The 57,671-nt window shown below is 72.7% G+C and carries 48 protein-coding genes and 2 pseudogenes (1 of these 50 only partly in view); 32 read left to right on the forward strand and 18 right to left on the reverse strand.

Annotated features, from left to right (window positions below; translation table 11 throughout):
- The first annotated feature begins 477 nt into the window (after positions 1-477).
- From LP52_RS16310 to LP52_RS16335, 7 genes and pseudogenes are all read left to right on the forward strand, one after another.
- Positions 478-1,665, forward strand: coding sequence for a substrate-binding domain-containing protein (locus LP52_RS16310; RefSeq protein ID WP_040274796.1), 1,188 nt, complete (start codon positions 478-480; stop codon positions 1,663-1,665).
- A gap of 6 nt (positions 1,666-1,671) precedes the next feature.
- On the forward strand, positions 1,672-2,463 hold the full coding sequence (locus LP52_RS16315) for an ABC transporter ATP-binding protein (RefSeq protein ID WP_040274678.1): 792 nt from the start codon (positions 1,672-1,674) through the stop codon (positions 2,461-2,463).
- Positions 2,464-2,591: 128 nt separating this feature from the next.
- Positions 2,592-2,930 (forward strand): annotated as a pseudogene (locus LP52_RS28995) (ATP-binding cassette domain-containing protein); the annotation flags it as partial.
- An 86-nt stretch (positions 2,931-3,016) separates the two neighbouring features.
- Positions 3,017-3,244: a hypothetical protein gene (locus tag LP52_RS29000; protein WP_394298205.1), complete on the forward strand. Its 228-nt coding sequence runs from the start codon at positions 3,017-3,019 to the stop codon at positions 3,242-3,244.
- Complete coding sequence (locus LP52_RS16325) at positions 3,241-4,137, forward strand: branched-chain amino acid ABC transporter permease (RefSeq protein ID WP_040274680.1); 897 nt, start codon at positions 3,241-3,243, stop codon at positions 4,135-4,137. Before LP52_RS29000 ends, LP52_RS16325 begins: the two co-directional genes overlap by 4 nt.
- A gap of 2 nt (positions 4,138-4,139) precedes the next feature.
- Positions 4,140-5,338: pseudogene (locus LP52_RS16330) on the forward strand (branched-chain amino acid ABC transporter permease).
- 80 nt (positions 5,339-5,418) lie between these two features.
- Entirely contained in the window at positions 5,419-6,318 is a 900-nt protein-coding gene (locus LP52_RS16335) for an alpha/beta fold hydrolase (RefSeq protein WP_052809928.1), read from the forward strand.
- 215 nt (positions 6,319-6,533) lie between these two features.
- Here the strand turns inward: LP52_RS16335 and LP52_RS16340 are convergent, their stop codons facing one another.
- Positions 6,534-8,486 (reverse strand): helix-turn-helix domain-containing protein, encoded by a 1,953-nt coding sequence (locus tag LP52_RS16340; protein ID WP_040274682.1) that lies wholly within the window; start codon positions 8,484-8,486, stop codon positions 6,534-6,536.
- A complete protein-coding gene (locus LP52_RS16345; RefSeq protein WP_084723257.1) occupies positions 8,471-9,316 on the reverse strand; it encodes a 3-hydroxybutyrate dehydrogenase in 846 nt (281 codons plus the stop codon). The genes LP52_RS16340 and LP52_RS16345 overlap by 16 nt, the downstream gene beginning before the upstream one ends.
- 219 nt (positions 9,317-9,535) lie before the next feature.
- On the opposite strand from LP52_RS16345, the gene LP52_RS16350 reads away from it, so the two are divergent.
- From LP52_RS16350 to lon, 5 genes are all read left to right on the forward strand, one after another.
- Positions 9,536-10,792, forward strand: a complete 1,257-nt coding sequence (locus LP52_RS16350; RefSeq protein ID WP_193790004.1) for an extracellular catalytic domain type 1 short-chain-length polyhydroxyalkanoate depolymerase — start codon at positions 9,536-9,538, stop codon at positions 10,790-10,792.
- A gap of 281 nt (positions 10,793-11,073) precedes the next feature.
- On the forward strand, positions 11,074-12,447 hold the full coding sequence (locus LP52_RS16355) for an MFS transporter (RefSeq protein WP_084723258.1): 1,374 nt from the start codon (positions 11,074-11,076) through the stop codon (positions 12,445-12,447).
- A 172-nt stretch (positions 12,448-12,619) separates the two neighbouring features.
- Positions 12,620-13,903 (forward strand): sensor histidine kinase, encoded by a 1,284-nt coding sequence (locus LP52_RS16360; protein WP_040274684.1) that lies wholly within the window; start codon positions 12,620-12,622, stop codon positions 13,901-13,903.
- 2 nt (positions 13,904-13,905) lie between these two features.
- Positions 13,906-14,556, forward strand: a complete 651-nt coding sequence (locus tag LP52_RS16365) for a response regulator (RefSeq protein ID WP_040274685.1) — start codon at positions 13,906-13,908, stop codon at positions 14,554-14,556.
- Positions 14,557-14,689: 133 nt separating this feature from the next.
- Positions 14,690-17,107, forward strand: coding sequence for an endopeptidase La (gene lon, locus LP52_RS16370; RefSeq protein ID WP_040274688.1), 2,418 nt, complete (start codon positions 14,690-14,692; stop codon positions 17,105-17,107).
- Positions 17,108-17,793: 686 nt separating this feature from the next.
- On the opposite strand, the gene LP52_RS16380 is transcribed toward lon, so the two are convergent.
- The gene (locus tag LP52_RS16380; protein WP_169775379.1) at positions 17,794-18,738 is read right to left on the reverse strand and encodes a CPBP family intramembrane glutamic endopeptidase; all 945 of its coding nucleotides are present in this window, start codon (positions 18,736-18,738) and stop codon (positions 17,794-17,796) included.
- 391 nt (positions 18,739-19,129) lie between these two features.
- Between LP52_RS16380 and LP52_RS16385 the strand changes: the two genes are divergently transcribed.
- The 4 genes from LP52_RS16385 to LP52_RS16400 all read left to right on the forward strand — a co-directional run bounded on the left by LP52_RS16385 (position 19,130) and on the right by LP52_RS16400 (position 24,622).
- Positions 19,130-20,206, forward strand: coding sequence for a Gfo/Idh/MocA family oxidoreductase (locus tag LP52_RS16385; RefSeq protein WP_040274694.1), 1,077 nt, complete (start codon positions 19,130-19,132; stop codon positions 20,204-20,206).
- A 469-nt stretch (positions 20,207-20,675) separates the two neighbouring features.
- Entirely contained in the window at positions 20,676-21,812 is a 1,137-nt protein-coding gene (locus LP52_RS16390) for an MFS transporter (RefSeq protein WP_084723269.1), read from the forward strand.
- Between the two features lie 124 nt (positions 21,813-21,936).
- Positions 21,937-23,307, forward strand: coding sequence for a four-carbon acid sugar kinase family protein (locus tag LP52_RS16395; protein WP_040274698.1), 1,371 nt, complete (start codon positions 21,937-21,939; stop codon positions 23,305-23,307).
- 193 nt (positions 23,308-23,500) lie between these two features.
- Positions 23,501-24,622 carry an adenosine deaminase gene (locus LP52_RS16400; protein WP_040274699.1) on the forward strand — a complete coding sequence of 374 codons (1,122 nt, stop codon included), beginning with the start codon at positions 23,501-23,503 and terminating at the stop codon, positions 24,620-24,622.
- A 165-nt stretch (positions 24,623-24,787) separates the two neighbouring features.
- Here the strand turns inward: LP52_RS16400 and LP52_RS16405 are convergent, their stop codons facing one another.
- The 3 genes from LP52_RS16405 to LP52_RS16415 all read right to left on the reverse strand — a co-directional run bounded on the left by LP52_RS16405 (position 24,788) and on the right by LP52_RS16415 (position 27,808).
- Entirely contained in the window at positions 24,788-25,102 is a 315-nt protein-coding gene (locus tag LP52_RS16405) for a DUF4873 domain-containing protein (protein WP_338011645.1), read from the reverse strand.
- 67 nt (positions 25,103-25,169) lie between these two features.
- Positions 25,170-26,744, reverse strand: coding sequence for a flavin-containing monooxygenase (locus LP52_RS16410; protein ID WP_238580947.1), 1,575 nt, complete (start codon positions 26,742-26,744; stop codon positions 25,170-25,172).
- Between the two features lie 107 nt (positions 26,745-26,851).
- Positions 26,852-27,808 carry an AurF N-oxygenase family protein gene (locus LP52_RS16415; RefSeq protein WP_040274703.1) on the reverse strand — a complete coding sequence of 319 codons (957 nt, stop codon included), beginning with the start codon at positions 27,806-27,808 and terminating at the stop codon, positions 26,852-26,854.
- A gap of 241 nt (positions 27,809-28,049) precedes the next feature.
- Between LP52_RS16415 and LP52_RS16420 the strand changes: the two genes are divergently transcribed.
- The gene (locus LP52_RS16420) at positions 28,050-28,886 is read left to right on the forward strand and encodes a MerR family transcriptional regulator (RefSeq protein WP_040274705.1); all 837 of its coding nucleotides are present in this window, start codon (positions 28,050-28,052) and stop codon (positions 28,884-28,886) included.
- Between the two features lies 1 nt (position 28,887).
- Here LP52_RS16420 and LP52_RS16425 read toward each other — a convergent pair whose 3' ends face one another.
- The gene (locus LP52_RS16425) at positions 28,888-29,823 is read right to left on the reverse strand and encodes an alpha/beta fold hydrolase (protein ID WP_040274707.1); all 936 of its coding nucleotides are present in this window, start codon (positions 29,821-29,823) and stop codon (positions 28,888-28,890) included.
- 121 nt (positions 29,824-29,944) lie between these two features.
- On the reverse strand, positions 29,945-31,810 hold the full coding sequence (locus LP52_RS16430) for a GMC oxidoreductase (RefSeq protein ID WP_052809930.1): 1,866 nt from the start codon (positions 31,808-31,810) through the stop codon (positions 29,945-29,947).
- 216 nt (positions 31,811-32,026) lie between these two features.
- On the opposite strand from LP52_RS16430, the gene LP52_RS16435 reads away from it, so the two are divergent.
- On the forward strand, positions 32,027-32,650 hold the full coding sequence (locus LP52_RS16435) for a DUF6230 family protein (RefSeq protein WP_040274708.1): 624 nt from the start codon (positions 32,027-32,029) through the stop codon (positions 32,648-32,650).
- Between the two features lie 4 nt (positions 32,651-32,654).
- Positions 32,655-34,271 carry a DUF6114 domain-containing protein gene (locus LP52_RS16440; protein WP_040274710.1) on the forward strand — a complete coding sequence of 539 codons (1,617 nt, stop codon included), beginning with the start codon at positions 32,655-32,657 and terminating at the stop codon, positions 34,269-34,271.
- 146 nt (positions 34,272-34,417) lie between these two features.
- Here the strand turns inward: LP52_RS16440 and LP52_RS16445 are convergent, their stop codons facing one another.
- From LP52_RS16445 to LP52_RS16475, 7 genes are all read right to left on the reverse strand, one after another.
- A complete protein-coding gene (locus LP52_RS16445; protein WP_052809931.1) occupies positions 34,418-36,307 on the reverse strand; it encodes a UvrD-helicase domain-containing protein in 1,890 nt (629 codons plus the stop codon).
- A gap of 983 nt (positions 36,308-37,290) precedes the next feature.
- Positions 37,291-37,827 carry a hypothetical protein gene (locus tag LP52_RS16450; RefSeq protein WP_157036356.1) on the reverse strand — a complete coding sequence of 179 codons (537 nt, stop codon included), beginning with the start codon at positions 37,825-37,827 and terminating at the stop codon, positions 37,291-37,293.
- A gap of 256 nt (positions 37,828-38,083) precedes the next feature.
- The gene (cydC, locus tag LP52_RS16455; protein ID WP_040274712.1) at positions 38,084-39,916 is read right to left on the reverse strand and encodes a thiol reductant ABC exporter subunit CydC; all 1,833 of its coding nucleotides are present in this window, start codon (positions 39,914-39,916) and stop codon (positions 38,084-38,086) included.
- On the reverse strand, positions 39,913-41,847 hold the full coding sequence (cydD, locus tag LP52_RS16460; protein WP_040274713.1) for a thiol reductant ABC exporter subunit CydD: 1,935 nt from the start codon (positions 41,845-41,847) through the stop codon (positions 39,913-39,915). The genes cydC and cydD overlap by 4 nt, the downstream gene beginning before the upstream one ends.
- A 20-nt stretch (positions 41,848-41,867) precedes the next feature.
- A complete protein-coding gene (cydB, locus tag LP52_RS16465; RefSeq protein ID WP_052809932.1) occupies positions 41,868-42,992 on the reverse strand; it encodes a cytochrome d ubiquinol oxidase subunit II in 1,125 nt (374 codons plus the stop codon).
- Between the two features lie 11 nt (positions 42,993-43,003).
- Positions 43,004-44,473 carry a cytochrome ubiquinol oxidase subunit I gene (locus LP52_RS16470; protein ID WP_040274715.1) on the reverse strand — a complete coding sequence of 490 codons (1,470 nt, stop codon included), beginning with the start codon at positions 44,471-44,473 and terminating at the stop codon, positions 43,004-43,006.
- A gap of 246 nt (positions 44,474-44,719) precedes the next feature.
- Positions 44,720-45,400 carry a DUF305 domain-containing protein gene (locus tag LP52_RS16475; RefSeq protein WP_052809933.1) on the reverse strand — a complete coding sequence of 227 codons (681 nt, stop codon included), beginning with the start codon at positions 45,398-45,400 and terminating at the stop codon, positions 44,720-44,722.
- Between the two features lie 113 nt (positions 45,401-45,513).
- Here LP52_RS16475 and LP52_RS16480 point away from each other — a divergent pair, with 113 nt between their 5' ends.
- On the forward strand, positions 45,514-46,212 hold the full coding sequence (locus LP52_RS16480) for a DUF3105 domain-containing protein (protein WP_052809934.1): 699 nt from the start codon (positions 45,514-45,516) through the stop codon (positions 46,210-46,212).
- A gap of 59 nt (positions 46,213-46,271) precedes the next feature.
- Here LP52_RS16480 and LP52_RS16485 read toward each other — a convergent pair whose 3' ends face one another.
- Positions 46,272-46,727 carry a DUF3515 domain-containing protein gene (locus LP52_RS16485; protein WP_040274719.1) on the reverse strand — a complete coding sequence of 152 codons (456 nt, stop codon included), beginning with the start codon at positions 46,725-46,727 and terminating at the stop codon, positions 46,272-46,274.
- Between the two features lie 55 nt (positions 46,728-46,782).
- The gene (locus LP52_RS16490) at positions 46,783-47,016 is read right to left on the reverse strand and encodes an Lrp/AsnC family transcriptional regulator (protein WP_040274720.1); all 234 of its coding nucleotides are present in this window, start codon (positions 47,014-47,016) and stop codon (positions 46,783-46,785) included.
- A 142-nt stretch (positions 47,017-47,158) separates the two neighbouring features.
- On the opposite strand from LP52_RS16490, the gene LP52_RS16495 reads away from it, so the two are divergent.
- Together LP52_RS16495 and LP52_RS16500 are read left to right on the forward strand one after the other, a co-directional pair.
- Entirely contained in the window at positions 47,159-48,166 is a 1,008-nt protein-coding gene (locus LP52_RS16495; RefSeq protein WP_040274722.1) for a thiamine-phosphate kinase, read from the forward strand.
- Between the two features lie 264 nt (positions 48,167-48,430).
- On the forward strand, positions 48,431-49,099 hold the full coding sequence (locus LP52_RS16500; protein ID WP_040274723.1) for a cellulose binding domain-containing protein: 669 nt from the start codon (positions 48,431-48,433) through the stop codon (positions 49,097-49,099).
- 140 nt (positions 49,100-49,239) lie between these two features.
- Here LP52_RS16500 and rpmB read toward each other — a convergent pair whose 3' ends face one another.
- Positions 49,240-49,425 carry a 50S ribosomal protein L28 gene (gene rpmB, locus LP52_RS16505; protein WP_040274724.1) on the reverse strand — a complete coding sequence of 62 codons (186 nt, stop codon included), beginning with the start codon at positions 49,423-49,425 and terminating at the stop codon, positions 49,240-49,242.
- A 370-nt stretch (positions 49,426-49,795) separates the two neighbouring features.
- Here rpmB and recG point away from each other — a divergent pair, with 370 nt between their 5' ends.
- The 10 genes from recG to smc form a co-directional block, all read left to right on the forward strand.
- The gene (gene recG / locus LP52_RS16510) at positions 49,796-52,027 is read left to right on the forward strand and encodes an ATP-dependent DNA helicase RecG (protein WP_040274726.1); all 2,232 of its coding nucleotides are present in this window, start codon (positions 49,796-49,798) and stop codon (positions 52,025-52,027) included.
- 51 nt (positions 52,028-52,078) lie between these two features.
- Positions 52,079-52,660, forward strand: a complete 582-nt coding sequence (gene rsmD / locus LP52_RS16515) for a 16S rRNA (guanine(966)-N(2))-methyltransferase RsmD (protein ID WP_040274728.1) — start codon at positions 52,079-52,081, stop codon at positions 52,658-52,660.
- Between the two features lie 70 nt (positions 52,661-52,730).
- Positions 52,731-53,219 carry a pantetheine-phosphate adenylyltransferase gene (gene coaD, locus LP52_RS16520; RefSeq protein WP_040274730.1) on the forward strand — a complete coding sequence of 163 codons (489 nt, stop codon included), beginning with the start codon at positions 52,731-52,733 and terminating at the stop codon, positions 53,217-53,219.
- 236 nt (positions 53,220-53,455) lie between these two features.
- Positions 53,456-53,998, forward strand: a complete 543-nt coding sequence (locus LP52_RS16525; protein WP_238580948.1) for a YceD family protein — start codon at positions 53,456-53,458, stop codon at positions 53,996-53,998.
- A gap of 143 nt (positions 53,999-54,141) precedes the next feature.
- Positions 54,142-54,315 carry a 50S ribosomal protein L32 gene (gene rpmF, locus LP52_RS16530; RefSeq protein WP_040274734.1) on the forward strand — a complete coding sequence of 58 codons (174 nt, stop codon included), beginning with the start codon at positions 54,142-54,144 and terminating at the stop codon, positions 54,313-54,315.
- A 297-nt stretch (positions 54,316-54,612) separates the two neighbouring features.
- Positions 54,613-55,398 (forward strand): ribonuclease III, encoded by a 786-nt coding sequence (gene rnc, locus LP52_RS16535; protein ID WP_157036357.1) that lies wholly within the window; start codon positions 54,613-54,615, stop codon positions 55,396-55,398.
- Positions 55,399-55,401: 3 nt separating this feature from the next.
- Positions 55,402-56,268: a bifunctional DNA-formamidopyrimidine glycosylase/DNA-(apurinic or apyrimidinic site) lyase gene (mutM, locus tag LP52_RS16540; RefSeq protein ID WP_040274735.1), complete on the forward strand. Its 867-nt coding sequence runs from the start codon at positions 55,402-55,404 to the stop codon at positions 56,266-56,268.
- Positions 56,269-56,346: 78 nt separating this feature from the next.
- Positions 56,347-56,604, forward strand: coding sequence for an acylphosphatase (locus tag LP52_RS16545; protein WP_040274816.1), 258 nt, complete (start codon positions 56,347-56,349; stop codon positions 56,602-56,604).
- Between the two features lie 288 nt (positions 56,605-56,892).
- The gene (locus LP52_RS16550) at positions 56,893-57,084 is read left to right on the forward strand and encodes a hypothetical protein (RefSeq protein ID WP_040274817.1); all 192 of its coding nucleotides are present in this window, start codon (positions 56,893-56,895) and stop codon (positions 57,082-57,084) included.
- 538 nt (positions 57,085-57,622) lie between these two features.
- Positions 57,623-57,671, forward strand: partial view of a chromosome segregation protein SMC gene (gene smc / locus LP52_RS16555; protein WP_040274737.1) — the start only. It continues 3,512 nt past the right edge of the window; the window shows 49 of its 3,561 coding nt (coding positions 1-49); the start codon lies at positions 57,623-57,625; the stop codon falls past the right edge of the window.

Consider the following 57,671-nt stretch of genomic DNA (forward strand, 5'->3'; position numbering starts at 1 on the left):
CTACGCCCCGGAGCCGACACCGCCGCATCGCGAGGCCGGGGGAGCACAGGAGCGATGTGCCGCGGCCACATCCGCGCGGTGGCCGACCGTGGTCCGCCCGCCCATGTCCCCCGGCGCCGAACGAGGCGCAGGGGAGGACGTGCGCCGCACATCACCGGCCCCCGCGCCGCCCTTCCGCGACCGGCGGCGCAGCAGTACCGGGGGCCACCGCAGGGCGATCGTCCGCCGCCGCGTTCAGGGGAGCCGCACGCCCCTCGCCCGCCACCGCCTCCGGTGGAGACGCTGCGCGACGGCCGGCCTCCGTGCGACCGGGAACGGCGGCGGCGGGGAGCGCGCACATGGCCGGTGCGGAAGATGTATGTCCCGCCGACATGTGAAACGGGTCACCGCGGACCTAGTTTCGTGGTCAGCCACCCTGCCGTCCGGACGGGCCCTCAGGTACCCGGCCCGGACCCGCACATCCCCTTGGAGACCCCCATGCACCCATTCCCCCGAGGGGGCCTTGCCGCGGCCGTGCTGTGCACCGGCGCCCTGCTGGCCACCTCCTGCGGTTCACCCGGCTCCACAGCCGCCGGCGAGGAGGGCGGCCCCGTCAAGGTCGGCGTCGTCTACTCCTCCTCCGGCCCGCTGGCCACCTACGGCGAGCAGTACTTCCAGGGCTTCCAGGCCGGCCTGGACTACGCCACCGACGGCACCATGGAAATCGACGGCCGCCCCGTCGAGGTCACCGAGATGGACGACGCGGGAGACCCCGCGACCGCGGTCTCGGCCGCCCGCGAGCTGGTCGGCGACGGCCACACCATCCTGGCCGGGTCCACCTCCTCCGGTGTGGCGGTGCAGGTCGCCCCCGTCGCCAAGCAGAACGAGGTCCTGTTCGTCTCCGGCGCCGCGGCCACCGACGCCATCACCGGTAAGAACGACTACACGTTCCGCTCGGGCCGGCAGACCTACCAGGACATCCTCACCGCCGCCACGTTCATGGACGATCCCGACGGCGCCGACGTCACCGTCTTCGCCCAGCAGAACGCCTTCGGCCAGGACAACGTCGACGCGGTCACCGCGGTGCTGGAGGAGAAGGGCGCCGACGTCGAGTCCGTCCTCGCGCCGCCGGACTCCACCGACCTGACCCCCTTCGCCGAGCAGGCCAAGCAGGCCGATCCCGATCTGCTGTTCGTGGCCTGGGCCGGCGAGACCGCCTCGGCGATGTGGAAGTCGCTGGACCAGCAGGGCGTGCTGGACTCGACCGACGTGGTCACCGGCCTGGACATCAAGGCCTCCTACCCGGTCTTCGGGCAGAGCAAGGACAAGATCGGCTTCCTGTCGCACTACTTCGACGGCGCGGCCGGCACCGGCGTCGCCGAAGAGATGCGCACCCGTGTGGAGGAAGCCGGCGGCACCGTCGACCTGTTCACCCCCGACGGCTTCACCGCCGCGCAGATGGTGGTCCGCGCCGCCTCGCAGGGCGACGGCGTCCAGGACCGCATCTCCGCACTGGAGGACTGGACCTTCGACGGGGTCAAGGGTGAGCTGACGGTGCGCGCCGACGACCACGCGCTGCTCCAGCCGATGTACCAGGCGCGGCTGACAGGGTCGGGCGACGACGCCGAACCCGAACTGGTCGAGACCGTTCCGGCCGAGGACGTCGAGCCCCCGGTGAGCGGGTAGTCGGCGATGCCCACTGCACCCACCCGCGCAGGCGCCGCAACGGAATCGGAACCCGCGCCCGCTCTGGAGCTGCAGGACCTGTCATGGGCGGTGGGCGGCGCCGTCATCGTCGACGGCGTCGCCCTGGCCGCGCGCAGCGGTGAGTTCGTCGCCCTGATCGGTCCCAACGGCGCCGGCAAGACCTCACTGTTCAACCTGGTCTCCGGCCTGACCCGGCCCACGCGCGGCCGCGTGCTGCTGAGCGGGGCCGACGTCACCCGAGAACGCCCCTACCAGCGCACCCGCCGCGGACTGGGCCGCACCTTCCAGACCTCAAGCGTCTTCGCCGACCTCAGCGTCGAGGAGAACGTGGGCCTGGCCGCCCAGGCGCGCACCGGCGACTCGCACCGCTTCTGGCGCCGCGCGGCCTCGGCGTCGGGCCCGCGCACCGCCGAGGTGCTGGAGCTGGTGCGGCTTGCGCACCGCAGCGGCGCCGAGGCCGGCGGGCTGTCCCACGGCGACAAACGCAAGCTGGAACTGGCACTGCTGCTGGCGCGCGGGCCGGAGCTGATCCTGCTGGACGAGCCCATGGCCGGGGTCAGCGCGGGGGAGGTCGGCGAGCTGACCGGCGTCATCCGCGACGTCCAGCGCGAGCGGCGCTGCACCGTGCTCATGGTGGAGCACCACATGGAGGTGCTGCTGGAGCTGGCCGACCGGCTGGCCGTGATGCACCACGGTGCGCTGCTGGCCTTTGCCGCCCCCGAAACCGCCATGGCCGACCCGCAGGTTCAGGCCGCCTATCTGGGAGAGCCGCTGTGACCGCCGCACCCGGTGACGCGCCCGCCGGCGCCGAGAGCGGAGCCGGCGACGACGCTCCGCTGCTGCGCGTGCGCGACCTGCACGTATGGATCGAGGGCTCCCACATCCTGCAGGGTGTGGACCTGGCCGTGCCCTCCAGCGGCGTCACCGCCCTGCTGGGCCGCAACGGTGTGGGCAAGACGACGGCGGTCAAGGCCGTGCTGGGGCTGGTGCCGCGCACGGGCGAGGTGCTCCTGGAGGGACGGGACGTCTCCGCACGCCCCACCCACGAGATCACCCGCTCGGGCGTGGGGTATGTGCCCGAGGACCGGGGCGTGTTCCACGGGCTGACCGTCGCGGAGAACCTGCGGCTGGCCGAGCGGCCCCGGAGCCGCCCCCGCTACTCGCTGGTCCACGAGTTGTTCCCCGAGCTCGAGCAGCGCGCCGCCCAGCCGGCCGGCACCCTCTCGGGCGGCCAGCAGCAGATGCTGGCGATCGGCCGCGCTCTGCTGAACGAGAACCGGCTGCTGGTGGTCGACGAGCCCACCAAGGGCCTGGCGCCCCGCGTCGCGTGGTGGCCGAGGTCGCCGACGCGGTGGCGCGTGCCGCCGCCGAGGCCCCGGTGCTGCTGGTCGAGCAGAACCTCGCGCTGGTGCGCCGCGTCGCCGACGGCGCCGTCGTGCTGGACGCGGGCCGCGTCGTGCACACAGGCGGGGCCGCCGCGCTGCTGGAGGACGCCGAACGCACCCGGGCACTGCTCGGAGTCTCGCGGGCACCCGGCGCCGAGAAGGGAGAGCGATGAGCACCGTCGTGCTGCTGCTGGCCACCGGGCTGGGTCTGGGAGCTCTGTACTTCCTCGTCGCCTCGGGGCTGTCGCTGATCTTCGGTCTGATGGACGTGCTCAACTTCGCCCACGGCGCGTTTCTGACCGTGGGCGGCTACGCCGCCTGGTGGGCCTCGGTTCACCTGTCCTGGGCCGCGGGCGGCGGCTGGGGGTTCCTGGCCGCGGTGGCGTTCGGAACCGCTGCGGGAACCGTCGCCGCGCTGCTGGTGGAGTTGCTGGTGATCCGGCCGCTGTACGGACACCACCGCGAGCAGATCCTGGTGACCGTCGGACTGAGCCTGGCCGTACCCGCGCTCGTGCAGGGCATCTGGGGCGCCGACCCGCTGACGTTCCCCCGTCCCGACATCGCCCAGGGCACCGTGGGGGTGCTGGGCGCCGCCGTTCCCCGCGACTGGCTGCTGCTGGTGGCCGTGGCCGCCGCCGTGCTGGCCGGCCTGCTGCTGTTCGTCCGCCGCACCCGCTACGGGCTGATCGTGCGCGCCGGAGTGGAGGACCGCGCCATGGTCACCGCCCTGGGCATCGACGTGCGCACGGCGTTCACGCTGGTCTTCGCGATCGGCGGCGCCGCCGCCTCGCTGGCCGGCGCACTGGGCGGGCTGTACTTCGGCGTGGTCACACCCACCCAGGGCGTATCGCTGCTCATCTTCGCCTTCATCGTGGTCGTGATCGGCGGCACCGCCTCCATCACCGGCTGCGCCGCCGCCTCGGTCACCGTCGCGATGATCCAGCAGTTCGCCAACTACTACACCGTCGCCGGTCTCGGGGACATCGCGGTGGTGGCCGTGCTGGCCGCTGTGCTGCTGACCCGGCAGGGCGGGCTGACCAAGAAGACAGCAGAGAGGGTGGCGTGAGCATGGACACCCCGCAGACCACCGCCGCCGCGCCCGCGGACGGCACGGGGCACAGCACCGGCTCCGCCCAGCGGGGCGCCGAACCCGCGGCTCCGGGCGATGCTCCGCAGGGCGCGCCCGGAGCCGGCGGAGGGCGGCGCCGGCGCCTGCCGCGCTGGGCGGTGCCGGTGGCCGCCGTCGTGCTGCTGGCGATCCTGCCGTTCTCGACGCTGCCCGTACCCGGAATCCTCGAGGGGCCGATCAACAGCCCCGCCACCCTGCAGCTCCTGGCCACGTGCCTGGTCTTCGCGGGGCTGGCCACCAGCTACGACCTGCTCTACGGACGGCTGGGGCTGCTGTCCTTCGGCCACGCCCTCTACTTCGCGTCCGGCGCCTATTTCGCTGCGCTGCTGATGGACACGGCCGGACTGCCGCTCGCTGTCGCGGCGCCTGCTGCGGTGGCCGGCGGCACGCTGCTGGCGCTGGTGCTGGGAGCCGTCTCGCTGCGGGTGTCCGGAATAGCGTTGGCGATGGTCACCCTCGCCTTCGCCCAGGCAGGATCGATCCTGGTCATACGCGACCCGGGACGTGCGACCGGCGGCGAGGAGGGCCTGCCGCTGCGGACCGAACCGGTGCCCGACGCGCTGGTCGGCGTGTTCAACACCGCCAACGTGTACTGGCTGGCCGCCGGGTACGCGGTGCTGGCCGCCGCGACGGTGTGGTGGCTGGACGCCACACCCACAGGGCGGGTGTGGCGCGGCATCCGCGCCAACGAGCGGCGCGTGGCCGTCCTCGGCGTCAACCCCTACCCCTACAAGCTGGCCGCCTTCACGGTGGCCGGTGCGCTGGCCTCGACGGGAGGGGCGGCCTACCTGGTCGTCTCCGGTGGGGTGACCCCCGTGGTGACCACCGCGGAGTTCACCTGACCCTGCTGGTCATGGTCGCCCTGGGCGGGGCGGGCACCCGGTGGGGCCCGATCCTGGGCGCCGTGCTCTACACCTACCTCGACCACCGGTTGCTGGACGTGGCCGCTGCCGAGGGGTTCGAACGGCTGCCCGCCGTGCTGCAGGCGCCGTTGTCGCAGCCGCTGTTCATCCTGGGCATGCTGTTCGTGGTCATGGTGTACTTCTTCCCGGGTGGACTGGCCGCCCTCCCCGGCCGTATGCGCGCCGCACTCGACAGCAGGCGGCGCGGTCGCGCGGGCGGCGCAGCACCGCGTTGACACCGCCCGCGCCCGGCCCCGCCGAGCGCCGGCGCCTCGTCGACACCGCAGCATCCCCCGATCCGCCCTCAGGAGGCACCGTGACCCCGCAGACCGCACAGGAGTACCGCGAACTGCGCGTCCCCGTCGCCGGAGGCGGGCTCGCCGCGCTGCACTGGCCCGCCGACGCGCCCGTCGGCGAAGCGCCGGTGCTGGCCGTCCACGGCATCACGGCCAACGCCCTGTCCTTCGGCGCCGTGGCAGCCCGTCTCGCCCCGCGCACCGCCGTCATCGCCCCCGACCTGCGCGGGCGCGGAGGCAGCGGGCACCTGCCCGCCCCCTACGGCGTCGGAGCGCACGTCGACGACCTGGTGGCGGTGCTCGACCACCTGGGCGTCGAGCGCGCCGTGCTCGCCGGCCACTCCATGGGCGCCTTCGTCTCCTGCGTGGCAGCGGAGCGCCACCCGGACCGGTTCGCCGCCGCCCTGCTCGTCGACGGCGGCCACGGGCTCGCGGTCCCGCCGGGCACCGACGTCGAGTCCGTCATCGGGCCCGCTATGGCGCGGCTGCGCATGGAGTTCGCCGACCGCGAGGCCTACCGCGGCTTCTGGCGCGCCCACCCGGCCTTCGGCGGGGAGCTCTCCGCGGAGGTCGACGCCTACATCCAGCGCGACCTGGTCGGCGCCGAGCCGCACATGCGCTCGGCCTGCGCCGAGGAGGCGGTACGCACCGACGGAACGCAGATCCTCGGCGACGCCGAGGTGCTGGAGGCGGTCCGCCGCCTGCCCTGCCCCGCCCGCCTGCTGTGGGCGCCGCGCGGCCTGATGGACGAGGAACCCGGCCTCTACACCCCTGAGCGTCTGGAACCGCTGATGGAGACGGACGTGGCCGTCGAGCACGTGCCCGACACCAACCACTACAGCCTGCTGTTCGACCCCGCCGCCGCGCAGCTCGTGGCCGACCGCGCACTCGACCTGCAGCGGGCGGTGTCCGAGGGCTGACGGGCGCAGGGCCGGCCCCCTTCAAGGAACCTCCGGGAACGCCGGGCGCCGGTCACCGAAGGGGTCGCGGAACGGGACTGTGAGCGCGGTACGCGTGTGCCCGCCCCTCGCCTACCGAAGGCGCGGTGCGTCACGTGCTTTCCGCGTGTCGCCTGATGGCCGCGAGAACTCGCGATAGGCGGCACACGGAGGACGCCTCGCCAGGGCGCGGTCGTTCACCGGTCGCGCTCGGCCTCTTCCGACGCGGCCAGGCCGCCCTCCAGCAGCGCGTGCAGCCGCAGCGCCAGCTGGATCTCCAGCGCGCGGCCCGGCTCGTGCCAGTCGGGGCCCACCAGCCGCCCGACACGCTCCAGGCGCTGAGCGACGGTGTTGACGTGGACGTGCAGCTCGTCCTTTGCGCGCGACATGCTGCCGCCGCACGCGAAGTAGGCGCGCAGCGTCTCCACGAGTGCGGTCTCGCGGCGGCGGTCGTAGTCGATCAGCGAGCCCAGCACAGAGTCGACGAACCCTGCCACGTCGCGGTCGCCTCCCAGCAGCAGCCCGAGGAACCCCAGGTCCTCGGGCGAGGCGACGTCGCCCGAACGGCCCAGCGCCACAAGCGTCCGCAGGCAGCGCCGCGCTTCGGAGAAGCGGGCCGCGTACGCCGGCAGCTCCGCCGCGGGTCCGGCGGCGCCGCCGGTCACCTCGGTGTTGACCGCCGCGGCCAGGGTGTCGGCCGCGCTGCGGCCCACCTCGGCCGGGTGCGACCCGGGCAGCACCAGCACGGTCGTGCCCGACCGGGTGCCGGCCAGCCCGCCCGGCGTCTCGGCCAGGTGCATCGCCGCCGAGCGCAGCCGTCCTGGGTGGGCGCCCGGCGCCTCGGCGACCACCACGACGTGTTCGGACTCCAGGTCCGCTCCCAGCCGCTCAGCGCGGCGGCGCAACGTGTCGGGGTCGCGCTCGGGTGCGTCCAGCACGGCGTCGAGCAGGTCGCCGCGCACCCGGTTCTCCGCCTCGCTGGCCGAGCGGCGCATCACCAGCAGCAGGGCGATCACCATGGCGGCGCGCTCCAGGATGCGCTGGTCGGCGGCGTCGAGGTCGACCCCCTCCAGCACCACCGCGCCCAGCGCCTCGCCGCCGGCCACCGCGGCCGCCACCCACCCGGTGCCGGTGCGCACCGCGCGCCCGCTGGACTGGGAGGCGCCCACCGCCTCGGCGAGCGCGGGGGCGGCCAGGCGCTCGGCGTGCACCGAGGCGTCGTAGACGGTGACGGCACCTCCCAGCACGGCGCTGACGGCGGCCTCGACCTCTTCCACCCCGCCTCCGCGCAGCACCAGGTCGGTGAGCCGGTCGTGGGCGTCGGCGGCGCGCTCCACAGCCCCGCTGTGCTCGGTCAGGCGCTGGTTGACCTCGTTGAGCTCCTCCAGCGCCTCCCGCGTGCCCGCCAGCAGGTTGGCGCTGTCGATGGCGATGGAGGCGTGGGTCGCCAGCGACCCCAGCAGCGCCACCTCGGCGTGGGAGAAGGGGCGCTCGCGCCGGTTGGCGGCGAACAGCACCCCGATGACCCGCCCGTTGAGCTGCAAGGGCACGCCCAGGATGGCCACCAGGCCCTCGTCGAGGACGCCGCCGTCGATGGCGTCGGTGTGCTCGAAGCGGCTGTCGGCGAAGTAGTTCGCGGTGACATACGGCAGCGCCGTTTCGGCGACCAGTCCGCCGAGCCCCTCGCCCGGGCCCAGCCGCAGCTGCTGGAACCTCGCCGAAACCGATCCGGAGGTCACCCGCATGACCGTGTCACCGTCCTCCACCGCGGTGTCGCGCAGGGTCAGATAGGCGGTGTCGGTGCCCAGCAGGTTGCGGGCCCGATCGACGATGGCCCGCAGCACCTGGTCGAGGTCGCGCATGCCCGCGAGGTCGTTGGCGGTCTCGAACAGGGCGCTCAGCTCCGACTCGCGGCGCCGCCGGTCGGCGAGCACGGTGCGCACCCGCAGCGCCAGGACCTTGGAGTCCTCCAGCTCGGCCAGCTCCTCGGCGTCCGCGCCGGCGGCCCGGGCCTGCACCAGCGGGCGCTCGTACTCCACGGCCGGGGCGTCGCGCAGCAGCAGCCGCAGGAACTGCGCCTGGGCGCCTCCGCTCGCCGCCTCAGCCGGGGCCTGCTCCGCCTGCGCCTCGTCGCTCAGCTCGCGCTCCATGCCCCGTCCATAACCAGAGAAGCCCCGTTGACGTAGGAAGCCTCGGGCCCGCACAGGTAGGCCGCCATCCCCGCCACCTCGGCCGGTTCGATCAGCCGCTTGAGGGGGGAACGGGCCAGCAGCACCGATTCCACCACCTCGCCTTCGGGAATGCCGTGCGCGCGCGCCTGGTCGGCGATCTGGCGCTCGACCAGGGGAGTCCGCACATAACCGGGATTGATGCAGTTGGAGGTGACGCCGTAGGGGGCGCCCTCGACCGCGGCGACCTTGGAGAACCCCTCCAAGCCGTGCTTGGCCGAGACGTAGGCCGACTTGTAGGCCGAGGCGCGCAGCCCGTGCACCGAGGAGATGTTGACGATCCGGCCCCAGCCCTGGGCGTACATGTGCGGCAGGGCCGCTTGGACCAGGCGGAAGGGCGCCTCCAGCATCAGCCGCAGGATGAGCGAGAAGCGTTCGGGCGGGAAGTCCTCGATCGGGGCGACGGTCTGCACGCCGGCGTTGTTGACCAGGATGTCGGCGCCCCGCGCCGCCTCGGCCGCGGCGTCCAGATCGGTCAGGTCCACCGGCGCGGCGGTCCCCGTTCCGGCCTCCTCCAGCGCCGCGAGCCCTTCGGCGTCGACGTCGACGAGGCGCACCTCGGCGCCGGCGGCGCGCAGCCGTTCGGCACAGGCGCTGCCGATACCGCCCGCCGCGCCGGTGACGACGGCGATGCGGCCGCGCAGGTCGGGACCGGAGGCGGCCGTGTCGGCGGGAAACGGCACGGACGCGGCGACGGTCCCCGGCGGCGGGGACGCCGGGGACCCCGCCCGGGGGGATTCGCGGGTCGTCATGCGCCCAATCTATGAGCCCCTTGCCCGGCCGCGGATAGCTCTCGCGCCCACATGACCCGCGGCGGCGATGTAGGCCGCGACCATAACCCGGCTCCCGTGTCCGCGGCACCCACATCAGCGGGGCGGCGACGGGCGGCCGGACACATGGGAGCCGCGCCGCCGCCCTTCTAGCATGCGTGACGCTCGCCACAACCGGACACCGGATGAAGGAGGCACGCCGTGCCCCGCCCGCTTTCGCTCCGATCCCCCCGGACATCGCCCTTCGCGCCGACGACCCTGCTCGCGCTGGCAACCGTGCTGGCCGCCGTCGCCGGCCTGGTCGGACTGACCGCGGCCCGAGCCGAGGCCGCGTCCTTGCAGCGCATCTCCTCCTTCGGCGCCAACCCCGGCGCCCTGGACATGTACGCCTATGTGCCCGAAAGCGCGCAACCGGGCGCCCCGCTGGTCGTGCTGCTGCACGGCTGCACCCAGGACGCCGCCGCCTACCACGACCACTCCGGTTGGGACGGCGTCGCCGACGAGCGCGGCGCCGTGCTCGTCTACGCCCAGCAGCGCAGCGCCAACAACACCAACTCCTGCTTCAACTGGTTCCGCCCCGGCGACACCGCCCGCGGGTCGGGCGAGACCGCCTCCATCCGGCGGATGGCGGCCTATGCGTCCGAGGAGTTCGGCGCCACCGGCGCGGCCTACGTCTCCGGGCTGTCGGCCGGCGGCGCCATGGCCTCGGAGACGCTTTCGGCCTACCCCGACGCCTTCGCCGGCGGCAGCGTCGTCGCCGGACTGCCCACCGGCTGCGCCGACAGCCTGCTGGAGGCGACCACCTGCATGAACTCCGGCAAGCAGCAGAGCGCCCAGCAGTGGGGCGACGAGGTGCGGGCCAAGAACCCCGGGTACGGCGGCCCGTGGCCGCGCGTGGAGATCTGGCACGGCTCGGCCGACTACACGGTCCGCCCCGTGAACGGTGAGGCCTCCCGCGAGCAGTGGGTCGACGTCCACGGCGCCCCGACCGAACCCGACCGCACCGAGCAGCGGCCCTCGGGCACGGTCGCCGAGATCCACGACGCCGCCGGGCAGCCCGCGGTCGCGCTGAACACGGTCTCCGGCATGGGCCACGGCACCCCCGTAGACCCCTCGGCCGGGTGCGGCGGCGCCGGAGCCTACTTCCTGGACACCCTGTGCTCGACGGAGTACACCGCCGACTTCCTGGGCATCGGCTCGGGCGGTGCGGAACCCGGCCCCACGCCCGGCCCCGATCCGACGCCCACGCCCTCGCCCGACCCGACCGACCCGCCGGACGAAGGCGCCTGCGTCACCGACGACAACTACGGCCACGTCGCCGCCGGGCGTGCCGAGCACCGCCTCGGGCGCGCCTACACCGTCGGCGCCGGCGACGACCTGGGGCTGTGGAGCGTCGGGGTGACGACCTCGGTCCGCGAAACCGGCCCCGGCCACTGGGAACGGACCGCCGATTGCTGACCCGGCCGCCTGCAGCCGGTCCCGGCACCGGACCGCTGCCCCGGAGCGCCCGGGCCGCTTGACGCCGCGCCGCCGCTCCGCCGCACGTGGGACCGCGCCACGGGCGCCGCCCCGGGCGGTGGCGGGCGGCCCCCGGCCCACACGGGCAACGGCACGGGCGGGGAATGTGGCCCGGCCACACACCCCGCCCGCACCGGCGGTGCCCACCGGATATGGCCCGTGTCACACACCCGCTTCTACGCTGCGAAAACGCAACCCCTTGTCGACCGGAAGACGATGATATGCCTGTCCCGAACGCCCCCTCGGACGCATCCGCCGCGCCACCCCGCCGGTCGTTCGCGAAGGTCGTGATCTCCAGCCTCATCGGCACCACCGTCGAGTGGTACGACTTCTTCCTCTACGGCTCGGCGGCGGCCCTGGTCTTCGGGGCCGTCTTCTTCCCCGATTCCGATCCCCTGACCGGCATCCTGCTCTCCTTCGGCACCTACGCCGTCGGATTCGTCGCCCGCCCGCTCGGCGGGCTGGTCTTCGGTCACTTCGGCGACCGCGTCGGCCGCAAGAAGCTGCTGGTCATCAGCCTTCTGCTGATGGGCGGCGCCACCTTCGCCATCGGCCTGCTGCCCGGCTACGCCGCCATCGGCACGGCCGCACCGCTACTGCTGATCGTGCTGCGGCTGATCCAGGGCTTCGCGCTGGGCGGCGAATGGGGCGGCGCGGTGCTGATGGTCTCCGAGCACGGCAGCGCCAAGCACCGCGGGTTCTGGGCCTCCTGGCCGCAGGCCGGCGTGCCGTGCGGCAACCTGCTGGCCACCGCCGTCCTCGCGGTCCTGGCCGCCACCATGGCCGACCCCGCCTTCGAGTCCTGGGGCTGGCGCATCCCGTTCCTGCTGTCGGGCGTCCTGGTGCTCGTGGGCCTGTGGGTCCGGCTCGCCGTCGAGGAGTCGCCGGTGTTCCAGGCCGCGGCCACGCGCGCGGCCCGGCTCCGCGCCCAGCAGGAGGCCACCGAGCGCGCCCCGATCATCGAGGTCGTGCGCCGCCACTGGCGGGAGATCCTGGTGGCCATGGGCGTGCGCCTGGCCGAGAACATCTCCTATTACGTCATCACGGCGTTCATCCTCGTCTACGCCGTTCAGGAGTCCGGAGTCGAAAGGGGCACGGTCCTCAACGCGCTGCTGGTGGCCGCCGCGGTGCAACTGGTGGCCATCCCGATCTGGGGGACCCTCTCCGACCGCTTCGGCCGCCGGCCGATCATCGCCTTCGGCGCGATCGGGACGGGGGCGTGGGCCTTCGCGTTCTTCCCGGTCATCGACCTCGGCGGGTTCGGGGCGGTGCTCGCGGCCGCGGCCGTGGGCCTGGTCCTGCACGCGGCCATGTACGGGCCGCAGGCGGCGTTCTTCTCCGAACTGTTCGGCACCCGGACGCGCTACTCCGGCGCATCGATCGGGTATCAGCTCGCGTCGATCGTCGCCGGCGGACTGGCGCCGCTGATCGCCACCTGGCTGCTGTCGCAGTTCGGCAGCGCCGTGCCGGTGTCGGCCTACGTGGCAGGCGCGTGCGTGCTCACGCTGGTGGCAGTGTGGGCCTCCCGGGAGACCCGCGGCCGCGACCTGGACGACCCGCTCTTCGCCGCGGACGATACCGCCGCGACCGGCTGAGGCGCCGGACGCATCGCAGACGGGACCTGTGCCCCGCGGCGGCGCCCCTTTCGAGGCCCCGCGGGGCACGCGGCTGCCGCACGGTACGGCCGCGGTCTGCGCCCGCTGCACCAGCCGGAATACGTCGCGGCGCTGACGCCCCGGGCCGGTGCCGCCCGCTACCGTCGGGCGAATGAGCCACCGCACCGCGCGCGTCCTCGCCGCGGACGTCGCGATCGCCCTCGCCGTGGGCGTCCTTTCGCTGGTCAACGCCCATTGGCAGGGGGCCGGATCCCGCCCCTCGAACGGATCGCCGTGGGGGACCGGGCGCGGGGAACCGGCGGGGGGACCGCCCTGGGCCGACGGCGGCCCCTCCGGCGCGGAGTTCGCCGCGCTGCCGCCGGCCGCCTACCTGTGCCTGGCGGTGGCGGCCGCCTCTCTGGCCGCGCGCCGCTTCTACCCCCGCTGGGGCTTCGTCGGCGCCATGGCCGCGATCGCCGCCCTCGACGTCCTGGGCGTGGACAGCGGGGCGCTGCGGTTGGGGCCCATGGTGCTCGCCTACACCATGGCCGCACGGCTGCCGCTGCGGCAGTGGGCGCCCTTGGCGGCGCTCGCGGTGCCGGTCTTCCTGGCGGGGCGCACCGACCGCCCGTACTTCGGGCTGCTCGACCCGGGCGCCGCCGGTGCTTTCGTGGCGGCCCTGACGGTGCTGCTGGTGCCGGTCGCGCTCGGTGTCATCGTGCGCCTGCGCCGTGAGAACGCCCGCCGCGAACGCGACGACGAGCTGCGCCGCTCGGTCTACGAGGAGCGCCTGCGCATCGCCCGCGAGGTCCACGACGTCGTGGGCCACAGCCTCTCGGTCATCAACATGCGGGCAGGCGTGGCGCTGCACGTCCTGGGCAAGCGCCCCGAGCAGGCCGAGCCCGCGCTGCAGGCGATCCGCCAGACCAGCAAGGACGCACTGGAGGAGCTGCGCGGCACTCTCGCGGTGTTTCGCGAGCCCGACGGCGCCGCGGCCGGCGGGGCGGCGCCCGGAGCGGCCGCGGAGGAGGACGGCGGCGCCGCGGAGCCGACCGGATCCGCACGCGAACCCGTACCCGGTCTGGACCGTATCGACGAGCTCGCAGCGGGTATCGACCCCACGGGAGACCGCGTGCGGGTACGCACACAGGGGGAGTGCACCGCTCTTCCCGCAGCCGTCGACCACGCCGCCTACCGCATCGTGCAGGAGGCGCTGACCAACGCGGTGCGGCACGGCGGCGGCGCCGCGACCGTCGACATCGGCTACCACCCCGAGGAGCTGGCAGTGGAGATAACCGACAGCGGGCCCGCGCGTCCCGGCCGCGACTACGCGGAGGGCAGCGGGATCGCCGGCATGCGCGAGCGCGCACGCGCCGTCGGCGGCCGCCTGGAGGCCGGGCCGCGCGCCGAGGGCGGGTTCCGGGTGCGCGCCGATCTGCCGATGGGGGAGCGGTGAGCGTGATCCGGGTCGCCCTCGCCGACGACCAGGCCCTGGTGCGCATGGGCCTGCGCGTGCTGATCGAGGCCGAGGACGACATGCAGCCCGCCGGAGAGGCCGCCGACGGCCGCGAAGCGGTCGACGTGGTGCGCCGCGAGCGCCCCGACGTGATCCTGATGGACGTGCGCATGCCCGGGACGGACGGAATCGCCGCACTGCGCGAGATCGCGGCGGACGACTCACTGGCGGACACCCGCGTCGTCGTGCTGACGACCTTCGAGCTGGACGAGTACGTCTTCGACGCGCTGCGCGCCGGTGCCGCCGGGTTCCTGATCAAGGACAGCGAGCCCGGTGAGCTGCTGCGCGCGATCCGGCTGGCCGCGGCGGGGGAGTCGCTGCTGTCGCCCTCGGTCACCCGCAGCGTCATCGCGTCCTTCGCCTCGCGTTCCCCCTCCGGCGGGCCGCGCCCGGACCTGGGCGGGCTGACCGAGCGCGAGCACGAGGTGCTGGCGCTGGTCGGCGAGGGCCTGTCCAACGCCGAGATCGCCCAGCGACTGGTCGTCAGCCCCGCCACGGCGCGCACCCACGTCAGCCGCTCCATGGTCAAGCTGCACGCCCGCGACCGCGCCCAGCTGGTGGTGATCGCCTACCGGGCGGGACTGGTGAGCTGAAGGGTGCCGAGCACCGGAGTGGACCGGACCGACGCTCGCCCGCTCGGGGGCAATCGCTCACGGCGAACACAGAGGGAGGAACAAAACCGGGCTCTCCTTTATTGAGTGATAGTGACTCAACAAGGAGGGTCTGATGACTGAAGCGCAGTCCAACGCGACGTTCCCCGTGCTTCCCCTCGACGACGAGGTCGTGCTCCCCGGCATGGTCGTGCCGGTCGACATCTCCGACTCCGAGGTGCGCGCCGCCGTCGACGCCGCGCGTGCCGGGACCGAGGGCGCGGCCAAGGCTCCCGGAATCCGGTCCGGATCGGCGGCCAAGCCGCGAGTGCTGATCGTCCCCCGACTCGACGGCAACTACGCCGCGGTCGGGAGCGTCGCCGTCATCGAGCAGATCGGACGCACCCCCGAAGGCGAGCCTGCCGCGGTCCTGCGGGGTACGGCGCGTGCCCGCGTCGGCAGCGGCACCACGGGGCCCGGCGCCGCCCTGTGGGTCTCGGCGGAGGTCCACGACGAGGAACCGCCCGAAGGCGGCTACCCCGGCAAGGTCCACGAGCAGGCCCGCGAGTACAAGGCACTGCTGACCACCTACCTGCAGAAGCGCGGCGCCTGGCAGATCCTGGACGGCATCCAGCAGCTGGAGGACCCCGGCAGCCTCGCCGACCGGGGCGGCTACTCCCCCTTCCTCAAGACGGCGCAGAAGCTGCAGCTGCTGGAGACCTACGACGTCGCCGAGCGGCTCCAGCTGCTCAGCGAGTGGACCCGCGAGTACCTGGCCGAGCTCGACGTCGCCGAGACCATCGACCAGGACGTGCAGGAGGGCGTCGACAAGCAGCAGCGCGAGTTCCTGCTGCGGCGCCAGATGGAGGCCGTCCGCAAGGAGCTCAACGAGCTCTCCGGCCGCCCCGGAAGCGAGGAGGACGACTACCGCGAGCGCGTGGAGTCGGCCGAGCTTCCCGACCACGTGCGCAAGGCCGCGCTGGAAGAGGTCGACAAGCTGGAGCGGGCCGGCGACTCCTCGCCGGAGTCGGGATGGATCCGCACCTGGCTCGACACCGTCCTGGACATGCCGTGGAACACCCGGACCGACGACGCCTACGACATCTCCGGCGCGCGCGGCGTCCTCGACGCCGACCACTCCGGGCTCGACGACGTCAAGGAGCGCATCGTCGAGTACCTGGCGGTGCGCAAGCGTCGCGAGGAGAAGGGCCGGGGCGTGGTCGGCGGCCGGCGCAGCGGTGCCGTGCTGGCACTGGTCGGGCCGCCCGGCGTGGGCAAGACCTCGCTGGGCGAGTCCGTGGCGCGCTCCATGGGCCGCTCGTTCACCCGCGTGGCCCTGGGCGGGGTGCGCGACGAGGCCGAGATCCGCGGTCACCGGCGCACCTACGTCGGTGCGCTGCCGGGGCGCATCGTCCGCGCCGTGAAGGAGTCGGGTTCGATGAACCCGGTCGTGCTGCTCGACGAGATCGACAAGGTCGGCAGCGACTTCCGCGGCGATCCCACCTCGGCGCTGCTTGAGGTGCTCGACCCGGAGCAGAACCACACGTTCCGCGACCACTACCTCGAAGTCGACCTCGACCTGTCCGACGTCGTCTTCATGGCCACCGCCAACGCGCTGGAGACGATTCCCGCTCCGCTGCTGGACCGCATGGAGCTGGTGCAGCTGGACGGCTACACCGAGGACGAGAAGGTCACCATCGCCCGCGAGCACCTGCTCCCGCGCCAACTGGAGCGGGCGGGGCTGGAGCCCGGCGAGGCCGAGCTCAGCGACGGCGCGCTGCGCCGGATCGCGGCCGAGTACACCCGCGAGGCCGGCGTCCGCGAGATGGAGCGGACCGTCGCGCGGGTCCTGCGCAAGGTGGCCTCGGGCGTGGCGCTGGGCGAGCGGGACCTGCCGGTTTCGGTCGGGGCCGAGGACCTGACCGGATTCATCGGGCGGCCCAAGCACACCCCGGAGACGGCCGAGCGCACGGCGGTTCCCGGGGTGGCCACGGGTCTGGCGGTCACCGGGACCGGCGGCGACGTGCTCTTCGTCGAGGCGTCGCTGGCCGACCCCGAGTCCGGCGCCAGCGGGCTGACCTTGACGGGTCAGCTGGGCGAGGTGATGAAGGAGTCCGCCCAGATCGCGCTGTCCTACCTGCGCTCGCGCGGCGCGGAGCTGGAGCTGCCGGTCGGCGATCTCAAGGAGCGCGGCGTCCACCTGCACGTCCCCGCGGGCGCGATCCCCAAGGACGGCCCCAGCGCCGGTGTCACCATGACCACGGCCCTGGCGTCGCTCCTTTCGGGCCGCTCCGCGCGCTCCGACGTCGCGATGACCGGTGAGGTCTCCCTCACCGGCCGGGTGCTGCCGATCGGCGGGATCAAGCAGAAGCTGCTCGCGGCGCACCGGGCGGGGATCACCACGGTGCTCATCCCCGCGCGCAACGAGCCCGACCTGGACGACGTCCCCGAGGACGTCCGCGACCAGCTCGCCGTCCACCCGGTCAGCGACGTCCGCGAGGTCCTCGACCTGGCCCTGAGCCCGGCCGAGGCCCCGCAGCCGCTGGCGGCGTAAGAGCGGTACAGCAGGCGGGCTGTTGGTCTTGCGGACCAACAGCCCGCCGGTAGGTCACGGGTCCCTGTAGATCGAGTGATCACCGATCCGTCGCCACACCAGGAGGGGATCCCCAGCCTCGTCCTTCTGGATGTGGAAGGTCGCCCGCCCATCCGGTGAAGCGAAGCTCCACGTCAGCGAATAGACATCGTGCCCGCCGAGTTTGTGGATCCGAAGGCGTGTCGGCCATGGTGGCGTTCCGGAGAACGCTCCGGCCGCAACCGCGGGAAGGAAGTCCCTGTGGATCGCGGTCAGGAACATCCGCCGATCCCTGGGAAGCTGCCGGAGTTCGCCTTGAGGGACGTGAACTTCACGGCCCCTCGCTGGGCTTCTCGCCGGTGACCTCTTCCAAGTGAGAGCGGAACTCCGCCCCTGTCATAGGAGCGTTGACCCTCCGGCGGCGAGTTCGTCGTCCGCTTCGCGCTGGCCTGCTGCTGTCCTTCCTCCCAGAACCACACGTCGTTCGGGTGGACGGCGACCCGCGGTACCCGGCCTTGAGCCCGGCTGAGGCCCCGCGCCGCCGGAGGCGGCCGCCGAGCCGCCGGGTACCGCTCCCCGCCCGGCCGAGTCGGGCTTTCGGGATCGGTGCAGGGCGCCCCGGGCTCCGGAAGCGCCGGTCGCCCCTACCGGGCCGGGGGTGCGCGACCCTAGGCAGCGATCAGCATGCCGATGTCGACGCCGAGTTCGGGCGCACAATGAAGCAGGAACGCGGGCCAGATACTTCCCGTACGGGCTCGGATCCAGCCCAGCGCCAGCCCCATCACCGTGGCGAAGACGCCGGCGGCGACATTGAGGCTCCACGTGCCCGAGAGGTCGACGAGGACGGTGTGGCCGAGCCCGAAGGCGACGGCGGTGATCACCACTCCCCATCCGACCGGGGCCCCGAGTACGGTCCGCGATGTACCGAAGGCCCGGTCGAGCACGGCGAGCATCGCACCGCGCCAGATGAGCTCCTCGGTGAGGTTGGGGATGGTGGCGTCGTAGGCGAGCTGCTCGGCACTCACCTCCGTCGACGACGCGGGGTCCACGGCCACGGACAGGATCGTCAGAGCGGCGAACACCGCGAACACGCCGCCGATTGCGAACAGCGCCGGACGTGCCGATCCGGAGCGGATCGACCATCGCAGACCCGCTTCGGTACGCGCCCATCGGCGCAGCGTGCCGAACAGGATCGCGAGCCAGATCAGGTCGAGCACCTTGCCCTGCCAGTGCCGCTCGAACATGTCGAAGACGGGCAGTACCGCGATCCGTCCGGAGATCGCGGTCAGCATGATGAAGTAGGCGACGACCGCGACCGCAAGCCATGTCCCCGGCGAGGCCGCGACCCTGCGGGCCCGTGCCGCGCTCGAACGAAGAGCCGTCCAGGCCGGCATCGCCAGGGTCACCGCGATGAGACCGAGGACGAGGACGCCGCCCCACAAGGCGCTGACGCCGACACTTCCGAACAGGGCGCTGAGATCGCCGGGCGCGATGAGGACGTGGGCCAGGAGCACGCCCGCAAGAGGCAGGGGGACGAGGAGCACCCACCGAGACGTCTCGGTGGGCCGCTCGTGCACTGTTTCACCGCTCGGTAGGGACTCAGCGGGTGCCATGAGCTCTTTCCTCGCGAAAGTGCGGGTCGTGGCCTCTCGGTCGTGGAGCCGCCTCCGACACGACGAAGCCACACCGAAGCGGTCCTCGACCAGAGTAGGAGACGAAGCACCACGGGCTCCGCCGCCGTCCTGCCGCGCCGCTCCGCCGCTGCCACGCCGCATTCTCGACCCGCCCGAACGCGCCGTCCGCCACAACCGGCTCGGCACCCGGCCGCCGCGGCGACGCCGGGACAGACCGGCTCGTCCTGATTCCCCGGCAATCGGCGCGGAGCGAAACAGCAGAGCGCTGAAGGCCGTTGCCCGCGGCTTCCGTGTTCACGCGGTCGCTCTCGCGCGGTTCCGCACCCGTGCCGCGATCGGCTCCGTACCCGAGCCTGGCTACCGTGGAGGCATGACCTCTGCGAACGATGCTGAACGAGAACTGCGGGTCGCCGTCATCGGGTACGGCAAGGGCGGCGAGGTGTTCCACGCGCCGCTGGTCGACACGACCGCCGGGTTGCGGCTCTCGGCGGTGGTGACCGGAAACCCCGACCGGCAGGCGGCCGTGCGGTCGCGCTATCCCCGAGCCGAGGTGATCTCCTCGGTCGAGGAGTTGTGGAAGCGCACCGGCGACATCGACATCGTGGTGGTCACCACGCCGAACGAGACGCATGTGCCGCTGGCGAGGGCCGCGATGGAGGCCGGGTTCGCCGCGGTGGTGGACAAGCCCTTCGCGCTGACCGCGTCCGAGGGCCGCGAGCTGGCCGAGGACGCCCGGCGGCTGGGACAGGTACTGACCGTCTACCAGAACCGCCGCTGGGACTCCGACTTTCTGACGCTGTGGCATCTGGTGGAGGACCGCGAGCTCGGGCGCGTGCACCGGTTCGAATCGCGGTTCGAGCGGTGGCGCCCCGAGGCGCAGGGCACCTGGCGCGACAGCGGCGATCCCGAGGCCGGCGCGGGCATCCTCTACGACCTCGGGCCGCACCTGATCGACCAGGCCGTCAACCTGTTCGGTCCCGTGGAGTCCGTTTACGCCGAGCTCGACGCCCGGCGCGGGGCCGCCGCCGACGACGACGCCTTCCTCGCGCTGACCCACACCGGCGGGGTGCGCTCGCACCTGTGGATGAGTGCCGTGGCCGCCCAGCTGGGGCCGCGCTTCCGCGTCCTCGGCGACCGCGCCGCTTTCACGATCAGCGGCCTGGACTCCCAGGAGGAGCGCTTGGGCAACGGCGAGCGGCCCGACGCCCCCGACTGGGGCGTGGAGCCGGAGTCGTCGTGGGGCCGGGTGGGCACCGACGCGGACGCGCACGAGGTGCGCAGCGCACGCGGCGCCTACCCCGCGTTCTACGAGGCGGTGCGCGACGCGGTAGGCGAAGGCGAGCCGCTTCCGGTCGAGCTGCACGAGGTCGTCCACGGCCTGGAGATCATCGAGGCGGCCCGCCGCAGCGCACGAACCGGCCAGGTGGCGGCGGTGGAGCCCACCTGACGGGTCCGGGCGGGTCTGGCGAGAATCAGAGCCAACCGAATCGTCGACTGAGGGTGGCCGGTGCCGTTCGATGGACGGTGTCGGTCACTCCCGTGGTTCCTCCGCGGAAGGCGCGGGGTGCATCCCGCCTACGGCCGCGTTCGCCATGGCGGCCGGGCTGGGATTCCCGGTGCTCAGCGGCATGTTCGCCGGAGTCCTGCTGCCGGGCACCGCGTTCACCCCGATCGCGGCGGTATCGGCGCGCACCGTTTCCTGAGCGGGCTTGCCGGGGCGTCCGCGGGGTCGTTCTCGGCGTCGAGAGCGGCACCACGGACACCCCCGACGCGGGACACGCCCGCGCAGCGGTGCCCCGAAGCGCTGTGGACGACCGACCGCGACTAACGTCGGACGTGTGGACGAGGGGACCGCGGTAGGGGGCCACGTCGGCCACCGGGCCGGCAGCAGCGGATACCGGCGCATCGTCGTGGCGATGACCGCCGCAGGCGTCGCCACGTTCGCCCAGCTCTACGCGGTTCAGGCGGTGCTTCCGGGGCTCGCCGACACCTTCGCCGCGTCGGCCTCCAGCGTGGCGCTCAGCGTCTCCTTCGCCACCGGCGGCCTCGCCGCTTTCGTGCTGGTGTGGAGCGGCATCGCCGACCGCATCGGCCGGGTCCGCGTGATGGCGATCGCGCTGACCGTCTCCACCGTGCTGGGGCTCGCCGCGCCCTTCTCGCCCGAGATGTGGTCGCTGCTGGTGCTGCGCGGGCTGCAGGGCGCCGCGCTGGGCGGGGTTCCGGCCGTGGCCATGGCCTACCTCGCCGAGGAGGTCCACCCCGCCCACCTTTCCCGCGTGGCTGGGATCTACATCGCCGGCAACACCGTCGGCGGAATGAGCGGGCGCCTGGTCGCCGGCGCCGTGGCCGACCTCGGCGGATGGCGCTGGGGAGTGGGGGCCGACTCGCTGCTGGCGCTGGCCGCGCTGATCGTGTTCGCCGCCGCCGTTCCGCGCACGCGCGGCTTCACTCCCAAGCCCCCCGGATCGTCGGGTCCGGGCCTGCTGCGGCGCGTGGGCTCGGCCGTGGCCGACCCCGGGCTGATCGCGCTCTACTGCCAGGCGCTGTTCCTCATGGGCGCCTTCGTCACCGTCTACAACTACCTGGCGTTTCGGATGACCGGCCCGCCTTTCGGGTTCTCGCAGACGGTGGTGGCGCTGCTGTTCGTCGCCTACCTCGCCGGCACGGCCGGGTCGGCGGTCGCCGGGCGCCTCGCCGAGCGGCTGGGGCGGCGCGCCGTGCTGCTGTCCGGCGTGGCCGCGATGGCCGGCTCCGCCGCGGTCCTGCTGGTCCCCGCCCTGGGCGCGGTGATCGCCGGGCTGCTGCTGTTCACCTTCGGCTTCTTCGCCGCCCACGCCACAGCCTCGGCCTGGGTGGGGCACCGGGCCACGGCCGCGCGCGCCCAGGCGGCGGCGCTCTACACCCTGGCCTACTATCTGGGCTCCAGCACGTTCGGCTGGCTGGGCGGCGTCTTCTACGACAACCTCGGCTGGCCTGCCGTCGTGGCCTACGTCCTGGGGCTGTGCGCCGCCTCGGTCCTGGCCGGAGCGGCGCTGCGCGAACGCCCGAGATGAGAGGCTCGGAACACGCGGACTGCGCCGCCGCACCCCGGCGCAGTCGGCCCGCACACCCGCCGCGCCCGCGGGCCGCGGCGCGGCCACCGCGTCCGGAACAGCGCAGCAGGAAGGGAAGGAAGCCGTGGCCCAGATCCTCGTCGTCGCCGACGACCTCACCGGCGCCAACGCCACCGGCGCCCGGTTCGCGCGCGCCGGTATGCGGGTCGCAACCGTCACGCCGGAACACGTCACCGCGGTCGCCGAGGAGTACGACGCGGTGGTGGCCAACCTCGACAGCCGCCACGCCTCCGCCGAGCAGGCCGCCGACCTGGTGACCGACGTCGTCGAGGCCATCTGGCCGGTCGGCCTGGTCGTCAAGCGCCTCGACAGCACCCTGCGCGGCAACGTCGGCGCCGAACTGGAGGCCGCCTGGCGGGCCGTGCGCGAACGCGTGCCTTCCCGCTACGCCGTGCGCGCCCTCGTGGTGCCCGCCTTCCCCACCGGCGGCCGAACGACGGTCGACGGCGTGCAGTTGCTGGGCGGGCGGCCCCTGGAGGAGACGGAACTCGCCCGCGACCCCTTCTGCCCGATGGACACCGGCGACGTCGCGACGATCATCGCCCGCCAGTCCGGCCTGTCCGTGCGCCTCCTGCCCGACCGGCCGGTCACCGACAGCATGCTCTCCGCCGACCTGCGCTCCGGCGACGAGCCCGTACTGGTCTGCGACGCGTCGGACGAGCAGCGCATCGAGAGCCTCGCCCGGGCCGCCGCCGAGGTCCACCGTGAGGACGGAACCGTGTGGGTGGCCGCCGATCCCGGACCCAGCGGCGCGCTGCTGGCCTACGCCCTGCGGCTGCGCGGCCAGACCGGCGCGCCGGGTCCGCTGCTGGCCGTGGCGGGCAGCGCCACCGAATTGGCCCGCCGCCAGTTCGACGCCTTGGCGCGTTCGGGGCCCGGGCACTTCGTCGACGTCGATCCCCTGCGTCTGGGGCACGGCGACCGCGAGTACACCGCCGAGATCACCCGGCAGCTCGTCGACCGGCTGACCTCCGCCGTCTTCCCCGACGTCGTCGTACTGCGGCTGCTCGAACCCTCGTCCGAGGAGACACCGGCGGCCGAACGCGCCCTGCCGGCGCGCGTGGCCGAGCTGCTCGCCGATGTGGTCGCGGAGGTGGAGGAGGATGCCGGCAGCCACGCGCTGCCCAGCGGCCTGTTCCTCGTCGGCGGCGACACCACCGCCAGCGCGTTCGACGCCCTGGGCGTGCACGGTTTCGAGATCGCCGGCGAGGTGCTGCCGCTGGCCGTACTCGGCACACTCAGTGGAGGACGGCTGGAGGGCGTCCCCGCGGTGGTCAAGGGCGGGCTGGTGGGCGACGAGTCGGCGGCGGTGGAATGCCTCGGCCGACTGCGCCGCGCCGCACGCGCCCGACTGCAGCAGGTGCACTCGGAGGTCTCCGAGCACGTCCTGCCTCCGGCCGATCCCTCCGCCCACAGCCCCATCCGCCCCGTCTGAGCCCGTCGCGGGCGCTTGCGGGCGAGCCCGCAAGCGGGTGGCGGGGAGCGTTTCGGCGGTGGGCGACGGGTGGGCGGCGTCACTCCGCCCCCCGCACCCGCGCGAACGGGTGTTGGTCTAGACTGCCGGGCAATTTATCCAGCTGAGGGCACTCGCCTTCAGCGCCCGAGCAGGACGTAGACCAAGGAGGACGATGACACGACTCGCCCGCGAAACGATCCGGCGCCTGCCCAAGGTGCTGCTGCACGATCACCTCGTCGGCGGGCTCCGCCCGCAGACCGTGCTCGATCTGGCCGCCCGGAGCGGCACGACCGGGCTTCCCGCCGAGGACCCGGCCCGGTTGCGCGCCTGGTTCCGCGCCGCCGCGCCGACACCCGAGGAGCGGGGCCGGCGCCTGGATCCGGTCGTCGCGCTGCTGCAGGACGCTCCGTCCCTGACGCGGGCCGCCGCCGAATGCGTCCAGGACCTCGCCGCGGACGGCGTCGTCTACGCCGAGGTCAAGCTCGCTCCCGAGCAGCACACCGAGGGCGGCCTGACCCGCGAGCAGGTCGTCGACGCGGTGCTGGAAGGGGTGCGGGTCGGTCAGGCCAAGGCACGCCTGTTCGGCGGCGACGTCGACGTGCGGCTGCTGCTGACGGCGATGCGCCAAGCCGCCGACTCGCTGGAGATCGCCGACCTGGCGGTGCGCTACCGCTACGCCGGCGTGGTCGGCTTCGACATCGCCGGCCCCGAGGCCGGCTACCCGCCCACGCGTCACATCTCCGCGTGCGAGCACGTCAAGCGCGCCAACTTCCACCTGACCCTGCACGCCGGCGAGGGGTTCGGGCTGTCCTCCATCTGGGAGGCGATCCAGTGGTGCGGCGCCGACCGGATCGGCCAGGGCGTGCGCATCGTCGACGACATCGCCGTGGCCGAGGACGGCTCGGCCAAGCTGGGCGAGCTCGCCGCCTACATCCGGGACACGCGCATCCCGCTGGAACTGTGCCCGGCGTCCAACGTCGCGAGCGGGGTACTGCCGTCGCTGGCCGAGCACCCGGTGGACACGCTGCGCCGGCTGCGGTTCCGTGTCACGGTCAACACCGACAACCGGCTGCTGGACAGCGGCGGCCTCACCGAAGAGCTGGCGCGACTCTGCGAGCAGTTCGGCTACACGGCCGAGACGCTGCGCTGGCTCACGGTCAACGCGATGAAGTCGGCCTTCATCGGCCACGACGAGCGGCTGGCGCTCATCGACAGGGTGATCAAGCCCGGCTATGCCGAGCTGGAGAGCCGCTGGGCCAGCGCGGCGTTCTTCCGCCAAGAGGACCCCTGGTAAACGGGCGGGAACCGGATCCGCGGTGCGATGCGCGTCCGCGGCCGGTGCGGGCCCCCTTCTGCCGGTGCGCGCACCGCGCGCCCCGCGCTCGCAACGGAGCGCAGGGCGCCTACGGCGCGTTCCGGGGCGGACGGTCCCCTCTTTCGAATCCGCCCCGGACGGCTGTCAGTCTTCGTCGGGCGTCACCTGCGGGACCGCGAAGGGCGGGGTGCCGCTGCCGACGATGCGGTATCCGCCCCACACGTTGGTCTCGGCGAGCTTGCCCCGGCCCTCGTGGCCTTCGGGGGTGCGCAGCACGATCGCGGTGTCACCGGACGTGTAGGCCGCGTCGGCGACCGGGTCGGCGGAGACGCGGCCCACCCACCGGTAGCCGCCCTCCAGAGGATCGAAATGCCCGGAGACGTGCACCTCGACCTCGGCCTCGGCGCCGCCGGCGACCAGGGTCGCCGGTCCGTGGTACTCCTCCTCGTCGTCGCCCATACCGCTCACGGCGACCTCCTTCCCGCTTCCGGCCGGGGCTCTCGGCTGCAGCGCGTGCTCGCGGCGGTCACCGCGGCGCGAGCGCCCCGCGCGCCTCGGCCCGCGCGCCCTGCCGGCTGCGCGTGCGCTCAGCGCCCGGGACGGCGCCCAGGTGGTAGTTGCCGGGGTCGAAACGGCCGGTGCGCAGCTTGTAGTCCCAGGTGAATCCGGGCCACAGGGTGGTGTTGCGGCCCTGGTCGTTGAGGTACCAGCTGTCGCAGCCGCCGGTGACCCACACGGTCCCTTCCATCTTCTTCTGCACCCACTGGGTGTAGGCCTCCTGCGCCTCGGCGCGCGGCTCCAGCCGGTCGGTGCCGCGGTCGTGGGCGTAGCGCAGCGCGGCCATGGTGTAGCCGACCTGGGCTTCGAGCATGAACAGCTGGGAGGTGTGACCCAGTCCGGTGTTCGGGCCGGCCAGCACGAACAGGTTGGGATAACCGGCGACGGTGGTGCCTCGAAGCGCGCTCATGCCCGCCTCCTGATTCCAGCGGTCGGCCAGCAGCACACCCTCGGCGTCGCGGATCCGGTGGGCGATGGGGCTGTCGGTGACGTGGAACCCGGTGCCGAATATCAGCGTGTCCACCTCGTGGCGGGTGCCGTCGCGGGTGACGACGGCATCGGGCTGGACCTCGGCGATGGAGTCGGTGACCACATCCACGTTGGGCGCGTTCAGCGCCGGATAGTAGTCGTTGGACAGCAGGATGCGCTTGCAGCCGATGGTGTAGTCGGGGATCAGCTTGCGGCGCAGTTCGGGGTCCTTCACACCGCGCCGGAGGTTGGCCAGCGCGAGCTTCTCGACGACCGTGAGCAGTCGCGTGTTCTTGGCGAAGCCGAAGATGTAGTTCTCCCGGCCCCAGTAGATGAGGGTGCGGGCCAGGCGCTGGACCGCCGGCACGGCGTTGTAGATCCGCCGCTCCAGGGCGGTGATGTTGCGGTCGTGCCGCGGGATCACCCAGGGCGGGGTGCGCTGGAACACCCGCATCTCGCCGACCTTGGGCTGGATCTCGGGGATGAACTGGATCGCCGAGGCGCCCGTGCCGACCACGCCGACCTTGCGGCCGGTGAGGTCGTGGTCGTGGTCCCAGGTGGCGGAGTGGAAGACCCTTCCCTCGAACGAGTCGAGCCCGGGCAGGTCGGGGATGGACGGGTCGGCCAGCGGGCCGCAGCCGGTGACCAGGAACTGCGCGGTGACCGTGCCGCCGGTGGTGTGCACCCGCCAGCGGTTGCCCTCGGGCTCCCAACGGGCCTCGGTCACATCGTGGCCGAAGCGCACGTGGCGGACCACGTCGTAGTCCTTGGCCACCCGGCGCAGGTAGTCCCAGATCTCGGGCTGCGGCGAGAAGCTGCGGCTCCAGTCGGGGTTGGGAGCGAAAGAGAAGGAGTACAGGTGCGAGGGGACGTCGCACGCGGCACCGGGGTAGGTGTTGTCGCGCCAGGTGCCGCCGACGTCGTCGGCGCGCTCCAGCAGCACGATGTCTTCGAGCCCGGCCTGTTTGAGCCGGACCGCTGTGCCGATTCCGGCGAACCCGGTGCCGATGACGGCGACCCGGTAATGGGGAGGCGCCGCCTCCTGGTTCTCGGACACGTCCTGGGCTTCGGTCACGTCAGCCGATCCTTTCCGGCCGGTCGAGCGGGCGGTCGGCCCGCCGGGCCCGCGCGCAGCGCAGCGGGGCCCGGCGGGGCGGCCGGCGGTGGAGCCGGCCCGGTAGCTCAGGCGCGTTGAGTTTCCGGGCCGGCGGTCGAGGGGGCGGGTGCGTCGCGGCGGCCCAGCAGCCCGGCCTTGCGCCACAGGAATCGGCCGGGGCCCGAGATGGCGCCTGCGCGGTCGAGGGTGGCCACGACCTTGCGGGCCGCCCAGGTCTTCGTGTCGATCCAGTGGGGGTTGCGGCGGGCGGCCTTGCGTGCCGCGCGGGGATCGAGGCCGACGCGCTCGTAGACCTTGGGGCTGATCAGCCGCGTCGCCGAGTAGTAGACGACCAGGCCCAGGACGAAGCGGCTGTAGTGCTGGACGAGGGGTCCGCGCTTCTGCCAGTCGCGCGCGAACTCCTCGCGGGCGTAGCGCATGTGCCGCGCCTCTTCCACGACGTGGATGCGCGAGACCGCCCGGGTCAGGGGCTCCAGCTCCTCGTCGGCCATGATCTCCCGCTGGAGCTGGTCGAGGATCTCCTCGACGAACAGCGCGCCGCTGAAGGTCAGGGGGCCGTTGGAGATCGTCTTGAAGACCTTGCCCAGGAAGTGCGTGACGGGGTCGAGCCGGTAGAAGGGGGCGTCGAGCTTGCCCAGCAGCTTGGCGAACATGACCGAGTGCCGGCATTCGTCGGCGATCTCGGTGTAGGCGTACTGCACGTGGTTGGTGGTGGGATCGCGGTCGTAGGCATGGCGCACGAGCATCTGCATCAGGATCGTCTCGAACCAGATCCCGATGCTGGCGACGCTGGCGATCTCCTGGCGGCTGAGCTCCTTGCGCTGGTCCTCGGTGAGCGTCTCCCACAGCTCGGTGCCGTAGAGGGAGATCCGCTCGGGCCGGATCGCGTACAGGTCCGGATCGACGGGGGCGTCCCAGTCGATCTCCACGAGGGGGTCGAAGGACGCCTTGGCCGACGAGCGCAGCAGGCGTTTGGCGATGTCTTCGCGGTCGGTCGTGCGGGTCTGCGGCTCAACGGTCAACGTCGGTCCTCCTTGTCCTCATCCGGCGACGGCCCGGCGGTCGCCGTCCCGCGGGCCGCACCCTGAGGGTGGGATGTGATCTCGTCCACACCGTGGATGCCGAAACATTACAACGGTCATTGTCACAATTCAAGTGGTAGATGAAAGGCGGAGGAAGCGGCGCCACGAGGGCGCCGCGGCCGCTTGAGGCGCGCTCGCGCGACTCCGCGAGACCTCGGCCGCGACGCCCTAGGCTTGGGGCATGGCCGAATACCGCATCGACGAGTTGGCGCGGCTCTCTGGGACGACGGTGCGAAACGTCCGCGTCTACCAGGACCGGGGGCTCCTCTCGCCGCCCCGCCGCGAAGGCCGCGTGGGCATCTACACCGAGGCCCACCTGGCGCGCTTGCGGCTGATCGGCCAGTTGCTCAAACGGGGCTACACCTTCGCCAACATCAGCGAGCTCATCACCGTCTGGGAGCGCGGCGGCGACCTCCAGGACATCCTCGGCTTCGAGTCGGCCATGGGCGACCCCTGGTCGGACGAGATCCCCGGCTACATCACCATGTCCGAGCTGCGCACGATGTTTCCGGGACAGGTCAGCGCACCCAACATCACCCGTGCGCTGCGGTTGGGCCTGATCGAGCGCGAAGGGCTGCGCTTCCGCGTGCCGAGTCCCCGGCTCCTCAACGCCGGTGGGGAGCTTGTGGCGGCGGGCATGGACCTGAGTACCGTGCTGGACATCTCCGAGCGGCTGAAGGAGCGCGTCGGCGCCCTCGCCGGCGAGCTGGTGCGCACGGTGGCCGACCACATCCTCGCTCAGCACGCTCCCCAGGGCCTCCTGCAGGGCGAGGAGATCGCCGAGACCGCCACGCTGGTGCGCCGGCTGCGGCCGCTGGCCCAGACCGCCGTCGACGCGATGCTCGCCGACGCCATGGCCCGAAGCCTGCAGGAGGTGCTGGGCGAGCACTTCGCCGAGGTGCTCGAACACATCAACGAGCGCAAGAGCGCCGCGGACGGCGTCGATACCGAGGACGGCGACGCGCCCGGCGACGGGCCGGACGGCGGGGCCGCCGAGGCCGGGCAGCGCTCGGCCTGAGTCACTGCGCGGGCCCCGCCATCGCGGCACGGCACAGTGCGGACAGCTCCGCGCCGACCGCCTCCGGCGCCTCGAAGGGGAGCATGTGCCCGCAGGCGGGCAGCATCCGCAGCTGCGCTCGCGGCAGCCCCCGGGCGAGTTCCCGGGGGAGGCGCCTGCCGATCAGGCGGTCGCGCCCGCCCGCGAGCACGCGCACCGGCAGCGCGCCCAGCGCGCCGAGTCCGCTGCTCAGGTCGTCGCCGGTCAGGGACTCGTAATAGCCCGCGACCACATCGGTGGGGGTGCTGTGGACGAGCTCGGCGCACTCGCGCACGTGCAGCGGATCGGCGGCGGGTCCGAAGGCCGCCCGCCGGACCGCGGCCCGGTAGGCGGTCGTGTGCGGGGGAAGCAGGAGGCGCAGCCGGTCGACGGCGGCGGGCGCCCGCCCCAGCGCGCGCACCGCGGTCCGCCGGGCGGCGCCCGCCATCTGCGCACCGAGCGGCCGGCCGGGACCGGGCTCCAGTCGACCCGCCGCGGTGGCCGCCAGCAGTACCCCGGCGACCCGCTCGGCGACGAGGCCGGGATGCGCGGCGGCCAGCGCCATGATCGCCCGGCCGCCCATGGAGTGCCCGCCCAGCACCACCGGTCCCTCCGGGGCGCAGGTCTGCAGGACCTGCCTCAGGTCGTCTCCGAGAGCCGCGTTGCCCAGGGGACGGCTGCCCCGGGTGGAACCGCCGTGGCCGCGCTGGTCCCAGCGGACGGTGCGCACCGCGCCGTCGGGGTCGGCGGACAAGCGGGTGGCCTGCAGGCGCCAGGTGTCGGAGGACATCATCCAGCCGTGGCCGAGCACGGCGGTCACGGGCGCGTCGGCCGGACCGCGGATGTGCACCCGCAGTTCGGCGCCGTCGGTCGTGTGCACGATCCGGGTCCGGTCGGCGGCATGGCGCAGGGGGATCACGGGTGCCTCCTTCGTGTCGTGGCGCCTCCTCGGCCGCGGTACCGGGGGAGGCCGCGGCCGAGGAGGCGGGTGGAAGCGGGCCGGGCCGCCGCCGCGCGGCGCCCCGACCGGCCCGGGTCGGTCAGGTCGGGCGGGTCGCCTCCGCGGAGCCGGAGTCGGCCTCGCGATTCTCGACCACGCTCAGCGGCAGCGGGACGGTGAAGCGCAGCTCCGCCATCGCCCCTGCCGGGACCGCCGGGTTGTTCGGGAACACCGGGTCGATTCGGCGGTAGGCCTCGCCGGGAGCGGGACGGGGGTCCTCCTCGCCCTTGTTGGGCCAGCACGACATCGCCCGCTCCGCCTGAGCGGTGATGGTCAGCGACGGGTTGACGCCGAGGTTCGCCGAGACCGCCGAGCCGTCGACCACGTGCACGCCGGGATGGCCGTAGAGCCGGTGGTAGGGGTCGACGACCCCCTCCTCGGGGGAGGAGCCGATCGGGCACCCGCCCAGGAAGTGCGCGGTCAGCGGGATGTCCAGCACCTCGCCGATCGTGCCGCCGGCGTGGCCGTCGATCTCCTCGGCCAGGCGGGTCATCACCTCCTGGCCCTGGGGGATCCAGGTGGGATTGGGCTCGCCGTGGCCCTGGCGCGAGCTCAGCACCCGCCCGCCCAGCAGGCCGCGCTTGGTGAACGTCGTCAGCGAGTTGTCCAGCGACTGCATGACCAGGCCGATGATCGTGCGCTCGGAGAAGCGCCGCACCGAGAGGCTGCGCGCGAAGACGCGGGGGTTGCGCGCGGCCACCCCCAGGAACCGAAGCCACCGCGGAACGCGGCCGCCGCCGGGTACCTGCACCGTGGCCAGCAGTCCCATCGCGTTGGACCCCTTGCCGTAGCGGACCGGCTCCACGTGGGTGCGGGAGTCGGGGTGCATCGACGACGTGATGGCCACGCCCTGGGAGAAGTCCTCGGCCGGCTCGACGTCCTTGTCCATCGCCCCGGCCAGCGACTCGGAGTTCGTCCGCGTCAGCGTGCCCAGCCGGTCGGAGATCCGCGGCAGCATGCCGTTCTCGCGCATGCGGTGCAGCAGCGTCTGGGTGCCGTAGGTGCCGGCGGCCACCACCACGTGGCGGGCGGTGAAGGTGCGGGCGTACTTGCGCCTGCGCGGTGCGCCGGTGGCCAGCGTGTCCACCGCGTAGCCGGCGCCCTCGGGGGCGTCGGCGGGCAGTTCGCGCAGCCGCTCCACGGTGGTCATGGGGTGGACCACCGCGCCGTCGCGCTCGGCGAAGTACAGGTAGTTCTCGGTGAGCGTGTTCTTGGCGCCGTGACGGCAGCCGGTCATGCACGAACCGCACTCGGTGCAGGCGTTGCGCTTGGGCCCGGCGCCGCCGAAGTAGGGGTCGCCGCCGCACTCGCCCGGCGCGGCGCGGTGGTCGCCGTCGCCGTCGTCGCCGTCACCGAAGTAGACGCCGACGGGCGCCAGGTGGAAGCTCTCGCCCACCCCCATGTCGTCGGCGACCTTCTTCAGGTGCACGTCGGAAGGGGTCATCGTCGGGTTGGTGCGCACGCCGAGCATGCGGCGGGCCTGGTCGTAGTAAGGGGCGAGCTCCGAGCGCCAGTCGGTGATGTCGCGCCACTGCGGGTCTTCGTAGAAGTCGTCGAGCGGGGTGTAGAGGGTGTTGGCGTAGTTCAGCGAACCTCCGCCGACTCCGGCGCCCGCCAGGATCATCACGTCACGCAGCAGGTGTATGCGCTGGATGCCGTACATGCCCAGTCGGGGCGCCCATATGAAGTTCTTCACATCCCATGAGGTCTTTGGGAGAGTCTCCGGGGTGAAGCGGCGGCCGGATTCGAGGATGCCGACGCGGTAGCCCTTTTCGGTCAGTCGCAGGGCGCTGACGGCACCTCCGAAACCCGAGCCGATGACGACGACGTCGTAGTCGAAACCGTCTGAGCCGGGGGCCGCCGCCTGGCCCTCCTGGGGGGTTGTGTATGTCTCGTGGGTTGCCACGGCCTCGCCTTCCTGAGCCGTCCATGCTGCTGAGGGCCGTCCTCGCGGCGGAAGTCGCACGTGAGGCAGGCGGTTGGAAATGTGACATCAACTATTGTAATGTTCATCACCTACCAGCGGGTAAGGTGTCCTGGTTAACACATCGCCGCGCATACCTCACACCCCCTCGCCCCGTCGCGGACACCGGCATTCGTTGTCCGTAAAGGAGGAAGTTCAATGGCAGAGGAGACGACTGCGGAGGCCCCCCGGGCGTCCGGCGGCACCGCCTGGAAGCGGTTCGCTCTCACGTTCATCCCGGCGCTCGGCGCTGCGGGGATCCTCGTCGGCCTGACCGCCCAGGGCACCCTCGCCGCGTCGTTCGCGGTCTCGGGCGAGAGTTTCAAGGTCTCGGCGGATCAGCTCGCCGGAACCGGCTTCGCCCAGTACGCCGACACCGCGACGTCCGCCGACGGCACGGAGCACCCCGTCGCGCTCTCGGTCATCGACCACGCGGAGCTCAGCAACCTCTGCCAGTCGGTGCTGATGGACACCGGAGTCGGTGAAGTGACGCTGCTCGTCAAGGCCGGCCAGGGCGACAAGCCGGCGGTCGCCGAGAACATGGTCATCGACGTCGAGCAGCTCTCCGGCGACGCCGAGTTCACCCAGATGGAGATCGGCCGCGACGCCAGCACGGTCGAGAACGCCACAGGCAAGACCGGCGAGGTCGGCGCCTTCGGCCAGCAGGCGGACAAGATCACCATCGACGGGCTCCGGCAGACGGCATGGTCCGTCAACGCCGGTACCTTCAGCCTCACCGGTCTGAAGTTGAGCGTGAAGCCCGGAAACCACGAGTGCTACTGATTCCATGACCCGAAACGGCACCTCACGCAGCTGGCGCACCGCACGCGCGGCGTTCCGGCAGTGGCGCGGCGCCCGCCCTTTCTGGGGCGGCCTGCTGATTCTCCTCGCCGGAATCATCATCGTCGCGGCGCCCGTACTCAACCCTCTCGATCTGATCGTGGAGCAGGGCGTCGCGGGGATCTCCGGCTATTTCGCCGGACTGCTGCTGATGGCGGTCGGCGTGCTGGTGTGGCTGCAGCCGCCGCAGCGCTTCTTCTACGGCATCGCAGCGGTGCTGCTCTCGCTCGTCTCCTTCGTGACCTCCAACTTCGGCGGATTCGTCTTCGGGATGCTCTTCGGCTTGATCGGCGGTGCGCTGACCGCGGCCTGGGTACCCGACCGCGCGCGGAGAACCGCGTCGGAGAGCCCGTCCTCGCCGGCGCGCAAGCGCCTGGCGGGACTGCGCGGCAGCAGAGCGGGGCGCGCGAGCGAGGCCGAGACCGCGGTACAGCCTGCCTCCGAGGCCGCCGCAGACGAGTCGGACTCCGGTGCGGGGGACCCGTCCGCACCCGGCTCCCGGACCGGCCCGGCGGAGGACGAGACGGGTCCTGCGCGGGAGATAGGGGATTCCGCGCAGGACTCCGCCCACGACGCGTCGGACACGGGCTCCACGGGGTCCCGGGCCGGCGGCGCCACCTATTTCACGTCGCCCACCCCTTCGAGCGGCGCCGCCGCGGGGCGCCGGCGCCCCGCGGACGAGGCCGCCCCGGGCTCCGACGAGGGCTTATCGGCCGGCGACGGCGGCCCCTCGGGCGGCGGCCGGATGCACTCGCTGGCCGCGATCGCCGCGGCACTGGTCTTCGCGGTCCCCGCCCCGGCTGCCGCGACCTGGCCGTGGGACGACTGGTTCGGCGGCGACAGCGGGGAGGAGACCGCCGAGCCCGACCCGTCGGCCACTCCGACCCCCTCGCCGACGCCGTCGCCCTCCGGCGGCGCGGACGACGGCGCCGGTGGTGCACAAGGCGAGCAGGACGGCTCCGCCGAAGAGGCGGAGGACGGCGAGGGCGAAGAGGAGGAGGCGCCCGAGGCCGCCGAGGAGTGCTCTGTCCAGGAGGGCCCCGCCTCGATGAGCGAGGAGGAGTTCCGCGCCCTGCTGGAGGCCTGCCGCCAGGCCAAGGAGGACGGCGAGGCCCCGGACTTCCAGGTCCGGCAGGGCGACCCGCCGGAGGGCGACGGCCGATGGCTCGCCCACACCGACACCTCAGGGCTCAGTGCCGACACTCTCAGCATGAGCGGCGCGGCCTTCGAGGGCGTGGTCGAGTACCCCGTCCAGGGCGGCACCGTGCGCTACCTCAAGATGTCCATGGACACCGCGGAACTCAGCGGCGCCCGGCAGTGGGCCGAGCACGCGGGTACCACCACATCGCTGGAGATCCCGGAGATGACCATGTCGGGAGACGTCGTCATGCACGTCACCCGGATGAAGGTGCGGATCCTGGGCATCCCGCTGGAGTTCACGCCGGACTTCCCGCCCCCGCTGCTCCTGCCGTCGATGACGGTCACCGACCTGGAGGCCGACCAGCCGCTGGCCCAGGCCCAGACGGTCAACATCACCGGGCTCGACGAGCAGGTGGAGAGCTGATCCCAGTCGGCGTCGGCGGTCGCACCCGCGGCCGCCCGCCCGTGCCGGAGCGACGATCGGTTTCCGGCAAGTACAGACGCGCGGTGGGGGCGGTCACGAAGCCGTCCCCACCGCGCTTTCGTGTCAGCGGGAGTCTGCGGCTCCCCTCAGACGCCCGACAGGGCCTCGGCGGACGCGTCGACGCCGGCATCGGAGCCGGCGCCCGGCGTGGGGGGCAGCAATCGGCTGGGCGCGCCGACGTAGGAGACGTACAGCGCGTCCCGGGCCCGGGTGCAGGCGACGAACAGCAGATTGCGTTCCTGCTGGTACACCTGCTCCAGAGCCACAGGATCGCCCTCGGCCGAATCGATCGCGGCCTTGGGCGGCAGCAGCGGCTCGCTCATGCCCCCGATCGCCAGGCACCGGAACTCCTGGCCCTTGAGCCGGTGCATCGTGCCCACACGCACCGCGCGAACGCCCTCGGCCGAGTCCAGGGGAGCGGTGGGCACGCCGCGGGCCTGCAGTTCCTTGGCTATGTGGCGGACGACCCAGTGATTGCGCCCGGCCACGGCGATCGAGGCGGGGTCGACGCCCGCCTCCAGCCAGACGCGCACCCACTCGCCCATGGCGGTGCGCTCCTCGGCGCGCGAGGCGCACCCGCGCACGACGGGCTCGGGGCCGTGCAGCAGCGAGCGGTAGCCGGCGAGCATGTCGGCGGTGTCGTCCATGCCCACTGACGCGTGACGGGCCAGAACCGGCACGACCCAGTCGAGGATCTCCTGGGTGACCCGGTAGCTCACGCGCAGCCGGTGGCTGCGCCCGCGAACGTTGACGCCGAGCGAGGCCAGCGACACCCGGTTGTCGTAGATGCGCTGGTTCGGGTCGCCGACGACGAACAGGTCGTCGGGTCCGCTGGGCACGGCGGCGCGCAGCATCCGCCACTGCGCCGGGTGCAGATCCTGGGCCTCGTCGACGACGACGTGCCGGTACCGCGGCCCCGAGCGCGCCAGGGCCCGCGACGCCTCCAGCGCGAGCTGGGGGTAGCCCCACTCGTCGGCGACCTCCATCGCGCCGGTGTAGCGCTGCAGGGCCTCCCAGACGTGGGCGCGGTGCTCGGGCGCGAGGTGCAGCACGCGGCCGCTGCGCTCGCAGCGGATGTAGTCGGGCAGGCGGGTGATGTTCTGCGCGAGGATCACCTGCTCCCACTCGTCGACGAGGAACCGGCCGGAGTAGGGCAGCCCTTCGGCGCGGGCGGCCTCGCGCCAGCGCTCGCTCAGCTCCTCGCTGCCGAGCGCCTGGGGGCGGCGGCCGGTCCGCTCCTGGACCAGGGAGCGCGCGAGGCTGTCTACGGTGGCGACTTCGACGCGGTCACGCGGTTCGCGGTCGGGCAGGATGCGGTCCAGCTGCTGGGCCAGAGTCTGGGCCAGGACCCGGTTGAACGTGGTGAGCAGGACGCTCCGCCGTCCGTCGCGCGGGTAGCGGGCGGCGTCGCGGCGGGCGAGGTGCGCGGCTCTGTGCAGGGCGAGCACCGTCTTTCCGGTGCCGGGGCCGCCGGTCACCTGGGCCGACCCGGCGAAGCGCGCGTCGGCGAGGCGCTGCTGGCGGGGGTGCAGCGTGACCTGCCAGTCGGCGAAGGACTTGTCCAGGTCGGCCACGAGTTCCCGGGGGCCGAAGACCTGCGGGAGCGCGCTGCGGGCGCCGGCGCCGGAGTGCGCGGGAGCCGCTTCGCCGGACTCGGCGAACTCCGCGCCCGCCCCGGCGCCCGCGGCGGAGGGGTCCGGGGCCGGCAGCCCGCGGGCGAAGGCCGCGGCATCCTCGTGCGGGCGGATGGCGATGAGCCAGGCGGAGTCCTCCGCGCCGGGTGTGACCACCCCGGTCCACTCCTGCCCGATGCGCAGCAGGGCGACCCGGGAGTCGGCGGCTTCGGCGACGGCCTCGATCCTGGAGTCGTCGCCCGACACGTACTCCTCTACGGCCGCGAGTGCGGCGGCCTGGACCTCGTGGTCGAGTCGGGAGAATTCAGAGAGGAACGTCGGGGAAATGGCGATCTTGGGCACGTCTGCGTATTCCTCCGGTCGCAGTCCTGGCGTGGTATGGCGCGTACAGGGTGACGAAGGGCGATGGGGAGTAGGCGAAGAGAGCGTGCGGCGGGGGCTCGGGTTCGCGGGGGTCGGCGGAGGCGGGCGGGAGGTCGGCGCAACGGGGTGCAGGCGAGGCGAATCAGCCGCCGACCAGCACCTTCACCAGAAGTCATGCTCCTGCCTGATTTTGGGCAAACGCGACCGAAAGACCGATTGCCGGGCCGCGGCAACCGTTTCGCGCCCACAGAGAAGGCGCAGTTCAAGCGTGCTTTTTCGGGTGTGTGTTCGGCCGCGATCGCGCAGTGGCGCTCATCGGGGGTCCACAGGCCGGTCGAGCGGCCGATGGCGGGGTCCGTAAACGCTTATTCGGGCAGTCCGAAAGTCGATGCGCCGAACCGGAAGGCCGGTCGGCAAGGCGAAGCGCCTGTGTGGCTCATGGGCGGAGTGGGCCGTACGACGATGTCCGTTACCGCTGATGCGGAAGACGGCGCCGCCCGGCCCTCGGCGGCCGACCATCCGGCCGCAGCGCGGGCTGAGGTCCCTGCCGGGGCCCGTCCTACCCCGGCAGGGGCCTCAGCCGACGTGCTCGGCGAGTAAGGGCTCCGCTGTCCGGCGCCGCACACCGGGTGGAAGCGGTGCCGCGCAGGCCGCTCGGCCCCGGTGCCTGACGAGCGGGCAGCGGGCTGCGGGCGCCGGGGATCGGTCCGCCGGGACTCGGCCGTGAGGGGCGTCGGGGGCAACCGCGCCCATTGTCGGGGGATGATCACTTCGAGCCGCGCCGCCAAGCGATCGGTGAACAATGATCGCACGGACGACGGAACTCCGAGCACCGTTCTCAGGGACTGGTTTTGCTTACCTTGCGTATCTCTGGGGCGGTTTGCGGCAACAACACAATTCCACCGACCGGACGGGCCGTTCGAGGCGTGCCGGGTTTCGCAGCTGCGGCCCGCGCCGGACTCTCAGCCCCGGCTCCGCGCCTGCTCCAGCGGGCGCACACCCAGCGCTGTGGCCGTGAGCTCGGCGTCCGAGAACCGTGCGGTGTCCAGCCGGACTTCCGCCACGAGGCCGGGCTCCACCAGCCAGAACGCCAGGACGTCGGTGCGGTGTCCGTGGGCGCCGCCGTGGCTGAAGGGGCGCAGGTCCCAGGTCTGGACGTCGCGCTCGTGGTACTCGGCGAGAAACGCCCGCACCGCAGGCAGGTCCCCGAGGCGCCCGCCCCGCAGGATGTTGATCTTCAGATCGACGCTGTATCCGCCCTCCGGCAGCTCGCGTTCCCACACCCGCGAGGCGAAGGCGACGCCGCCCCACTCGGTGTGGAAGTCGGTGACCTGGTCGCCGATCCCCTCGGGCAGGTGGTCGACGGAGAACCCCGCCAGCTCGTGCATCCCGACCTCCTTGACCGCGCCGTCGGCCGGCGGCGCCGCAAGCGGCCCGGCACCGGCGGCGAGCACAGTGAAGACGAGCACGGTGAACAGGACACGGGTGGTCGAACCCATGGCGCACCTTTCGACGAAGCCGCCGGGCACCCCCTGCGGATGCCCGATCGCCTTCCATGCTCGAAGAGCGCCGTCCTGCCCACCACCTGGATTCCCGCTCTGTGGAAAAGCAGCCGCCGCGTGGCGTCCGGGCCCGTCTACGCGTCGCCGAGCCGACGGACCGTGATTCGCCGCGTCCGGGTCGCATACCCGCACGCCGCGCGTTCAGACCCGCCACGGGGCGGCCGCGGACCGGCCGGGAGCCGAGCCCCTCTGATCAGCTCCGCAGAGCGCGCGCGTACCAGCCGTCCCTTCCCGCCAACTCCTCGTGCGTGCCGTGCTGGAGGACCTCGCCCTCGGCGACCACGTAGATGTCGTCGACCCGCTCAAGTCCGGCCAGATCGTGGGTGATCAGCAGGGTGGAGTACCCCACGGCCGCTGTCAGCAGGTCCGCAGTCACCGCGTCGCGCGTATCGGGGTCGAGGTGCGCCGTCGGCTCGTCCAGGACGAGCACCCGCGGCGCCGCCAGCAGCGCCCGCGCCAGGGCGATCCGCTGGCGCATACCGCCGCTGAGCTTCATCCCGTGCGATCCCACCTCGGTGCCGAGCCCGTCGGGCATCGCCCGGACCTCTCCGGCGAGGCGGGCCCTCTCCAGCGCCTCCCACAGCCGGTCGTCGTCCGAGCCCGGAGCGGCGAGGCGCAGGTTCTCGCGCACCGTGCTCGCGAAGATGTGCGGGTCCTGCGGCACCCCGGTGACCGCGGCGCGGATCTCGTCGGCCGGATAGGCGGTGATGTCGGCGCCGTTCAGCTCCACCGTCCCCGCGTCGGGATCGCGGAACCGCAGCAGCACCGCGGCCAGTGTGCTCTTGCCGGCCCCGCTGGGCCCGACGACCGCGACGGTGCTCCCCGGCGCGACGTCGAGGTCGACGCCCCGCAGCGCCCACGGCTCGTCGGGGCCGTAGCGCACGCGCAAGGAGCGCACCCGCAGACCGCTCGCCGCTGTGCCCCCGGTACCGCCCGCATCGCCCGCGTCGGCGTCGGCGGGCAGACGGCGCTGCGGGTCCGGCGGCGGCGCGATCGAGGGCGGGGCGTCCAGGATGCCGAACAGGCGCTCGCCTCCTGCGCGGATCGCGCCGAGCCGCGCCGCGACGGCGGGCAGCGGGGCCACGACCTCGAAGGCCGCGAGAGCCGTCAGCACCAGTACGGCCAGCGAGACGGCGCTGAGCGATCCGCCCTCCACCGCTGCCACGCCCAGAAGCAGCGTGCCCCAGACGGTCAGGCCGGTGATCAGCGCGGAGGCGCCGGCCCCGAAGCCCAGCACGGCGGCGTCGCGCCGCGCGATGCGGGTCAGGTCGGCGTCGGCGTCGTTCACGCGCTGCACCGCGCGGTCCATGGCGCCGTAGGCCACCAGGTCGGGAGCACCGTAGAGCGTGTCGACCAGGGCCGTGGCCAGTTCGCCCCGGGCGGCCGCCTGGCGCCGCCCTGGACGGCGCCCCAGGGCCGCCGCGATCAGCGGCACGGCGAGCCCCGCAAGCAGCAGCCCCGCACCCAGCAGGAGCCCGCCGGGAACCAGGAGGACGGTGCAGAACACCACTGTCACGCCGCCGGTGAGAACCGCGGCCAGCGGCGGCGTCAGCCCGCGGACCAGCAGGTCCTGGCTCGCGTCGGTGTCGCTGACCAGTCGCGACACCAGGTCGCCGGAGCGGAAGCGGCGCACCGGCTCGGTGCGGGCCAGCCGTTCGTAGACGCGCACGCGCACGTCGGCGAGGGTGCGGAACGCGGCGTCATGGGTGACCAGCCGCTCCAGGTAGCGGGTGACGCCCCGGGAGATGCCCAGCGCTCGCGTGGCGACCACGGCGACGCTCAGCGCCGTGATGGGCGGATGTTCCGCCGCGCGCGCGATGAGCCACGCGGCGACGCTCAGCAGCGCCACCCCCGACCCCGTCGCGAGCGCGCCCAGTACCACGCCGAGCAGGAACCTGGCGCTGCGCGGCCGTGCGAGCGCGATCATCCGCCACAGCGGGTCCCGACCGGGAGCGGCCGGGGCGTCGGGGTCGGTCGTCCGGTCCGACGCCTTCGCCTGCGCCCGGGCCGCGGTCTCGTAGCTCATCGGGCCGCCTCCGTTTCGACGTGTCCGCCGCGCACGGGAACCACCCGGTCGACGGCTTCGGACCAGCGTGTGTCGTGGGCGACCACGATCCCCGTGCGGCCGGCGAGCAGCCGCGTGACGGCGGTACGCAGCGCCGCGGCGTTGTCGGGATCGAGATGAGCCGTGGGTTCGTCCAGCAGCACGATGGGAGCATCGCGCAGGAACGCGCGGGCTACGGCGATGCGCTGCCGCTGCCCGGCGGAGAGGCGGGCGCCGCGCTCGCCGAGCCGCGTCCCGTACCCCTCGGGCAGCGCCCGGATGAATTCGTCGGCCTCGGCGCGCTCGGCAGCCGACCGGACTTCGTCCATACCGGCCTCGGGCGCGCCCAGCCGGATGTTGCCGGCGACGGTGTCGTCGAAGAGGTAGGGCGACTGCGGTACCCACGCGATGCGCCTGCGCCACTCGTCGGCGGGAATGCTCTCCAACGGGATCCACTCGGCCCCGGAGTCCGGCTCGGGCGCACCGCCCTCGGCGTCGCGCACCAGGATGTGGCCCGAAACCGGTTCGGTGAAACGAAGCAGCAGGGAGAGCAGCGAGCTCTTTCCGGACCCGCTCGGTCCGACGAGCAGCACCGAGCGGCCCGGATCGATCGAGAGGTTCACCCGGTCGAGCGCCGGAGTGTCCCGGCCCGGATACACGAGGCGGACGTCCTCCAGCCCGATCCACGCGGCACCGGCGGCTCGGCTGTGCGGACCCCGGGTGTCGCCTTCGGTTTCGCCGGGGTCCGCTCCGCTCGCTCGTCGCCTCTCCAACTGGGTGCTTTCCGGGAGTGTTCGGCTTCTCGCTCGGCTGTGCGGACGCTGCTTTTCGGCGGTGCGGTCGGCATCGTCCGCTCCGCTCGCTCGTCGCCTCTCCAACTCGGTGAACACCTGCTCTGCGGCTGCCACTCCCTCCATGCTGGCGTGGAAGCGGGAACCGACCTCGCGGAGCGGGAGGTAGGCCTCAGGGGCGAGGATCAGCACGAGCAGGGCGGTCTGGTAGTCCAGCACCCCGTACATCAGCCGGATGCCGATCTCCACCGCGACCAGGGCCACCGCAAGCGTCGAGAGCAGCTCCAGCACGAACGCCGACAGGAAGGCCACCCGCAGCGTCGCCATGGTGGTGCGCCGGTGTTCGTCGGTGATCCGCCGGATGATGTCGGCCTGCGCCTTGGCGCGGCGGAAGATCGCGAGCGTGGGCAGCCCGTCCACCACGTCGAGGAAATGGCCGCCCAGCCGGTTCAGCAGCCGCCACTGGCGCTGAGTGCGCGCCTGGGTGTGCCAGCCCACCAGGGCCATGAACAGCGGAATCAGCGGTAGCGTCACTGCGATGACAGCGGCTGAGATCCAGTCCGCGCCCGCTACGACGACGAGAACGGCGGCGGGGACGAGCACCGCCAGCACCAGCTGCGGGAGATACCGGGCGAAGTAATCATCCAGCGCGTCGAGGCCACGTGTGGCAAGCGTGACCAGTTCGCCGGCACGTGGCGTGCCCGTCCCCTCTTCGGAACCGGCCTGCCCTGACAACCAGACCGCTTCCGCCCCCGACGACCCTGCGGGCCGGAGGGAGTCTGCACCGTGCCCGTCCAACTCGGCCGCGCCGCCCGTGCCCGTCACATGGGCCACCAGCCGCCGCCGCAGCTCGGACTTGGCCTTGGCCGCCGAGCGCAGCGCCGCGGTCTCCTGGACATAGGCCATGGCCGCCCGCGCGACCGCCACGGCGGCGACGGCGCTGATCGCCCATCCCAGCTCGGCCGCGCCCATCCCCGCGGCCGCACCGGAGATCACTCGTGCCAGCAGCCAGGCCTGGGCCAGGACGAACGCGGTAACGGCCACGCCGGTGACGACGGTGACGGCCAGGTGCACGCGGACGGCGCGCGCCGTCCGCACCAGGCGGGGATCGAGCGGCTTCATCGGCCGGTCCTTCCGTGTCGTCAGTCGCCGGCCGGGCGGGGCGCCGGGGCCGGCCGCACGACGCCGGGGCCCGCGTCCGCTGGTGCGGTCGGCGCCTGCACGCCGTCGCCGCCCTCCGTGCTGACCGGTTCAGCGTCACCATAGGCGGGTGCAGGCTCGATCTGCTCCCGGCTCACCCGCTTGCGGAACACCCAGTAGCTCCAGGCCTGGTAGGCCACCACGATCGGCAGGAACACCACCGCCACCCACGTGATCACCGTGAGGGCGTAGGCGGCCGAAGAGGCGTTGTCCACGGTCAGGTCGAAGGCGGGGTCGGTGGTCGAGGGCAGCACAGCCGGGTACAGCGACCCGAAGAGAAGGACGGTCGCCGCGCCGATGGCGGCCATCGTCGCGGTGAACGACCATCCTTCGCGCCCGGCCGCGGCCAGTCGCGCGCCCGCCGCCAGCGCCGCCGCGGCCACCGCCGCGACGGGCAGTGTCCACCCGGCGCCGTACTCGTACTGGGTCCAGCCCAGGAACAGGACGCCCGCCGGAACCGCGACCACCGACGCGCGCGTCGCGGCGGTGCGGGCGCGCGCCCGCACCGGACCGGAGGTCTTGAGGGTCAGGAAGACCGCTCCGTGCAGCGTGAACAGGGTCAGCGTGGTCAGCCCGCCCAACAGTGCGTAGGGATTGAGCAGGTCCACCAGGCCTCCGGTGACGATGCCGTCGGCGTCCATCGGCACACCGCGCACGATGTTGCCGAAGACCACGCCCCACAGCACCGCGGGTACCGTGCTGCCGAAGACGATCGCCCGGTCCCACCAGGCGCGCCACCGGTCGGTGTCGCCCTTGCCCCGGTACTCGAAGGCGACTCCGCGCACGATCAGCGCCAGCAGGATGAGCAGCAGCGGCAGGTAGAAGCCGCTGAACGTCGAGGCGTACCAGGCGGGGAACGCGGCGAACATCGCCCCGGCCGCGGTGATCAGCCAGACCTCGTTGCCGTCCCAGATCGGGCCGATCGCGTTGATCATGACGCGCCGGTCGGTGTCGTCTCTGCCGATGAAGGGGAGCAGGACGCCCACGCCGAAGTCGAAGCCCTCCAGGACGAAGTAGCCGGTCCACAGGACGGCGATGGCGATGAACCAGATGTCGGGCAGTTCCATGGTCGTCGCTCCTAGTAGACGAAGGCCGGAACGGGGGCGTCGGAGTCCGGTTCGTCCTCGTCCTCCCGGTCGGGCACCACGTGGGAAGGGCCGGCCTTGATGTAGCGCCACAGCAGCGAGCCCTCGACCACGGCCAGCACGCCGTAGACCAGCGTGAACATGGTCAGCGAGAACGCGACCTGGCCGAGGCTGACGCCGGGGGAGACGCTGGCGGCGGTGAGCAGTTCGCCGTGCACGGTCCAGGGCTGGCGGCCCATCTCGGTGAGGACCCAGCCCAGGATGTTGGCGGCCAGGGCCGCGGGCAGCGCGAGGACGGCCGCTGAGTAGAACCAGCCGCTGCGGGGCAGCCGGCGCCTGCGGGTCAGCCACAGGCCCACAGCCGAGACGGCGACGGCGGCCAGGCCCAGCCCGATCATCAGGCGGAACGACCAGTACAGGACGAAGACGTTGGGGATGTAGTCGCCCTGCCCGTAGAGCTCCTCGTAGTCCTGCTGGAGGTCGTTCATGCCCTGCACGGTGCCGTCGACGGTGCCGGTGGCCAGGAAGCTCAGCACGTGCGGCACGTCGACGTCGATGACGTTGAGCCGTTCGTCGGTGTCGCCCACGGCGAAGGTCGAGAAGGGCGCGCCCTCCTCGGTCTCCCAGTGGGCCTCGGCCGCGGCCAGCTTCATCGGCTCGTAGGCGGCGGCCAGTTTGGCCTGGTGGTCGCCGGAGTAGACGGCCAGCACGCCGGCGGCCAGAGTGACGACCATGCCCGCCCGCAGCGTCGTGCGGAACAGTTCCCGTTCGCGCCCGGCCCGGCCGCCGGCAGCGGGCGCCTCGGCCTCCGCGCCGTTCCCGGCGCGCGCCGGCCGGGAGCTCCAGAGCTTGTAGGCGCTGACCGCGGCGACGAACATTCCGGCGGTGATGAAGGCCGCCGAGACCACGTGCAGGTAGGTCGACCAGGCCTGGGTGTTGCTCAGCACCGCCCAGATGTCGGCGAGCTGTGCCCGGCCGGTCTCGGGATCGCGGGTGAAGCCCACCGGGTGCCGCATCCAGGCGTTGGCCGCGAGGATGAAGTAGGCCGAGAGGTTCGTGCCGATGGCCGCGGCCCAGATGCAGGCCAGGTGGACGCCGCGCGGCAGCCGGTCCCAGCCGAAGATCCACAGGCCGATGAAGGTGGACTCCAGGAAGAAGGCCAGCAGCGCCTCCATGGCCAGCGGAGCGCCGAATACGTCGCCGACGAAGCGGGAGTACTCGCTCCAGTTCATCCCGAACTGGAATTCCTGCACGATGCCGGTCACCACGCCCATGGCGAAGTTGATCAGGAAGAGCTTGCCGAAGAACTTCGTGGCCCGCAGGTAGCGGTACTTGCCGGTGCGGTACCAGGCGGTCTGCAGCGAGGCGACGATCACCGAGAGGCCGATCGTCAGCGGCACGAACAGGAAGTGGTAGACGGTCGTGATGCCGAACTGCCACCGTGCGAGATCGAGAGCCTCCATGCCCGCCTCTCTCAGCGTCCTTGGATAGACGGCTCGTAGTACTACGAACCGTAGTTCTACAAACTGTAGTTCTACACGGCGTCGTAGTCGACCGGCGGGGGAGAGGCGCACATCACCGGAGGACGGGCAGGCGCGGACGAGCCGCGGCCTCGGCGGCGGGTGATCCGCCGGTGCGAAGGCCCGTGATCAGGAGTCGCCCGGGAACGCCGCCGGGCTGTTCCCGGGGCTGCCGTGGCGTAGTCCCGTCTACTCGGGCTCGGCGCCGCGGTCGCGCAGCATCCGCTCCATCAGGTCGATCTCGCTCTGCTGCGCCTCGGACATCCCCTCGGCGAAATCGGCCACCAGCGACTCGCTGCTCAGGTCGGCGCCGGCGTCGGCCATCTCGATTCCGCCCTCGTGATGGTGGATCATCAGCTGCAGGAAGAGGATCTCCGCCTTCTCGCCCTCGGCTTCGCGGAGCTTCTCCATCTCGGCTTCCGAGGCCATGCCGGCCATCCGCCCTGTCGCGTCGCCGCCCGAGCCCTGGCCGCCGCCGTGCCCGCCGTGGCCCTCCATCCATGCCATGGCCGGCTGGGCGCCGCGTGCCGGGAGGTCCCACTGCACCAGCCAGCCCTGCATCCGTCCGATCTGCTCCTGCTGGGTGCGCAGGATGTCGGTGGCCAGGGTCCGCAGCACCCGGTCGTCGGCCTCCTCCAGCACGATCAGCGACATGTCCACCGCCTGGGAGTGGTGCACGCTCATATCGCGCAGGAACCCGGCCTCGGGCGAGTTGTCGATCGGATGGGCGGGGCGCCCGACCAGGTAGCCGCCCAGCAGTGCGACGACGACCAGCGGAACCGCGATCAGCAGCGGAACCGTCCGCCGTCGCCGAGTCGGCCCGGCCTCTTCGCTTCCGGCCGGGGTGTGGTCGTCCACCGTCTGTGTCATATGCTCTTCCCCACCCATGGGAACCATTCTGGCGGTACGCGCGTTCGGAATGGCGCACCGTGCTTTGAGCGTAACGGTGCATGACGCGTGACGACCCATCCTGGAGAGGCACAGTGGCCAAGAACGCAGCCGAACGCCGCCGCAAGGCCGAAGAGCGCCGCCGAGAGCGCGAACGCGCGGAGCGCCGCTCCCGGATCCTGCGTGTGACCGCGTTCGCGGGCGCCGGGGTGCTGTTCGCCGGGATGGTGGGCTTCGGCATCTGGGTCGCCTACGACCGGGGTGTCGGCGGCGGCAGCGGCAGCGCAGAGGCGTCCGAGATCGAGAACCTGAAGACCTACGACGGACTGACCAACCAGCACGTCCCTCAGCCCGTCGACTACGAGATGACCCCGCCCGCGGGCGGCGACCACCACGCCGTCTGGCAGAACTGCGGCGTATACGACGCCCCGCTGTCGAGTGTGAACGCGGTCCACTCCCTGGAGCACGGCGCGGTCTGGATCACCTACGATCCGGACCTGGCCGAGGACAAGGTCGAGGAACTGAACTCCCTGTACAGCCAGGGCAGCTACATCATCGTCAGCCCCTACGACGAGCAGGAGATGCCGGCGCCGATCGTGGCCAGCGCCTGGGGGAACCAGATCGAGGTGAAGTCGCCCGGCGACGAGCGGCTCTCCCAGTTCCTGCGCTCCTTCGAGCGCAGTCCCAACGTCCCCGAGCCCGGCGCGGCCTGCACCCAGGGCCTCGACCTCACCGCGCAGGAGCTGCAGGAGGCCGGCGGCCTTGAGGCGCTCGGCCAGGGCATGCAGCGCTGACCAGGCCCGTCCGCGCCCGGGGCCGCCGGTCCCGGGCGCCGGTCGGCGCCGGGACCGCCTCAGAGCTCGCCGGAGGGCAGTTTCGGGATCTCCCGGGCGATCAGGCCGCTGATCTCCACCAGGCCTTGCGCCGGTGCCCCGTACGAGGGCGGGACGACCATCTCGACGTAGGCTTCGCGGCCCACCGCGGTGTACACCTCCGGCTCCTCGGGCAGCCAGGCGATGTCGTCCACCACCATCAGTTCGGAGCCGGGCCGCAGCTCCGCGGGGCGCTCCACGCCGCAGCGGAGCGCGATCGGGGGGTCGCCCCACGCCGCCGCATAGGGGGTCTGGGGCCGGACCTCGACCCGCTCCTGATCGAACAACCGCTCAGGGACCCGGTCCACCAGGGCCCGGCACATGTCCTGGGCCGCCGCATCCGGCGAGGGCGCCGGCACCTCGACCGCCTGCGCCGAGCAGCCCGCGAGCACGCTCACGGCGCCGAGCGCGGCCAGACCCGCTGCGCCACGTCGCACTGTCCCCGCCCTTCGGACCTTCGATCCGCCCCGGTGAACCCTCGCCCGGCCGCCGTCAGATGTTGACGATCGGGCAGGTGAGCGTGCGGGCGATGCCGTCGAGCCGCTGTATTCGCGCCACGACCATGCGCCCCAGCGCGTCGACGTCCTCGGCCTGCGCGCGCACGATCACATCGTAGGGCCCGGTGACGTCCTCGGCCTGGGTGACCCCGTCGATGGCCAAGATCTCGCGCGCGACGTCGGCCGCCCGTCCCGCTTCGGTCTGGACCAACACGTACGCCTGCACCATGGAACCTCCATCTGCTCGTTTTCGCCCGGCCGTGCCGATCCCCGCCGGTCGGTCCCGCGCTGCCGTTCCCGTGCCGTCGTGCACGTGTGGGGCCGCAGGGTCTAGACCACTGGCGCCGAGGCGTCACCGTACCCTGAGAGCTGTGTGGAGCACCATTGGGCAACTGGGCGAATTCGGCCTGATCGAGCGCGTGACGGCGAGATTCCCGGGAACGGACGACGTAATCCTCGGTCCCGGCGACGATGCCGCGATCGTCAGCGCGCCCGACGGGCGGGTGGTGGCGACGACCGACGTGCTGGTGGAGACCAGGCATTTCCGCCGCGAGTGGTCCTCGGCCGAGGACGTCGGGCGCAAGGCCGCCGCCCAGAACATCGCCGACATCGCCGCCATGGGCGCCCGCCCCACGGCCCTGCTGGTCGGATTCGCCGCGCCGCCGGACGTGCCGGTGTCCTGGGCCGAGGAACTCGCCGAAGGCCTGCGCGCCGAATGCGCCTTCGCCGGGGCCGCCGTGGTCGGCGGGGACACGGTCTCGGCCGGCGAGATCACCCTGGCGATCACCGCGCTGGGCGATCTGGAAGGGCGGAGCGCCGTACGCCGCGACGGCGCGCTGCCGGGCGACGTCGTCGCCGTCGCCGGCTCCCTGGGGCTGTCCTCGGCCGGGTTCGCGCTGCTGGAGGCCGGGGTGCACGGCGCGGCGGACGCCGGCTCGGACGAGGCCGACCCCGGTTGGCTGCGTTGCCTCGGCGAGCACCGCAGGCCGCGCCCGCCCTATGCCGACGGCCCCGGGGCCGCGCGCCTGGGCGCCCGCGCGATGCTCGACGTCAGCGACGGCCTGGTGCAGGATCTGGGGCACGTCGCTCAGGCCGGCACCGTTGTGATCGACCTGGACTCCGCGGCCTTCGTGCCCGAGCCCGAGCTGAGCGAGGCGGTCGTGCTGCTGCACGAACTGGGGCGCACCGGCCGCGGCGCCCTGGAGCACATGCTCTTCGGCGGCGAGGACCACGCCCTGGCGGCCGCCTTTCCGCCTGAGGCCGAACTGCCGCCGCAGTGGCGCGTGATCGGCACCGTGTCCGCACCCGGCGCGGACGGTCCCCGGGTCGCCGTCGACGGCGCCTCCGTGAGCGCGCGAGGCTGGGAGCATTTCCGCTGACGGGGGCAGGCCTTCGCCCACCGCGTCGGTGACGGACGGCGGTATTGCGATGCGGGCGCGGAGAACCGTGCGCATACCGAAACCGGCGAACCATGTCTCCGGCCGCCCCCTCGACGTTAAGATGTCGGTTTTGAACGCCGATTCACGCTAAGCTCTGCCTGTTTCTTCAGTCTGCACCGGAACGGGGTCACCGTGCGGCCACGTGGGAGGGACGACCGGTCCCAGGCGGGATCGCCGGCACCGCGGCAGGACATATCCGAGCGCATGCGGGCCGGACGCGACGATCCGCTTGAGCGGCCGCAGCGCGGCCTGCACCGCTCCGAACCCGTGGACAAGTCCCGTCTGGCCGCCGTCGGCTACTTCCTGGGCAGCACCGTTCCCAAGCGCGTCCAGCCGCCCCGCGTGCTCAACGTGCTGCTGATCTCCGGCGTCACGCTGGCGCTCACGCTCTTCGGCTACAGCACGACCCAGATCTACCTGCGCTTCAGCGAACCGCCCACCGCACAGGAAGCCGGCCCCACCGCCCCCGATACGAGCGAGCGCCTCGCCCCCAGCAGCGGGCCCGCGACCGAGGAGAGCGGCAAGGCGTCCGCGGAGATGGTCAGCGTGGTCTCCTACGAGGCGGTGGCGTCCTCGGGCAGCGGGTTCACCGGCGAGGTCACCGTCACCAACACCGGCTCGGCCCTGCTCAAGGACTGGGAACTCGCGCTGGAGTTCGCCGACGCGAGGGTCACCTCGGTGGCCGACGCCGAGTGGCGGGCCACCGAGAACGGCGTCGTCGCCAGCGAGCCCGCACGTGCCGACGGCCTGGAGCCCGGCGACTCGGTGACGCTCAGCTTCACCGCCGAAGGGCGCACGCAGAACCCCGTCGCCTGTTCACTCAACGGCAGCCCGTGCGACTGGGGCGCAGCGGATTCGGCGGCGCAGGACTGAGACCCCCGGGTGCGGGGGCCGGATCGACCGGGTACGGAGCGGGCGCCGTAGACACGCGCCCGCCGGGCGCACGCCGAAAAGCGCCACGACCCGAAGCCGTGGCGCTCATGGACGCCGTGGATCGCGGAAGTGTTCCGCGGTCAGCGATCGACCTTGCCGGCCTTGATGCAGGAAGTGCACACGTGCATGCGCTTGGGCGTACCGCCCACGCGGGTGCGCACGGTCTGGATGTTGGGGTTCCAGCGGCGGCGGGTGCGGCGGTGCGAGTGGGAAACACTGTTACCGAACCCTGGTCCCTTGCCGCAGACGTCGCAGACGGAAGCCACGGTAACTCCATTCAAGCGCTCGGATCCGCACGCGCTGAGGCGGTGAGGACAACCCGAGAGAGGTCTGATGAGCAGGCTGGCGCGGCGCGCCAACCGTCGGAGCGTACACGACGACCTGCAGCGACTTCCAATCGCGGAAGAAGCCCAGGACGCGGATGCACACGCGGGAATGCGGTCCGCCGGAGAGTCCGGCCCCCGACCGGAAGTCCGGCGCCGACGCCGCGCGTCCGCAGACCACTATACCGGCTCCGCTCGACCCGAAGGACCGTGCCGGAGCGCGTGCGCACCCGTCCGCGTCGGTACCGGGGTGTAGAAACGCTCTAACGTGTCCGCACGGGCGAACCGCCATCGGGGAGAACGGAGATCCCGAGTGATCAGCTGGGACGAGCCGCTGCGCACGCCCCTCGGCGCCAAGACCGCGAAGAAGCTGGCCGACGAGCTCGGCCTGCGCACCGTGGGCGACCTGCTGCGCTACTACCCCCGCCGCTACGCCACCCGCGGCGAGCTCACCGACCTGTCCTCGCTGGCCGAAGGCGAGCATGTCACCGTCGTCGCCGAGGTGTACTCGGTGCACAAGCGCGACCTGCGCCGGGGGCCGGGCGGCAAACCGCGCAGCCTGCTGGAAGCCGTGATCACCGACGGCACCGGCCGTCTCACGCTCGCCTTCTTCGCCAAGGTCGGCTACCACCAGCGCGAGCTGATCACCGGAAGGCGCGGCATGTTCGCCGGCCGGGTCTCCACCTACCGCGGCAAGAAGCAGCTGGCCCATCCGGTCTACGAGATGCTGCCCGACGACTCGGCCGCCGACGAGCGCGCCCGCGAGTTCGCCGAGCGCCCCATCCCGATCTACCCGGCGACCAAGGACCTGCCCTCGATGACCGTCGCCCGGTGCGTCGGCCCGGTGCTGGACCAGGTCCGGGAGGCGGGGCTGCCCGACCCGCTGCCCTCGGACCTGCGCACCCGCCACCGCCTGCTCGACCTGCCCGAGGCGCTGGAGCGCATTCACCGCCCCGCCGAGTCCGACGACGTCCCCCGCGCCCGCCTCCGCCTGAAGTGGGACGAGGCCTTCGTGCTCCAGGTCGCCCTCGCCCGGCGCCGCCGCGAGGCCGCCGACGTCGCCGCCCTCCCGCGGCCCGGGCGTTCGGGCGGGCTGCTCCAGGCGTTCGACGCGGCGCTGCCCTTCGAGCTCACCGAGGGCCAGCGCGAGGTCGGTGCCGCTGTCGCCGAGGGCCTCGCCTCCACCCACCCCATGCACCGGCTGCTGCAGGGCGACGTCGGTGCCGGAAAGACGCTGGTGGCGCTGCGGGCCATGCTGCAGGTCGTCGACTCCGGAGGGCAGGCCGCCCTGCTCGCCCCCACCGAAGTGCTGGCCCAGCAGCACCACCGCTCCATCACCCGGATGCTCGGCCCTCTGGCCCGAGCGGGCCAGATCGACGGCGCAGAGAACGCGACGAAGGTCGCCCTGCTCACCGGGTCCCAGGGCACCGCCGTCCGCCGCCGGGCCCTGCTGGAGGCCGCGTCGGGCGACGCGGGGATCGTCGTAGGCACCCACGCGCTGCTGCAGGAGCACGTCTCCTTCGCCGACCTCGGGTTCATCGTCGTCGACGAGCAGCACCGCTTCGGTGTCGAGCAGCGCGACGCCCTGCGCGGGAAGTCGGCCGAGGGGCGCCCGCACGTGCTCGTGATGACCGCCACACCCATTCCGCGCACCGTGGCCATGACCGTCTACGGCGACCTCGACGTCGTGGCGCTGACCGAGCTGCCCTCCGGCCGCGCGGGGGTGTCCACGCACGTGGTGCCGGCGGCGGAGAAGCCGCGCTTCCTGGAGCGTGCTTGGGAACGCGTCCGGGAGGAGGCCGCGCAGCAGCGCCAGGTCTATGTCGTGTGCCCGCGCATCGGCGACGGCGACGGGCCCGCGGGCGAGGAGGCGGCCGCTGCCGAGAACGGGGCCTCCGGGACCGAGGCCGCCGGTGAGGAGGGTGCGCGGCGCCCGCCGCTGGCGGTGACCGAAGTCGCAGCCGAGCTGGCCGCGGGCCCGCTCGCCGGGTTGCGCGTGGAGGCGCTGCACGGGCGCCTCGCGCCCGAGGAGAAGGACGCCGCGATGCGCCGCTTCGCCGAGGGGCGGATCGACGTGCTGGTGGCCACCACCGTGATCGAGGTGGGAGTGGATGTGCCCACCGCGACGGCCATGGTGATCATGGACGCCGACCGCTTCGGCGTCTCCCAGCTGCACCAGTTGCGCGGCCGCGTGGGCCGCGGCGGCCTGCCCGGACTGTGCCTGCTGGTCACCGAGGCCGAGGCGGGCTCGCCGGCGCGCGAGCGGCTGGATGCGGTGGCCGCCACCACCGACGGCTTCGAGCTGTCCCGCGTCGACCTGGAGCAGCGCCGCGAGGGCGACGTGCTGGGGGGCGCCCAGTCCGGGCGGCGTTCGTCGCTGCGCATGCTCACCCTGCTGCGCGACGAGGAGCTGATCGGCCGGGCCCGCGAGGAGGCCGCCCGCTACGTCGACGAGGACCCCGAGCTGGCGGGCCACCCGCCGCTGGCCGAGGCGTTGGAGGCGCTGCTGGCCGAAGACCGCGCGGAGTACCTGGAGAAGACCTGAGCCCGGTACGTCCCGGACGCGCACCGCCTCCGCCGCGCTACCGTGACCGGCATGAGCCGCATCATCGCCGGCGCCGCCCGCGGCCGCCGCATCGCCGTCCCCGGCGGCCGCAACACCAGGCCCACGAGCGATCGGGCCCGTGAGGCGCTGTTCGCCTCGGCGCTGTCGGACCTGGGGACCTTCGACGGGCTTCGGGTGCTCGACCTCTACGCGGGCTCGGGTGCGATCGGGCTGGAGGCGCTCTCGCGCGGCGCCGACCACGCGCTGCTGGTGGAGTACGACCGCAAGGCGGTCGCCGCCCTGCGGTCGAACGTCGCCGCAGTGGGGCTGCCCGGCGCGCGCGTGGCCGCCGGGCGGGTGCGCCGGGTACTGCAGGAGGGACCGCGCGACGGCGCCTACGACCTCGCGGTGGCCGACCCGCCCTATGCGCTGGACGACGGCGAGATCACGACGGTGTTGGAGGAACTGCGCGACGGGGAATGGTTGCGGCCGGGAGCGCTGGTGGTGGTGGAGCGCGCCAGCCGCGGCGGCGACCTGGACTGGCCCGAGGGGTACACGCCCGACCGGGTCCGCCGATACGGCGAGGCCTCGCTTTGGTACGGTCGCGCAGCAAGCCGTCCCGATCAGCGCTGAGCACCGCGGTCTGCGTCTCGCGAAGGGCCGTTCGCGCCGGCATCCCGTGTTCGTCGAGAGGAACGATCCAGTGCGTCGCGTCGTCTGCCCCGGATCCTTCGATCCGGTCACCAACGGACACATCGACATCATCGGGCGTGCCGCGCGGCAGTACGACGAGGTGGTGACGGCGGTGCTGACCAACGTCAACAAGCGCGGCCTGTTCAGCGTCGACGAAAAGGTCGAGATGCTGCGCGAGTGCACCGCGGATGTGGGCAACGTGACCATCTCGCAGTTCAGCGGGCTGCTGGTGGACTTCTGCCGCGACAACGGCATCGGCGCGATCATCCGCAGCCTGCGCTCGGTCAGCGACTTCGACTACGAGCTGCAGATCGCTCAGATGAACTATCGTCTGTCGGGTGTGGAGACGCTGTTCATGACGGCCAACCCGCAGTACTCCTTCCTCAGCTCCAGCCTCGTGCGCGAGATCGCCCAGTACGGCGGCGACGTCAGCAGCCTGGTCACCCCCTACGTCGAGCAGCGGCTGCGCGACAAGTACAAGAGCCGCGAGTCCTCCTGAGCGTTCACTGCTCCGGTGCCGCGACGGATTTGGGCAGGGTCTGCGGGCGTAGCTATACTGGCTGATCGGCTACGCCTTCGTTCCGGGCGTGGTCGTTCTTCCTTGTTCACGGTTGTCCAAGGAGCTCCGAAGTTGTCCGAGAGGTCGTTGCGACGACCGCCGACCCGCCGCGTCCCAGCGCGGATGCTGCTGAAAGCGCGATCACTCTGTCTCGTCTAGACGCCCGAGCCCCTCTGGTGGTCGACACCCGGCCGCTGGGGCGCCAGCCCGGCTCCATGCGGACCGTCCAGCGGTCCGTGCCCGCACCCGCGCAGCTCGCGACCGCGATGGCGCGCGTGCCCGAAGGCACGCCGATCGAGCTCGACCTGCGGCTTGAGGCCGTGATGGAGGGCGTTCTCGTCACGGGCGGCGCCGAGGTGGTGTTCGAGGCAGAGTGCTCCCGGTGCCTGGATCCGATCCAGGAGACCGTCGAGGCGCCGTTCCAGGAGCTGTTCCGCTACCCCGGCGAGGACCGACTCGGCCCCGAGGACACGGACACCGAAGACGAGGAAGAGGATTACTATCTAGAGGGCGAACTCCTCGACCTCGAACAGGTGGTGCGCAACGCCGTCGTGCTCGCGCTGCCGCTGTCGCCGCTGTGCCGGGAGGACTGTCCCGGGCTGTGCGTCCAATGCGGGGTGAAACTCGCGGAGGCCGGGCCCGAGCACGGTCACGGCGAGGGCATCGACCCTCGCTGGGAGGCGTTGCGGAACCTCGGTGAGGAGTTCGGCGACCGTTGACGAGCCCTGCTCCGCGGAGCGCCTCGCTTTCGCCTCCGGGCGGAGGCGAACCGCCGGAGCACCGCGGCGCACCCCGTGTACGCGGGGCGCGCCCTTGCCAATAACGCTCCCGCGACCGCGCGGGATGACCCAGGAGGATTGACGTGGCTGTCCCGAAGCGGAAGATGTCGCGGAGCAACACGCGCAAGCGCCGTTCCCAGTGGAAGGCCTCGCGCCCGGTGCTGGTCACCTGCCCGCGCTGCCGCGATCCCAAGCTCCCGCACACCGCGTGCCCCACGTGCGGCACCTACAACAACCGCCAGGTCCTCGACGTCTGAGTTCCTCGGCCGGCTACGAGCCGAATCCGCGGGAGCGGACTCGGGCCGCGGCGCGGAGACCAGCGCGTCCCCGTCAATGCCCGGCCCGGGTCCCGCCCCGGTTCCGGTGATCCGCGACAATCGAAGACGACCGCGCCGGTTCGGGCATATCCCGAGGCCGTGGTGGCCGCCGGGCAGGGGCGCCGCCCCTCCGCGACGTTCACCTCGCCCTCGAGCGTCCCTGATCGGCTTAGTCGAGCGCAGCCGCGCGAGTGACAGCGCGCCTGGGCCAGCGAGGATCAGGAGTGTGAACGTCGAGTGGCCACACAACTCAACGCGGCCGAGGCCCGCGAGATCTACCGTGCGATCGGCGTCGAACTCGACGCCAAAGTGCTGGCGCGGGCGCTGACACACCGCTCCTACGCCTACGAGAAGGGCGGCCTGCCCACCAACGAGCGCCTGGAGTTCCTGGGCGACTCCGTGCTGGGGCTGATCGTCACCGACACGCTCTTCCGAGAGCACCCCGACCTGCCCGAGGGCCAGCTCGCCAAGCTGCGGGCGGCAGTGGTCAACATGCGGGCGCTGGCCGACGTCGCCCGCGAGCTGGGCGTCGGCGAGTACATCCGGCTGGGCCGCGGCGAGGAGGGCACCGGGGGGCGCGACAAGTCCTCCATACTCGCCGACACCCTGGAGGCCGTCATCGGCGCGGTCTATCTCGACCGCGGGCTCGGCGTCGCCTCCGACTTCGTGCACCGGCTGTTCGATCCGCTCATCGCCACCGCCTCGGGCCTGGGCGCGGGGCTGGACTGGAAGACCTCCCTGCAGGAACTCACCGCCTCCGAGATGCTCGGAGTCCCCGAGTACCACGTCGAGGAGAGCGGCCCCGACCACCAGAAGACCTTCCGCGCCACCGTGCGCGTGGCCGGCGAGGACTACGGCTTGGGCGAGGGCCGCAGCAAGAAGGAAGCCGAGCAGCAGGCGGCCGAGTCGGCCTGGAAGGGCATCCGCGCCTCCTCCGCCGCGGCGCGCGCCGCGAGGGGCGACCCCGTGGGCCCGGCCGACCCCGCCGACCCGGGCCCCGTCGAGGCCTCCGACGAGGACTGAGGCGTGCCCGAACTGCCCGAGGTCGAGGTCGTCCGCGCCGGCCTGGAGCACTGGGTGCGCGGCCGCACCGTCGACGCGGTGGCGGTGCTGCACCCCCGCTCGGTCCGGCGCCACGCCGCCGGCGCCGAGGACTTCTCGATGCGGCTCGAAAAGCGCACCATCACCGGCACACGCCGCCGCGGCAAGTACCTGTGGCTGGAGCTGGACTCCGGCGACGCGCTGCTGGCCCACCTGGGAATGAGCGGACAGCTGCTGGTGCAGCCGCCCGACAGGGACGCCGAGCGCCATCAGCGGGTGCGCATCGGTCTGGGCCCCGCGGAACGCGAGGTGCGCTTCGTCGACCAGCGCACTTTCGGACACCTCATGATCGACCCGCTGATCGACGACGCCCGGGGGACCTCGACCGGGGTCCCCTCGGTGATCGGCCATATCGCGCCGGACCCCCTCGACCCCGCGTTCGACGACGAGGCGTTCAGCGCACTGCTGCGGCGCAAGCGCACCGAGGTCAAGCGCGCGCTGCTGGATCAATCCGCGATCAGCGGGGTAGGCAACATCTACGCGGACGAGGCGCTGTGGCGTGCACGGCTGCACTGGGCGCGCCCCACGGCGAACCTGCGCCGTCCGCAGATCAGCGGCTTGCTGGAGCACGTGCGCGACGTGCTGCGCGAGGCGCTGGCCGCGGGCGGCACCTCGTTCGACAGCCTGTACGTGAACGTCAACGGCGAAAGCGGGTACTTCGAGCGCGGCCTGAAGGCCTACGGGCGGCACGGGTCGCCCTGCGAGCGCTGCGGGACACCGATCCGGCGCGAGGCCTTCATGAACCGCTCGTCCTACAGCTGCCCGCGCTGCCAGCGCGCGCCGCGCCGCTGAACGCGGGCCCGCACGCCGCACACGCGAAACAGGGAGGACAGGCCCGTGGAAGGCGAGCAGGACTCCGAGGCACGGCTGATGGCGTGGGTGCGCGGCCGCGTGCAGGGGGTCGGATTCCGCTGGTGGGTGCGTTCCCGCGCGCTGGAACTGGGGCTGACCGGCGCTGCGACCAACCTCGACGACGGAAGGGTCGAGGTGGTGGCCGAAGGCCCAAGCGAGCACTGCCGACAGCTCCTTGCCCTGCTGCGCGGCGGCGAGACCCCCGGGGAGGTGGCGGGGGTTGTCGAGAGATGGGAGAATTCCCGGGGTACCTTCTCCGGGTTCACCGAGCGGTGAGTATCCTTGGGAGACGCGACGCGGTTCGCGGGCACCCGTCCTGACGCCGGCAACGGCCGACTGGATCCGCGCACGGGGGTGTCCGATTCGGATCGTGCGTTGCGACCTGCCTGATTACAGCGCGTAACTAACTGTTTCGTACAACCTTGACCAGCAACGCCCATGGTGAGACTCTGGAAAGCGGACCGCGCGCCTTTCCTGCCCGGGGGCAGCCGAGCATCACTGGCGCTCCCGAGGCTCATATGGGCGTGAATCGAATCTGGTCACTCAGTGTGGAGGACCCACATCATGGCGAAGGCTCTGTTTGGCCACGTCGGAGGTCCTGACCCTCAGATGGTTCAGGAGATGCGGCGGCTGCAGAAACGAGTAAGTGACCTCGAAGACGAGATCAGTCGGCTTCAGGCGCGAAACGACCAGCTCTCCGCGGCTGTGACCGAAGTCACTGCCCCTGCGACCGACCGCGAGCCCGCGCTCGCCTGAAGTCCCGCGGGAAACGCAACGCGAAAAGGGGCGCCACAGCTTTCACCGGCGTCCCTTAGCGGGGCACAGGGGGAGCGCATCCCCCTCGATCCGACGAAGGAATCCGTTCACGACGCGCTTTCCCCGGCTCTACCCGGGAGCGCCGTCGTCCAATCCCGGCGGACGCGCGTATCGGCCTCTGCCGGCCGAGAACGCCGATCGGCCGCCACCGCTTCGGAAGGTGACGCTTCGCGTCTCCTGCCTGTCGGTCGCCCGACACCACCCCGAACGGTGACGCACAGCGTCGCCTGAAGCGCCGAACGGTCACCCGCCGGCGTCTCGCAGGCGGCGCACCGCGTCGCCCGTCGGCCGCGCCAGGCCCACCCGCGCGCCCCGCCGCCCCAGGCGGCACGGGGGCGCCCTCGGGTGGGCGGTGTGGCCGATCACGGCGCCGACATCAGAGTGGTTGCGCAGACGCGGACCCCCTGTTCATGGCACTCTTGATCCCCGGGCCGCGCGCACGCGGCATGCGGACACCGGCGTAAGGGGGGCCAGTGGCGTGTATCTGAAGAGCCTCACGCTGCGCGGCTTCAAATCCTTCGCCTCGG

This window comes from Streptomonospora alba, assembly GCF_000826685.1.
Taxonomy (GTDB): domain Bacteria; phylum Actinomycetota; class Actinomycetes; order Streptosporangiales; family Streptosporangiaceae; genus Streptomonospora; species Streptomonospora alba.

Bases quoted from the DNA above. Each gene is read 5' to 3' on its own strand.
- LP52_RS16310 (WP_040274796.1), top strand. From the start codon at position 478: ATGCACCCATTCCCCCGAGGGGGCCTTGCCGCGGCCGTGCTGTGCACC.
- LP52_RS16315 (WP_040274678.1), top strand. From the start codon at position 1,672: ATGCCCACTGCACCCACCCGCGCAGGCGCCGCAACGGAATCGGAACCC.
- LP52_RS16325 (WP_040274680.1), top strand. From the start codon at position 3,241: ATGAGCACCGTCGTGCTGCTGCTGGCCACCGGGCTGGGTCTGGGAGCT.
- LP52_RS16340 (WP_040274682.1), bottom strand. From the start codon at position 8,486: ATGGAGCGCGAGCTGAGCGACGAGGCGCAGGCGGAGCAGGCCCCGGCT.
- LP52_RS16345 (WP_084723257.1), bottom strand. From the start codon at position 9,316: ATGACGACCCGCGAATCCCCCCGGGCGGGGTCCCCGGCGTCCCCGCCG.
- LP52_RS16355 (WP_084723258.1), top strand. From the start codon at position 11,074: ATGCCTGTCCCGAACGCCCCCTCGGACGCATCCGCCGCGCCACCCCGC.
- LP52_RS16360 (WP_040274684.1), top strand. From the start codon at position 12,620: ATGAGCCACCGCACCGCGCGCGTCCTCGCCGCGGACGTCGCGATCGCC.
- lon (WP_040274688.1), top strand. From the start codon at position 14,690: ATGACTGAAGCGCAGTCCAACGCGACGTTCCCCGTGCTTCCCCTCGAC.
- LP52_RS16380 (WP_169775379.1), bottom strand. From the start codon at position 18,738: ATGGCACCCGCTGAGTCCCTACCGAGCGGTGAAACAGTGCACGAGCGG.
- LP52_RS16385 (WP_040274694.1), top strand. From the start codon at position 19,130: ATGACCTCTGCGAACGATGCTGAACGAGAACTGCGGGTCGCCGTCATC.
- LP52_RS16390 (WP_084723269.1), top strand. From the start codon at position 20,676: ATGACCGCCGCAGGCGTCGCCACGTTCGCCCAGCTCTACGCGGTTCAG.
- LP52_RS16400 (WP_040274699.1), top strand. From the start codon at position 23,501: ATGACACGACTCGCCCGCGAAACGATCCGGCGCCTGCCCAAGGTGCTG.
- LP52_RS16405 (WP_338011645.1), bottom strand. From the start codon at position 25,102: ATGGGCGACGACGAGGAGGAGTACCACGGACCGGCGACCCTGGTCGCC.
- LP52_RS16420 (WP_040274705.1), top strand. From the start codon at position 28,050: ATGGCCGAATACCGCATCGACGAGTTGGCGCGGCTCTCTGGGACGACG.
- LP52_RS16435 (WP_040274708.1), top strand. From the start codon at position 32,027: ATGGCAGAGGAGACGACTGCGGAGGCCCCCCGGGCGTCCGGCGGCACC.
- LP52_RS16440 (WP_040274710.1), top strand. From the start codon at position 32,655: ATGACCCGAAACGGCACCTCACGCAGCTGGCGCACCGCACGCGCGGCG.
- LP52_RS16450 (WP_157036356.1), bottom strand. From the start codon at position 37,827: ATGGGTTCGACCACCCGTGTCCTGTTCACCGTGCTCGTCTTCACTGTG.
- cydC (WP_040274712.1), bottom strand. From the start codon at position 39,916: ATGAGCTACGAGACCGCGGCCCGGGCGCAGGCGAAGGCGTCGGACCGG.
- cydD (WP_040274713.1), bottom strand. From the start codon at position 41,847: ATGAAGCCGCTCGATCCCCGCCTGGTGCGGACGGCGCGCGCCGTCCGC.
- cydB (WP_052809932.1), bottom strand. From the start codon at position 42,992: ATGGAACTGCCCGACATCTGGTTCATCGCCATCGCCGTCCTGTGGACC.
- LP52_RS16470 (WP_040274715.1), bottom strand. From the start codon at position 44,473: ATGGAGGCTCTCGATCTCGCACGGTGGCAGTTCGGCATCACGACCGTC.
- LP52_RS16475 (WP_052809933.1), bottom strand. From the start codon at position 45,400: ATGACACAGACGGTGGACGACCACACCCCGGCCGGAAGCGAAGAGGCC.
- LP52_RS16490 (WP_040274720.1), bottom strand. From the start codon at position 47,016: ATGGTGCAGGCGTACGTGTTGGTCCAGACCGAAGCGGGACGGGCGGCC.
- LP52_RS16500 (WP_040274723.1), top strand. From the start codon at position 48,431: ATGCGGGCCGGACGCGACGATCCGCTTGAGCGGCCGCAGCGCGGCCTG.
- rsmD (WP_040274728.1), top strand. From the start codon at position 52,079: ATGAGCCGCATCATCGCCGGCGCCGCCCGCGGCCGCCGCATCGCCGTC.
- LP52_RS16545 (WP_040274816.1), top strand. From the start codon at position 56,347: ATGGCGTGGGTGCGCGGCCGCGTGCAGGGGGTCGGATTCCGCTGGTGG.
- LP52_RS16550 (WP_040274817.1), top strand. From the start codon at position 56,893: ATGGCGAAGGCTCTGTTTGGCCACGTCGGAGGTCCTGACCCTCAGATG.